The 56,629-nt window shown below is 60.8% G+C and carries 54 protein-coding genes (2 of these 54 only partly in view); 13 read left to right on the top strand and 41 right to left on the bottom strand.

Annotation, left to right across the window (positions count from 1 at the left end; genetic code table 11):
* From AC3WOY_RS18520 to rfbB, 9 genes are all read right to left on the bottom strand, one after another.
* A protein-coding gene (locus AC3WOY_RS18520; protein WP_492426378.1) for a glycosyltransferase crosses the window boundary here: on the bottom strand, positions 1–56 show its start. It extends 802 nt beyond the left edge of the window; only the first 56 of its 858 coding nucleotides appear in the window; the start codon lies at positions 54–56; the stop codon falls past the left edge of the window.
* Positions 46–1,206: a glycosyltransferase family 4 protein gene (locus AC3WOY_RS18515; protein WP_492426376.1), complete on the bottom strand. Its 1,161-nt coding sequence runs from the start codon at positions 1,204–1,206 to the stop codon at positions 46–48. The genes AC3WOY_RS18520 and AC3WOY_RS18515 overlap by 11 nt, the downstream gene beginning before the upstream one ends.
* A 52-nt stretch (positions 1,207–1,258) precedes the next feature.
* Positions 1,259–2,194 carry a GDP-mannose 4,6-dehydratase gene (locus AC3WOY_RS18510; RefSeq protein WP_492426374.1) on the bottom strand — a complete coding sequence of 312 codons (936 nt, stop codon included), beginning with the start codon at positions 2,192–2,194 and terminating at the stop codon, positions 1,259–1,261.
* Entirely contained in the window at positions 2,172–3,215 is a 1,044-nt protein-coding gene (gene gmd / locus AC3WOY_RS18505; RefSeq protein ID WP_492426372.1) for a GDP-mannose 4,6-dehydratase, read from the bottom strand. Before gmd ends, AC3WOY_RS18510 begins: the two co-directional genes overlap by 23 nt.
* A gap of 419 nt (positions 3,216–3,634) precedes the next feature.
* Positions 3,635–5,044, bottom strand: coding sequence for a mannose-1-phosphate guanylyltransferase/mannose-6-phosphate isomerase (locus AC3WOY_RS18500; RefSeq protein WP_492426370.1), 1,410 nt, complete (start codon positions 5,042–5,044; stop codon positions 3,635–3,637).
* An 80-nt stretch (positions 5,045–5,124) separates the two neighbouring features.
* Positions 5,125–6,006, bottom strand: coding sequence for a dTDP-4-dehydrorhamnose reductase (gene rfbD, locus AC3WOY_RS18495; RefSeq protein WP_492426368.1), 882 nt, complete (start codon positions 6,004–6,006; stop codon positions 5,125–5,127).
* Entirely contained in the window at positions 6,003–6,554 is a 552-nt protein-coding gene (gene rfbC, locus AC3WOY_RS18490; protein ID WP_492426366.1) for a dTDP-4-dehydrorhamnose 3,5-epimerase, read from the bottom strand. Before rfbC ends, rfbD begins: the two co-directional genes overlap by 4 nt.
* A 2-nt stretch (positions 6,555–6,556) precedes the next feature.
* Entirely contained in the window at positions 6,557–7,444 is an 888-nt protein-coding gene (gene rfbA / locus AC3WOY_RS18485; protein ID WP_492426364.1) for a glucose-1-phosphate thymidylyltransferase RfbA, read from the bottom strand.
* Positions 7,441–8,520 (bottom strand): dTDP-glucose 4,6-dehydratase, encoded by a 1,080-nt coding sequence (gene rfbB / locus AC3WOY_RS18480; protein WP_492426362.1) that lies wholly within the window; start codon positions 8,518–8,520, stop codon positions 7,441–7,443. The genes rfbA and rfbB overlap by 4 nt, the downstream gene beginning before the upstream one ends.
* A gap of 217 nt (positions 8,521–8,737) precedes the next feature.
* Here rfbB and AC3WOY_RS18475 point away from each other — a divergent pair, with 217 nt between their 5' ends.
* Positions 8,738–9,562, top strand: coding sequence for a symmetrical bis(5'-nucleosyl)-tetraphosphatase (locus AC3WOY_RS18475; RefSeq protein WP_492426360.1), 825 nt, complete (start codon positions 8,738–8,740; stop codon positions 9,560–9,562).
* On the opposite strand, the gene AC3WOY_RS18470 is transcribed toward AC3WOY_RS18475, so the two are convergent.
* Genes AC3WOY_RS18470 through AC3WOY_RS18445 form a run of 6 tightly spaced genes read right to left on the bottom strand, consistent with a single transcriptional unit; the run spans position 9,541 to position 14,098 of the window.
* Complete coding sequence (locus tag AC3WOY_RS18470; protein ID WP_492429357.1) at positions 9,541–10,305, bottom strand: lysophospholipid acyltransferase family protein; 765 nt, start codon at positions 10,303–10,305, stop codon at positions 9,541–9,543. The two genes, AC3WOY_RS18475 and AC3WOY_RS18470, sit on opposite strands and share 22 nt — an antisense overlap.
* Positions 10,306–10,310: 5 nt before the next feature.
* Positions 10,311–11,591: a dihydroorotase gene (locus AC3WOY_RS18465; protein ID WP_492426358.1), complete on the bottom strand. Its 1,281-nt coding sequence runs from the start codon at positions 11,589–11,591 to the stop codon at positions 10,311–10,313.
* Between the two features lie 3 nt (positions 11,592–11,594).
* Positions 11,595–12,554, bottom strand: coding sequence for an aspartate carbamoyltransferase catalytic subunit (locus AC3WOY_RS18460; protein WP_492426356.1), 960 nt, complete (start codon positions 12,552–12,554; stop codon positions 11,595–11,597).
* Positions 12,547–13,053, bottom strand: coding sequence for a bifunctional pyr operon transcriptional regulator/uracil phosphoribosyltransferase PyrR (pyrR, locus tag AC3WOY_RS18455; RefSeq protein ID WP_492426354.1), 507 nt, complete (start codon positions 13,051–13,053; stop codon positions 12,547–12,549). The genes AC3WOY_RS18460 and pyrR overlap by 8 nt, the downstream gene beginning before the upstream one ends.
* Entirely contained in the window at positions 13,040–13,429 is a 390-nt protein-coding gene (gene ruvX / locus AC3WOY_RS18450) for a Holliday junction resolvase RuvX (protein WP_492426352.1), read from the bottom strand. The genes pyrR and ruvX overlap by 14 nt, the downstream gene beginning before the upstream one ends.
* 3 nt (positions 13,430–13,432) lie before the next feature.
* Positions 13,433–14,098 (bottom strand): YqgE/AlgH family protein, encoded by a 666-nt coding sequence (locus AC3WOY_RS18445; protein WP_492426350.1) that lies wholly within the window; start codon positions 14,096–14,098, stop codon positions 13,433–13,435.
* An 86-nt stretch (positions 14,099–14,184) separates the two neighbouring features.
* Here AC3WOY_RS18445 and AC3WOY_RS18440 point away from each other — a divergent pair, with 86 nt between their 5' ends.
* Positions 14,185–15,654 (top strand): cryptochrome/photolyase family protein, encoded by a 1,470-nt coding sequence (locus AC3WOY_RS18440; RefSeq protein WP_492429356.1) that lies wholly within the window; start codon positions 14,185–14,187, stop codon positions 15,652–15,654.
* Positions 15,655–15,719: 65 nt separating this feature from the next.
* On the opposite strand, the gene AC3WOY_RS18435 is transcribed toward AC3WOY_RS18440, so the two are convergent.
* From AC3WOY_RS18435 to AC3WOY_RS18410, 6 genes are all read right to left on the bottom strand, one after another.
* Entirely contained in the window at positions 15,720–21,857 is a 6,138-nt protein-coding gene (locus AC3WOY_RS18435; RefSeq protein ID WP_492426348.1) for a hybrid sensor histidine kinase/response regulator, read from the bottom strand.
* A gap of 99 nt (positions 21,858–21,956) precedes the next feature.
* Positions 21,957–24,104: a methyl-accepting chemotaxis protein gene (locus AC3WOY_RS18430; protein ID WP_492429355.1), complete on the bottom strand. Its 2,148-nt coding sequence runs from the start codon at positions 24,102–24,104 to the stop codon at positions 21,957–21,959.
* A gap of 221 nt (positions 24,105–24,325) precedes the next feature.
* Positions 24,326–24,886: a chemotaxis protein CheW gene (locus AC3WOY_RS18425; RefSeq protein WP_492426346.1), complete on the bottom strand. Its 561-nt coding sequence runs from the start codon at positions 24,884–24,886 to the stop codon at positions 24,326–24,328.
* A 24-nt stretch (positions 24,887–24,910) separates the two neighbouring features.
* Complete coding sequence (locus AC3WOY_RS18420; protein ID WP_420476088.1) at positions 24,911–25,276, bottom strand: response regulator transcription factor; 366 nt, start codon at positions 25,274–25,276, stop codon at positions 24,911–24,913.
* Positions 25,277–25,300: 24 nt separating this feature from the next.
* Entirely contained in the window at positions 25,301–25,702 is a 402-nt protein-coding gene (locus tag AC3WOY_RS18415; RefSeq protein ID WP_492426343.1) for a response regulator, read from the bottom strand.
* Positions 25,703–25,881: 179 nt separating this feature from the next.
* The gene (locus tag AC3WOY_RS18410) at positions 25,882–26,034 is read right to left on the bottom strand and encodes a rubredoxin (RefSeq protein WP_040042419.1); all 153 of its coding nucleotides are present in this window, start codon (positions 26,032–26,034) and stop codon (positions 25,882–25,884) included.
* Positions 26,035–26,121: 87 nt separating this feature from the next.
* On the opposite strand from AC3WOY_RS18410, the gene thiD reads away from it, so the two are divergent.
* A complete protein-coding gene (thiD, locus tag AC3WOY_RS18405) occupies positions 26,122–26,952 on the top strand; it encodes a bifunctional hydroxymethylpyrimidine kinase/phosphomethylpyrimidine kinase (RefSeq protein WP_492426341.1) in 831 nt (276 codons plus the stop codon).
* A 19-nt stretch (positions 26,953–26,971) separates the two neighbouring features.
* Entirely contained in the window at positions 26,972–28,255 is a 1,284-nt protein-coding gene (hemL, locus tag AC3WOY_RS18400) for a glutamate-1-semialdehyde 2,1-aminomutase (protein WP_492426339.1), read from the top strand.
* A gap of 54 nt (positions 28,256–28,309) precedes the next feature.
* Here the strand turns inward: hemL and corA are convergent, their stop codons facing one another.
* From corA to mpl, 9 genes are all read right to left on the bottom strand, one after another.
* A complete protein-coding gene (gene corA / locus AC3WOY_RS18395) occupies positions 28,310–29,275 on the bottom strand; it encodes a magnesium/cobalt transporter CorA (protein WP_492426337.1) in 966 nt (321 codons plus the stop codon).
* Positions 29,276–29,569: 294 nt separating this feature from the next.
* Positions 29,570–29,974, bottom strand: coding sequence for a hypothetical protein (locus tag AC3WOY_RS18390; protein WP_492426335.1), 405 nt, complete (start codon positions 29,972–29,974; stop codon positions 29,570–29,572).
* A gap of 25 nt (positions 29,975–29,999) precedes the next feature.
* Positions 30,000–30,695: a monofunctional biosynthetic peptidoglycan transglycosylase gene (mtgA, locus tag AC3WOY_RS18385; RefSeq protein WP_492426333.1), complete on the bottom strand. Its 696-nt coding sequence runs from the start codon at positions 30,693–30,695 to the stop codon at positions 30,000–30,002.
* A complete protein-coding gene (aroE, locus tag AC3WOY_RS18380; protein WP_492426331.1) occupies positions 30,695–31,516 on the bottom strand; it encodes a shikimate dehydrogenase in 822 nt (273 codons plus the stop codon). The genes mtgA and aroE overlap by 1 nt, the downstream gene beginning before the upstream one ends.
* Positions 31,517–32,410, bottom strand: a complete 894-nt coding sequence (locus AC3WOY_RS18375) for a TonB C-terminal domain-containing protein (protein WP_492426329.1) — start codon at positions 32,408–32,410, stop codon at positions 31,517–31,519.
* A 73-nt stretch (positions 32,411–32,483) separates the two neighbouring features.
* The gene (locus AC3WOY_RS18370) at positions 32,484–34,469 is read right to left on the bottom strand and encodes a ribonuclease catalytic domain-containing protein (RefSeq protein ID WP_492426327.1); all 1,986 of its coding nucleotides are present in this window, start codon (positions 34,467–34,469) and stop codon (positions 32,484–32,486) included.
* The gene (locus AC3WOY_RS18365; RefSeq protein WP_492426325.1) at positions 34,466–35,068 is read right to left on the bottom strand and encodes a chorismate--pyruvate lyase family protein; all 603 of its coding nucleotides are present in this window, start codon (positions 35,066–35,068) and stop codon (positions 34,466–34,468) included. Before AC3WOY_RS18365 ends, AC3WOY_RS18370 begins: the two co-directional genes overlap by 4 nt.
* Complete coding sequence (locus AC3WOY_RS18360; protein WP_492426323.1) at positions 35,065–35,646, bottom strand: YqiA/YcfP family alpha/beta fold hydrolase; 582 nt, start codon at positions 35,644–35,646, stop codon at positions 35,065–35,067. The genes AC3WOY_RS18365 and AC3WOY_RS18360 overlap by 4 nt, the downstream gene beginning before the upstream one ends.
* The gene (gene mpl / locus AC3WOY_RS18355) at positions 35,643–37,019 is read right to left on the bottom strand and encodes a UDP-N-acetylmuramate:L-alanyl-gamma-D-glutamyl-meso-diaminopimelate ligase (RefSeq protein ID WP_492426321.1); all 1,377 of its coding nucleotides are present in this window, start codon (positions 37,017–37,019) and stop codon (positions 35,643–35,645) included. Before mpl ends, AC3WOY_RS18360 begins: the two co-directional genes overlap by 4 nt.
* 151 nt (positions 37,020–37,170) lie before the next feature.
* Between mpl and AC3WOY_RS18350 the strand changes: the two genes are divergently transcribed.
* From AC3WOY_RS18350 to AC3WOY_RS18310, 9 genes are all read left to right on the top strand, one after another.
* Positions 37,171–37,785 carry a hypothetical protein gene (locus AC3WOY_RS18350; protein ID WP_492429354.1) on the top strand — a complete coding sequence of 205 codons (615 nt, stop codon included), beginning with the start codon at positions 37,171–37,173 and terminating at the stop codon, positions 37,783–37,785.
* Positions 37,782–38,303 carry a TlpA disulfide reductase family protein gene (locus AC3WOY_RS18345; RefSeq protein WP_492426319.1) on the top strand — a complete coding sequence of 174 codons (522 nt, stop codon included), beginning with the start codon at positions 37,782–37,784 and terminating at the stop codon, positions 38,301–38,303. The genes AC3WOY_RS18350 and AC3WOY_RS18345 overlap by 4 nt, the downstream gene beginning before the upstream one ends.
* A gap of 83 nt (positions 38,304–38,386) precedes the next feature.
* On the top strand, positions 38,387–38,824 hold the full coding sequence (gene aroQ, locus AC3WOY_RS18340) for a type II 3-dehydroquinate dehydratase (RefSeq protein WP_492426317.1): 438 nt from the start codon (positions 38,387–38,389) through the stop codon (positions 38,822–38,824).
* Between the two features lie 90 nt (positions 38,825–38,914).
* The gene (gene accB / locus AC3WOY_RS18335; RefSeq protein WP_492426315.1) at positions 38,915–39,385 is read left to right on the top strand and encodes an acetyl-CoA carboxylase biotin carboxyl carrier protein; all 471 of its coding nucleotides are present in this window, start codon (positions 38,915–38,917) and stop codon (positions 39,383–39,385) included.
* Between the two features lie 86 nt (positions 39,386–39,471).
* Positions 39,472–40,851, top strand: a complete 1,380-nt coding sequence (accC, locus tag AC3WOY_RS18330) for an acetyl-CoA carboxylase biotin carboxylase subunit (protein ID WP_492426313.1) — start codon at positions 39,472–39,474, stop codon at positions 40,849–40,851.
* A 13-nt stretch (positions 40,852–40,864) separates the two neighbouring features.
* Entirely contained in the window at positions 40,865–41,776 is a 912-nt protein-coding gene (gene prmA, locus AC3WOY_RS18325; RefSeq protein WP_492426311.1) for a 50S ribosomal protein L11 methyltransferase, read from the top strand.
* A 6-nt stretch (positions 41,777–41,782) separates the two neighbouring features.
* Positions 41,783–42,934: a DUF3426 domain-containing protein gene (locus tag AC3WOY_RS18320; RefSeq protein WP_492426309.1), complete on the top strand. Its 1,152-nt coding sequence runs from the start codon at positions 41,783–41,785 to the stop codon at positions 42,932–42,934.
* 77 nt (positions 42,935–43,011) lie between these two features.
* Positions 43,012–43,944, top strand: coding sequence for a carbohydrate kinase family protein (locus AC3WOY_RS18315; RefSeq protein ID WP_492426307.1), 933 nt, complete (start codon positions 43,012–43,014; stop codon positions 43,942–43,944).
* Between the two features lie 35 nt (positions 43,945–43,979).
* A complete protein-coding gene (locus AC3WOY_RS18310) occupies positions 43,980–44,432 on the top strand; it encodes an outer membrane lipoprotein (RefSeq protein WP_492426305.1) in 453 nt (150 codons plus the stop codon).
* 51 nt (positions 44,433–44,483) lie between these two features.
* Here the strand turns inward: AC3WOY_RS18310 and AC3WOY_RS18305 are convergent, their stop codons facing one another.
* The 11 genes from AC3WOY_RS18305 to AC3WOY_RS18255 all read right to left on the bottom strand — a co-directional run.
* Positions 44,484–44,792, bottom strand: a complete 309-nt coding sequence (locus tag AC3WOY_RS18305; RefSeq protein ID WP_492426303.1) for a DUF167 domain-containing protein — start codon at positions 44,790–44,792, stop codon at positions 44,484–44,486.
* Positions 44,789–45,331, bottom strand: a complete 543-nt coding sequence (locus AC3WOY_RS18300; RefSeq protein ID WP_492426301.1) for a YggT family protein — start codon at positions 45,329–45,331, stop codon at positions 44,789–44,791. Before AC3WOY_RS18300 ends, AC3WOY_RS18305 begins: the two co-directional genes overlap by 4 nt.
* A 99-nt stretch (positions 45,332–45,430) precedes the next feature.
* Complete coding sequence (locus tag AC3WOY_RS18295; RefSeq protein WP_492426299.1) at positions 45,431–45,745, bottom strand: histone H1-like repetitive region-containing protein; 315 nt, start codon at positions 45,743–45,745, stop codon at positions 45,431–45,433.
* Positions 45,746–46,270: 525 nt separating this feature from the next.
* Positions 46,271–47,458, bottom strand: coding sequence for a ribonucleotide-diphosphate reductase subunit beta (locus tag AC3WOY_RS18290; protein ID WP_492426297.1), 1,188 nt, complete (start codon positions 47,456–47,458; stop codon positions 46,271–46,273).
* Positions 47,459–47,552: 94 nt separating this feature from the next.
* The gene (locus AC3WOY_RS18285; RefSeq protein WP_492426295.1) at positions 47,553–50,462 is read right to left on the bottom strand and encodes a ribonucleoside-diphosphate reductase subunit alpha; all 2,910 of its coding nucleotides are present in this window, start codon (positions 50,460–50,462) and stop codon (positions 47,553–47,555) included.
* A 347-nt stretch (positions 50,463–50,809) separates the two neighbouring features.
* On the bottom strand, positions 50,810–51,412 hold the full coding sequence (ampD, locus tag AC3WOY_RS18280; protein WP_492426293.1) for a 1,6-anhydro-N-acetylmuramyl-L-alanine amidase AmpD: 603 nt from the start codon (positions 51,410–51,412) through the stop codon (positions 50,810–50,812).
* On the bottom strand, positions 51,409–52,869 hold the full coding sequence (locus tag AC3WOY_RS18275) for a sigma-54-dependent transcriptional regulator (protein ID WP_492426291.1): 1,461 nt from the start codon (positions 52,867–52,869) through the stop codon (positions 51,409–51,411). The genes ampD and AC3WOY_RS18275 overlap by 4 nt, the downstream gene beginning before the upstream one ends.
* A gap of 34 nt (positions 52,870–52,903) precedes the next feature.
* A complete protein-coding gene (locus AC3WOY_RS18270) occupies positions 52,904–54,586 on the bottom strand; it encodes a sensor histidine kinase (RefSeq protein ID WP_492426289.1) in 1,683 nt (560 codons plus the stop codon).
* The gene (locus AC3WOY_RS18265; protein WP_492426287.1) at positions 54,583–54,831 is read right to left on the bottom strand and encodes a PP0621 family protein; all 249 of its coding nucleotides are present in this window, start codon (positions 54,829–54,831) and stop codon (positions 54,583–54,585) included. The genes AC3WOY_RS18270 and AC3WOY_RS18265 overlap by 4 nt, the downstream gene beginning before the upstream one ends.
* Positions 54,828–55,637, bottom strand: a complete 810-nt coding sequence (locus AC3WOY_RS18260; protein WP_492426285.1) for a cytochrome C assembly family protein — start codon at positions 55,635–55,637, stop codon at positions 54,828–54,830. The genes AC3WOY_RS18265 and AC3WOY_RS18260 overlap by 4 nt, the downstream gene beginning before the upstream one ends.
* Before the next feature lie 96 nt (positions 55,638–55,733).
* Positions 55,734–56,629, bottom strand: the 3' portion of a protein-coding gene (locus tag AC3WOY_RS18255) for a sigma-54-dependent transcriptional regulator (protein ID WP_492426283.1). Its footprint extends 427 nt past the window's final position; 896 of the gene's 1,323 nt are visible here — the last part of the coding sequence; its start codon lies beyond the right edge, outside the window; its stop codon occupies positions 55,734–55,736.

The raw sequence follows: 56,629 nt of genomic DNA, 5'->3' as shown, positions 1-56,629 counted from the left end.
TTTGCAATCTGTCCTGATGGATTGTGGTAACTCACCACTGAGCAGCTAATCGACATGGGCAATAATTTTCTTGTAAACGGCGATTGTCTCACGCGCAAACTTGCGCCAGGTGAATGCAGCGGCGCGTGCCTGCCCTGCCTGCCCCAGGCGTGCATGCAAGCCATCATCCTCTATCAGCGAACGCATGTGACCTGCAATCGCGGCATCGTCCATCGACTCGACTAGAATTCCCGCCTCGCCAACCACTTCGGGTAGCGAGGCACGGCATGATGCGATCACCGGTACGCCGCACGCCATGGCTTCCAGTGGGGGGAGTCCGAAGCCTTCATACAAGGAAGGATAGACAAACAGCCGTGCCCCGGAATACAAGGCCGGCAACTCGGCTTGGGCGACGTACCCCAGCAGCCGCACCTCCCCTTTGATCACCATGTGGCGCAGGCTATGTGAAAAACGCTCCATCCCCCAGCCGTTCATACCGACGATGACCAGTGGAAAACGCTGGCGGACACGGTCGGGCAGCTGTTCGAAGGCGGCGATGACAGTTGACAGGTTCTTGCGCGGCTCGAGCGTGCCGACGGCGAGCAGATAATGTCCGTATTCCAATCCGCACTGATCCAGCACCGGCTTGCAAAGCGCCGCACTTATGGGGCGGAATTCCGCTCCCACGCCGAGCAGAACGGTCGTCACGCGGTCGCCTGGCACGCCGTAGTGCGTCATGACTTCCCTGCGCACAAAATCGGAATCGACCACGATATGTGACGCATGCTCGACCACTTTCGGCATGAACCGATTCATCTCGCGCAAGCGCTCTGCCGGATGCGTCTCCGGATGCCGGATCCAGGACAGGTCATGTATAGTCACTACAGTCGGCCCCTTGAACCGATACGCCAGGAAGGCCGGTTCATGGTACAGGTTGACCTTGTGCCTGCGTGCCCCCGACGTGAACCTTGTCTGCTTGAGAAAGCGTGTGATCAGGTGGGGATGCGGCATGAACCGCTTGATAGCGTTATTCAATTCACGCGCACCCGGTGGCGGCGCCATACGGATATTGCGATCCCAAGAGGTACCGTAAAACAACCAAGGCTTATTCGGGAGAACCTGCTGCAACTCCGCAATCAACCGATAGGTATACTGCCCGACCCCGGTCAGGGGGGACAGGATCGGCACGGCATTGATGCCCACCCTTATACGGTTGAAAAGGTCCATTTATATCGTTCTTGTCGATGCTTGCCGCCAAGCACGGCGGGCGGCATAGTGTTCAGGTGGATGTTCCGGCCGAATACATCCAGCGCAGCGTCTCCTCCAGCGGGATGGCCTGCAGATTGGCGACCAGCGAGCGGAGCTTGTCCGGCGAACCAACCAGCGTCTTGACATCCGACTGCCGCACGAAGGCGGGATTGACTCGTACGTCAATATCGTAACCGGCGATCTCTTGCATCGCGTCGAGGATAGCACGCAGCGAATACGGCCGGCCGCTGCAGACGTTGACGGTCTGGCCGGCGCAGTTCTGCTCCAGCAAGCCGCGGTAGGCTTGCGCTACCATGCGCACATCAGAAAAATCCCGCTCCACATCGAGATTGCCGAGTTCGATGACCGGCGTGCGCTGCACAAAATGGGAAACAATCTTCGGCACCAGGAAATGCGGTTCCTGGCCCACCCCGGTGTAATTGAACGGACGGGTAATGACGATCGGCAGGCGATCGCTCCAGGTTTTCACCATGAACTCCATCGCCAGTTTGCTCACCGCATAGTGGTTGACCGGTTGTGGAGCCTGGGATTCGGCAATGACGCCCGCAGTGGCGTTACCGTAGACATTGGCACTGCTGGCAATGATGATACGCCGCGGCGATAGGCCGGCATCGGCCATCGCCTGCAGCAAGTTGATGGTGCCGATCACGTTGACGCGGTAGAAGGCGTCCGCGTCGGCGTGCTGCACAAAACTGATCGCGGCAAGGTGGATCAGGTAGTCGGGGCGTACCGTCTCCATCACCCGGCGACAGTTGTCGGGCGAGGTAATATCAAGCGTCACCTCGTGCGGGCCACGCGACGCACCAACAAGCGCACCAACCACGGAATACCCTGCCGCCTCCAGTTCGGCGCGCACATACTTGCCTGTAAAACCGTTGGCGCCCGTCAGCAGAACGCGGCCGCGCGACAACGTATTCGCTTGATCAGAAGGAGAAGCCACGCTCATTTCTCCGCAGGTCAGCTTGTACCATCATCTGGCACAACTGCTCCAGCGTCGTTTCAGGCTCCCATCCGAGCTTTTCCTTGGCCTTCGCCGGATTGCCGATCAGGAGATCGACTTCTGCCGGACGGTGGAATTTCGGATTTACGCGCACAAGAGTCTTGCCGGTAGAGGCGTCGAGCGCGACTTCATCCTCGCCGTGACCGCGCCATTCGAGACGGAAATCGGCCGCCTTGAACGCCATGGTGACGAAGTCGCGAACCGTTTCGGTACGGTTGGTCGCCAGCACAAAGGTGTCCGGCTCATCGGCCTGCAGCATGCGCCACATGCCTTCCACATATTCCTTCGCATAACCCCAGTCACGCTTCGCATCCAGGTTGCCCAACTCCAGGACGTCAAGCTTGCCAAGGCGGATCTTGGCAACGGAGTCGGTGATCTTGCGGGTGACGAACTCACGGCCGCGCAGCGGGGACTCGTGATTGAACAGGATGCCGCTGCAACCGAAGATGCCATAGGACTCGCGGTAGTTCACGGTAATCCAGTGCGCATACAGTTTGGCGACGCCATAGGGGCTGCGCGGATAAAACGGGGTCGACTCGATCTGCGGGATGGCCTGCACCTTGCCGAACATTTCGGAGGTCGATGCCTGGTAGAAGCGAATCTTCGGGTCGACGATACGGATCGCCTCAAGTAGGTTCAGCGGACCGATACCGGTAATCTCGGCGGTAGTGACCGGCTGATCAAAGGACACGCCGACGAAGCTTTGCGCCGCCAGGTTGTAGACCTCCGATGCGCCAGTGGTCTGCAGCAGGCGGATGCTTGCGCTCAAGTCGGTCAGGTCATATTCGACCAGGTGCAGGTTCGGATCCTTGGCAATGCCCAGCTCTTCAATGCGCCAGAAGTTGACTGAACTGGTGCGGCGATAGGTACCGTAGACCTTATAACCCTTCTTCAGCAGGAGCTCGGCGAGATACGCACCGTCCTGGCCTGTTATACCGGTGATGATCGCTGTTTTGGATGTAGTCATTTTTAGGAGTAATTAAAATTAACCTGGGAATGGGGAGGGATTCGTGCAAAGTCCTTTCCGGTAAGAAGTGCCATGGCATTCAGTCAACTTATCGGAAATAAGGCTCGCGGCCATAATTGAAATCAAATTTGTTCACGAAACTATGCCAGGAACAACATGGCGCTTGTTCAGCAGCTGTTTCTGCGCAGCGACTATCAAAACCGGCGAACGCCACCGGTTTGATAAAAATGTCATGCTTAGTCCATCCCCTCGTTCGGCACATATCGAAATTTTTTGACTAGCTCACTCGATACACCCGCGAGAAGATGACTGCACAGGCCACTACCCTCACCAGCGGCTTGAGGACGTTGATGGGACACGATGGCGAATTTCGGTAGTGCGACTGGAATCTCACATCGAGCGCAACATGCCTACTGCCATTATTTGACCCTGCCGTAGATATCTTCAAAACGGACGATGTCGTCCTCGCCCAGATAGGAGCCGCATTGTACCTCTATCAAGGCCAGCTCCGTTTCGCCCACATTCGTGAGACGGTGCTTGTTGCCGGCGGGGATATAGGTGGACTGGTTGGCTTCGAGCTGGATGGTCTGCTCGCCGTTGACGACCTCCGCCTTGCCGGACACCACAACCCAGTGCTCGCTGCGGTGGTGATGCATCTGCAGGGACAGCGAAGCGCCCGGCTTGACCGCGATGCGCTTGATCTTGAAGCCCGGCGCGTCCTGCAGCACGGTGTAGGTGCCCCAGGGACGCGCCACGGTGCGGTGCGTCTTGTGCGCTTCATGGCCGGATGCCTTCAGGCGTGCCACGACTTCGCGCACTTCCTGGCTCTTGGACTTGTCGGCCACCAGCAGCGCATCCGGGGTATCGACCACCAGGATGTTGTCCAGGCCGATCACCGCGACGAGGCGATCCTTCGTTTCGATGTGGGTATTACGACTGTCGATGACGATCGACTGGCAATTGTTGTTGGTGTTGCCGTGCTCGTCGGCAGGAATCGCTTCGGCGACCGCTTTCCAGGCGCCGATGTCGCTCCAGTCGAAATCGCCCGGAATGACGGCGATGTTCTGCGCCTTTTCCATCACGGCATAGTCGATGGAGATGTTTTCCAGCGCGGTGAACGAAGCCGGCAGCTCCATCTTGTCGCCATCGGGTTTCGTGCTGTTCCAGGTCTGGCGCGCAGCCTCCAGCAGCTTCGGGTTGTAGGCCTCGAAGGCAGCGAGGATCGCGCTTGCCTTGAAGCAGAACATGCCGCTGTTCCAGACGTAGTTGCCCTGTTCGAGGTATTTGCCAGCGGTTACCGCATCCGGCTTTTCCACGAAACGCTTCACGAACTGAGCCTCGGCGCTTACCTTGTCGCCCATTTCGATGTAACCGAAACCGGTTTCCGGACCGGTCGGCTTGATGCCGAAGAGGACCAGGAAGCCGTCGTTGGCAAGATTTTCCGCATGGCGCACAGAGGTATAGAACGAAGGCGTGTCCTTGATCAAGTGATCAGCCGGCAGCACCAGCATGCAGGCATCGTTTGCCTGCTCCAGGGCCCACATTGCAGCCAGCGCGATGGCAGGAGCCGTATTGCGGCCGCTCGGCTCAAGCAGATAGTTCGGCTTGACTTCCTGATCGGCCAGCTCATCGCGCGAGAGGAAGTAATAGTCCCGGTTGGTGACGATCAGCGGCGCCGTATTGCCCGCTACGGCAAGTGCACGCTCATGCGTCTGCGTCAGCAGGCTCTTGCCGTCGCCGATGCGCATGAACGGTTTCGGATACGCCTCGCGCGATACCGGCCAAAGACGTGTACCCGCACCGCCGGAAAGAATAATGGGGATCAACATGATGTTTTCTCGCTTTTCTGGATTTTTCGGATCTTCGGAATGCTTGTTTTCTGGTCTGGTCAGCCTTGACTTCTCATCCGTCACTCGAGACACAGGTTCAGGGCGCTGTCCCAGCGGGGAAGCTGGCAGAATGTTTCCATCAGCTTCTGGCAGGACAGGACCGAATTCGCAGGTCTTCGCGCGGGCGTCGGATAGTCCTTCGACGCAATCGGAATGACTGCCGGTTTCCGTTCGGCGGACCAGTGCGCGATGATGGTCTGGGCAAATCCGTGCCAGCTGGTCTGGCCCTGTGCCGTCAAGTGGTAGAGCCCGGATTTCGATTGCCACAGGTCATGGTCGATACCAGCCCCCTGCCGTCCCGCCCCGAGCATTGCGACGATATGGGCAGTCGTATCGGCAATGGTACGGCACCATGTAGGTGCTCCGTATTGATCATTGACAATACGAAGCTCATCGCGCTCCGCGGCGAGACGCCTGACGGTAAGCAGGAAATTGCGGCCGCGCGTGCCGTAGACCCAGCTCGTGCGCAAAATCAGGTGCGGTGCGCCGCTCGCCTGCACCGCCTGCTCACCGGCCAGTTTGGTCCTGCCGTAAACGTTGAGCGGCATGGCGACGTCGTCTTCACGGTAGGCACCGGTCTTGTTGCCGTCGAACACATAATCGGTTGAATAATGGATCACCGCGGCGCCCAGCTTCCGTGCCTCCTCGGCAATGATGCCGGGCGCTTCGCCGTTGATACGCATGGCAAGTTCCGGTTCGCTTTCTGCCATATCGACAGCCGTATAGGCAGCAGGATTCACGACCAGCGCGGGCTTCACATCGCGCATCACCGCGCGGATGGCGTCGAAATCGGCGAGATCCATGTCTTCCGAATCGACGGCAACGACCTCGCCCAGTCCTTGCAGGCTGCGTTCGAGCTCGTACCCGACCTGGCCGTTACGGCCTGTCACCAGGATTCTCATGCGTACATCTCCGCATCCGCCAAGGAGCATGCGTTGCTGTCTTTCGCTGAAAGAACAGGAGCGCCAGTCAACGGCCACTCTATCCCGATGGCGGGGTCATTCCAGGCAATGCTGCGCTCATGCTCCGGCGCGTAGTAATCCGTGGTCTTATACAGGAAGTCGGCGGAGTCGCTCGTGACGACGAAACCGTGTGCGAACCCTGCCGGCACCCACATCTGGCGCTTGTTCTCTGCCGACAGGTAGGCACCGAACCACTTCCCGAAGGTCGGCGAACTACGCCGCAGGTCCACCGCGACATCGTACACCTCGCCCGCGATGACGCGCACCAGTTTTCCCTGCGGTTGCCGGACCTGGTAATGCAGGCCGCGCAGCACATTCTTCGCCGAGCGGGAATGGTTGTCCTGGACGAAGCGAACGGGCTCCGCCGCACCGATCGCTTCCTGGAAGCGGCGCTCGTTGTAGCTCTCGAAAAAGAAACCGCGCTCGTCACCAAACACGCGCGGTTCGATAATGAGGAGATCGGCAATGGGCGTACGGACGATATTCATGGTCAGAACACGCTGTCGGTGAGGATGCGCAGCAGGTACTGGCCGTAGCCGCTCTTCCTGAGCGGCTGTGCGAGCCGCTCAAGTTGCTCGGTGGAAATATACTTTTTGCGGAAGGCGATCTCTTCCGGGCAGGCGACCTTCAGACCCTGCCGTTTTTCAATGGTGGCGATAAACTGGGACGCATCGACCAGGGATTCGTGCGTGCCGGTGTCGAGCCATGCCATGCCCCTGCCCATCACCTCGACATTCAGGCACCCGCGCTCCAGGTAGGCCTGGTTCACGTCGGTGATTTCCAGCTCCCCGCGAGCCGACGGCTTGATCGAAGCCGCAATGTCGCACACCTGACGGTCATAGAAGTACAAGCCCGTCACCGCGTAGCTCGATTTCGGGACGGCCGGCTTTTCGATGATACTCACCGCGCGTCCGCTCTGGTCGAACTCGACGACGCCGTATCGCTCGGGATCATTCACATGGTAGGCAAACACGGTTGCTCCGTCCTCGCGCGACTGTGCCTTGCGCAACTGCGTATCGAAATCGTGGCCGTAATAGATGTTGTCGCCGAGAATGAGTGCGGAAGGTCCGCCTGCGATGAATTCGCGCCCGATGATGAACGCCTGAGCGAGCCCGTCCGGGGACGGTTGCACCGCATAACGGATGCTGATGCCCCACTGGCTTCCGTCACCAAGAAGCTCGGCGAACCGGGGCGTGTCCTGCGGGGTAGAAATCAGCAGGATGTCGCGTATCCCGGCCAGCATCAGCGTCGTGAGCGGGTAGTAGATCATCGGCTTGTCGTACACCGGCAGCATTTGCTTGGAGACCGCCATGGTGACCGGGTACAGCCGCGTCCCGGATCCGCCTGCGAGAATGATGCCCTTGCGTTGCGGCGTCATGCTGTACCCTCCTGCGCCGCGCTGCGGGCACCGTAATTCTTCTCGACCCACTTGAGATATTCGCCGGACTGCACATCGGTTACCCAGTCCTGATGGTCGAGATACCACTGCACGGTCTTCCGGATGCCCGTCGCGAATGTCTCCGCCGGCTTCCAGCCAAGTTCGCGCTCGATCTTCCGCGCATCTATCGCGTAACGGCGATCATGGCCGGGACGATCCGTCACGAAGGTAATCTGGTCGCGATAGCTGCCGCGCTTCGGCACAAGCTCATCAAGGATGTCGCACAGCGTATGGACGACATCGAGGTTGGTCATTTCATTCCAGCCGCCGATGTTGTACGTTTCGCCCGGCCGGCCATCCTGCAGGATCCTTTGTACGGCACAGCAATGATCGCCGACATACAGCCAGTCGCGCACGTTCCGCCCGTCTCCATAGACAGGCAGCGGCTTGGCGGCAAGGGCATTGGCAATCATCAGTGGAATCAGCTTTTCGGGAAACTGGAACGGGCCATAATTGTTGGAGCAGTTCGTCGTCAGCGTTGGCAGTCCATAGGTGTGCCGGTACGCGCGCACCAGATGGTCCGAGGCCGCCTTGGATGCGGAGTACGGGCTGTTCGGGGCATAAGCGGTCGTTTCGGTAAATGGCGCATCGTCCGGCTCCAGCGAGCCGTACACTTCGTCCGTCGACACATGCAGGATGCGGAATGACTTTTTCTCTTCCTCCCGCAGGCCGGAATAATAGGCACGAGCAGCTTCGAGCAAGACGAACGTGCCGGTGACATTGGTGGTCACGAATTCGCCGGGACCATGGATCGATCGATCGACATGGCTCTCCGCAGCAAAATGAACAATGGCCCGAGGCCTGTGTCTTTCCAGCAGGCTGCCCACCAATGCCGCGTCGCAAATGTCGCCGCGCACAAATATGTGGCGTGCATCCTGCCGAACCGCGTCCAGGTTCTTCAGGTTGCCTGCATAGGTCAGCTTGTCCAGGTTGACGACGGGTTCGTCATTTCCTGCCAGCCAGCCGAGCACGAAGTTCGAACCGATAAATCCGGCTCCGCCCGTCACTAAAATCATTCAGGTACCCTGCACGACATCATGAATTTTGCTAAACCTATGATTTTACTTGAAAATGTTGATGAATTTGCACGCATCTTCAGCGGATTTGTATTTAATCAGGTCTCGCTGCGCACTGCCGTAAGGATTTGTTACCTACCACGGCCGCGTGCCGAACTTTCATATAATGCCGGGCTGGTATCAGCGTCTTGCCTCACAGAAAACTTAGCATTTCAATATGTCCACTTATGTCATCGGCGACTTGCAGGGTTGCCAGCCAAAGCTCTCGGAGCTGCTTGATCGCATCCGGGCGGTCTGTCCTGAACCCCGTTTCATTTTCCTGGGCGACCTGGTCAATCGCGGCCCGCGTTCGCTCGCCACTTTAAGGGAAGTACAGGCCCTCGGCGATACCGCAAATATGGTATTAGGCAATCACGACCTGCATTTGCTGGCCGTGGCGCATGGTATCCGCAAGCAGCACCCCTCGGATACCCTCGGCGACGTTCTCGAAGCGCCCGATCGCGATGACTTGCTGGACTGGTTGCGCCGCCAGCCCATGGCGCTGCTCGAAAACGGACATCTTCTCGTGCACGCGGGCGTGGTGCCACAATGGTCGGCGGAGCAGACGATGTCGCTCGCGCATGAAGTCGAGAGCGTCCTGCGCGGACCTGACTGGATCGGATTCCTGCGCCAGATGTACGGCAATGAACCGGCGCGCTGGGACGACAGGCTGGAAGGCGCAGACCGGCTGCGCTGCGTGGTGAATGCACTGACCCGTATCCGGTTCTGCACTCCTGATGGGACGATGGACCTGGCTGCTTCGAAAGGCGTCGAAACCGCCTTGCCCGGTTACATGCCCTGGTTCGACGTTCCCGGCCGGAAAACGGAAGATGTGACCGTCGTCTTCGGCCACTGGTCGACGCTGGGCCTGACCTTGCGCCCCAACCTGATCAGCCTCGACACCGGATGCTTGTGGGGCGGCAAACTGACAGCGGTCTGCCTGGAAGACCGCTCCGTCATCCAGGTGGATTGCCCGCAGTATCAGCGGCCCGGTTCGATCTGATCGTTGACCAGGGTATCGCCAAGGACCGCTGCGATCACTTCGCGCGCGGTATCCGCCAGTTCCCGGCGGTGGGAGGTCATGCCCGTGTCGATCACAGGTAGCACGGTCAATTCGGCCGTCATGCCGCCGGCCTTGAGGACGGCAATGAGGCTCTGCACGAACGTCATGTCGCCCACGAAGTCGGCCGCCGGATGCGGCCGGCCGTTACTGTCAAGGTAGCGCACTGCGTACGGCTGGACCGGGACGCCGGCCTCGATGGCAGCCTCGAAAAGATTGGCATGGAAAGGCAGCAGCGTACCCTGCGGCGCCGTCGTTCCCTCGGGAAAAAAGGCAACATGTTCACCGGCATGCAGGCTGGCCACGAGCCCCTGGTAGATCCGCCGCACATCGCGAAGCTTGCCGCGCGCGATGAAGATGGTTCCCGTCTTCTCGCAAAGCCACCCGATCAGCGGCCAGCTGCGGATATCCGACTTGGCCACGAAGCGGGTGGGGTACAGCGAATTGATGACGAAGATATCGAGCCAGGACACATGGTTGGACACCATCAGCGCACGCGGCGCCGACTGTGCTTCCCGGTGATGCTCGATCCGCACGCTGACACCGCACAGTGCAACCAGGCGGATGGACCATGTCTTGATGCGTGCCCGGCGCCCCGCATCGTCGATCAGCGGGAACACCAGCGCGCATGTCGCGAGCCCTTGGAAAAGATGGATCAGGACACGCAGCAGCCGGATCGCGATCACGGCGCTCAACGCTCGAAAGCGATATGTCCCGAGACGATCGTCATCCGGACCTGGCCTGTCACTTCATAACCGAGGAAAGGCGTATGCTTGCCCTGGCTGGCCAACGCCTTCGCATCCACCTTCCAGCGGGCCGCCGGGTCGAAGATGCAGACGTCGGCCACGCTGCCGGGAGACAGTCTTCCGGTCACCAGTCCTGCGACGCGCGCCGCCTCCGACGTCATCTTCGCAATCGCCTTGCCGAGCAGTTGCTTGTCTTTCGCATCTTCCACCCAGCGCAACACCAGCGGCAGGAGCAATTCCAGGCCGGTTGCACCCGGCGAAGCTTCGCCGAAAGGCAACAGCTTCTCGTCATCGTCGACCGGTGTGTGATCGGAGCAGATGACATCGACGGTGCCATCCACCAATCCCTGGCGAATGGCGTCGCGGTCGCGCTGTGCGCGCAATGGCGGCGTCATGCGCGCATTGGGATCGAAGAAGCCGATATCGACATCGGTCAGGTGCACATGGTGCGCACCAACGTCGCAGGTGACGGGCAGACCCTCCTTCTTCGCAGCGCGTACCAGCTCGATGCCAGCCGCCGAAGAAATACGGCACAGGTGGACACGCGCGCCTGTGTTGCGCATGAGCTCGAAGATCGTGTGCAAGGCGATGGTCTCGGCAGCGACCGGCACGCCGGACAGGCCCAAGCGCGACGCGACCGGACCACTGTGCGCGATCCCGCCCCGGCCGAGGTGCGGATCCTGCGGACGCAGCCAGACGGTGTAGCCGAAGGTGTTCGCATACTGCATCGCGCGCATCAGCACGGTGGTATCGACGATTGCCTCTTCCGCCTGCGAAAAGCCGATGCATCCTGCCTCGGTCAATTCCGCCATCTCGGTCAGCGCCTCGCCCTTGAGTCCCATGGTCAATGCACCCAGCGGGTAAACGTGGGCCTGGTTGAGTCCCTTCGCACGATGCTTGAGCATCTCGACCAGACCCGGTTCATCCAGAACCGGATCGGTGTCCGGCGGACAGACCAGGCTGGTGACGCCGCCCTGCATCGCGGCCTGCATTTCCGATTCCAACGTCGCCTTGTATTCGTAACCCGGCTCGCGCAGGCGTGCACTCAGGTCGACCAGTCCGGGGATCACCACCATGCCGGTTGCATCGATGGTCTTGCTGGCGTGAAAGCCATCGGGTGCATTACCTACTGCAACGACCTTCCCTGCCGCGATGAACAAATCCTGTTGCGCATCGATACCGCTGGCCGGATCGATGAGGCGGCCATTCTTGATATGGAGTTTCATTGATTAATTTCCCGCCAAAATGCTCATCACCGCCATGCGTACCGCAATACCGAAGGTCACCTGCGGCAGGATCACCGCCTGCGCGCCGTCCGCGACCGCCGAGTCGATTTCCACGCCGCGGTTCATGGGACCGGGGTGCATCACGATGGCGTCGGGTTTGGCCAGTGCCAGGCGCTCCGGCGTCAGGCCGTAGCTCTTGAAGAATTCCTGCGCGGAGGGCAGCAGCGCGCCGGACATGCGCTCGTTCTGCAGACGCAGCATGATGATCACGTCGACGCCCTTGAGGCCTTCATTCATGTCGTGGAAGACGCGCACACCCATCTGCTCCAGCCCGCCCGGCAGCAGGGTGCGCGGGCCGATGGCGCGCACTTCCGGCACGCCAAGCGTGGTCATCGCATGGATGTCGGAACGTGCCACGCGGCTGTGCAGGATGTCGCCGACAATTGCCACCGTCAGGTTGGTGAAATCCTTCTTGTAGTGGCGGATGGTGTACATGTCCAGCAAGCCCTGCGTCGGATGCGCGTGGCGTCCGTCGCCGGCATTGACCACATGGACGTGCGGCTGGTTGGTGTCGATCAGGTGCTTGGCGATCAGGTAGGGCGCGCCCGACTGTGCATGGCGCACGACGAACATGTCGGCATGCATGGCCGCCAGGTTGTCGATGGTGTCGAGCAGCGATTCGCCCTTCGCCGTGCTCGACGCCGAAATGTTCAGGTTGATCACGTCCGCCGACAGCCGCTTGGAAGCGATCTCGAAGGTCGTGCGAGTGCGCGTGGAATTCTCGAAGAACAGGTTGAACACACTCTTGCCGCGCATGAGCGGAACCTTCTTCACTTCGCGGTCGCTCACGCTGACGAAGGAGGAGGCGGTATCGAGGATATGGTTGATGACCGCTTTCGGCAGGCCTTCGATGGTGAGCAGGTGCTGCAGCTCGCCGTTCTTGTTCAGTTGCGGGTTATGCATGGTCCACCGTGAGGGAGAGTCGGCCGTCGTCGGCGCGTTGCAGCACGAGCTGCTGGTCATCGGACAGGGTTGCTGTATCGGCGACGAAATCGGCAGCGATCGGCAGCTCGCGTCCACCGCGGTCGACCAGGGCCGCCAGCATGATCTTGGCCGGACGGCCGTAATCGAACAGCTCGTTGATCGCAGCGCGGGTGGTACGCCCGGTATAGAGCACGTCATCCACTAGCAGGATGGTCGCGCCTTCGACTTCGAACGGGATCTGCGTCGGCTTGACCTCGGCATGCAAGCCGCGCTCCGCGTAATCGTCACGATAGAAGGACACGTCGATAAAGCCCAGGCGGTCGGTGAGCTGCATCTCGGCGGCAAGACGCTCGGCAAGCCAGGCACCGCCGGAGTAGATGCCGACGATGGCGACCTGTTCGGCATTCGCGAGCCCGCCCTTGACGCGGTCCGCGAGCGCGCGATACAGCGCCTCGGCGTCGAAATTAGGATTCGGCATAGTCATTGAAGTATTGTTGCAAAATTATTGCTGCGGATTGCGCATCGACCGCTTCGCCGCGCTTCTGTGCAATCACCGCAGAAGAATAACGCTCATCCACCAGCGCGGTCGCCACGCCGAACCTTCCGTTCAGCTGGTTGGCGAACCGGCGGCAGCGCACGGTCATCTCGTGCTCCGCGCCGTCGGGATGCAGCGGCAGTCCCACCACGCACAGCTTGGGCTGCCACTCCTGGATCAAGGCGCCGATCCCGGCGAATTTCGCGTCGTTCGTCGCCGCCGCAATGACGGAGAGCGGTTGCGCCTGCCGGATCAGGGTATTGCCGACAGCCACGCCGATGCGTTTCAGACCGAAGTCGAAACAGAGGACCGTTTCCACGTCTTACGCATGCCCCGCTTCACCTGCCAGCATCATCGGATCGATGCCGAGCAGTTTCATGGCGGCCGCAAAACGTTCCTCGATGGGCATGTCGAAGATGATCGCCGGGTCGGCGCGCACCGTCAGCCAGCCATTGCGGGAGATTTCATCTTCCAGCTGCCCGGCACTCCAGCCCGAGCAGCCGAGGCTGACGAGAAGGCGCTGCGGCCCACTGCCGACCGCCACTGCCTCGAGCACATCCTTGGAGGTGGTCAGCGCAATGTCGTCGGTGACTTTCATCATGGAAGAGTACACACCATGCGGCGCGTGGAGCACGAATCCCCTCTCCACCTGCACGGGACCTCCGAACATCACCGGACTCTTGTCGCCCGGAATGCGGCCGGCTTCGATCTCCAGCGACAAGTCGATGCGCTCGAACAGCACATCCATCGTCATGTCGGTCGCCTTGTTGATGATCACACCGAGGGCACCCTCGTCATTGTGCTCGCACATGTACACGACCGTGCCGCCGAACACCGGATCGAGCATGGACGGCATGGCAATCAGGAAGTGATCGACGAGATTCAACTGGGGCAAAGACGACTTGGCGGGAGATTCGGAAAAATCGGGATTATCCTGGGTCGAGCCAGGTTTAGCAGAAAACGTGCGGGACTTGCTGGGTTTCACCATAATGAGCATTTTAGCAGTTTTGACCGGATTCCCACCCCGGAAAGCGCATCAAACAGGGAATTCCCTTCATGGATCAAAGGTCCCGCATGCATCGATTCGACAAGTCCCTCGTCTGGTTTCGCCGCGATTTGCGCGATTTCGACCATGCCGCGCTGCACGCCGCGCTTGCCGAAAGCCGTACGGTTTACTGTGCTTTCGTTTTTGACAAGGAAATCCTCGATCCCCTGTCCCGCCGGGATCGGCGCGTGGCTTTCATCCACGCCACTGTTGCCAATCTGGATGCTGCGCTGCGTGCCACAGGCGGCGGCCTCATCGTCCGCCATGCCCATGCGGTTGATGACATTCCGCGGCTGGCCGCAGAACTCGGCGTTGACGCGGTATTCGCCAACCATGACTACGAACCTGCTGCGGTCGCCAGGGACGCCGCTGTTGCAAGGCAACTGAACGCGGACGGACGTACATGGCTGAGTTTCAAGGATCAGGTGATTTTCGAACGGGAAGACGTGCTGTCCCAATCCGGAAAACCGTTTTCCGTCTTCACGCCCTACAAGAATGCCTGGCTGAAAACGCTGCATGCCACGGAAGAGTCAAGCCTGGCGCCGCATACCGTCATCCCTGCGCCAAATCAGCTTGCCCTGCCGGAGGATACCGGTCCCGTGCCGGCACTCGCCGACCTCGGCTTTGAAGATGTCCCTTTGCCGGTGCCGCCCGGCATGTCCGGTGGGCAGGCGCTATTCGACGAATTTACTTCCCGGCTGGCGCAGTACGACCGCACGCGGGATTTCCCCGCGGTCAAGGGGCCTTCCTATCTCTCGGCGCATCTGCGATTCGGCACCGTTTCGATACGCGGGCTGGCGCGGCATGCTGTCGCGGCGATGCGCACCGGAGAAAGCGGGGCCGCTACCTGGCTCAGCGAACTCATCTGGCGCGACTTCTATTTCATGATCCTGCATCACCATCCGCATGTCGTCGGCCATGCATTCAAACCGGAATACGATGCTATCGAATGGGAAGCCGGCCCCCATGCAGAATCCATGTTCCACGACTGGTGCGAGGGCCGGACCGGCTATCCGCTGGTTGATGCGGCGATGCTGCAACTCAACCAGACGGGTTACATGCATAACCGCCTGCGCATGGTCACGGCAAGCTTTCTGGTCAAGGACCTGGGTATCGACTGGCGGCGCGGCGAACGCTATTTCGCCGAGAAGCTCACGGACTACGACCTGGCGGCAAACAATGGCGGCTGGCAATGGGCTGCATCTACCGGGTGCGATGCACAGCCCTATTTCAGGATATTCAATCCGGTCACGCAGTCGGAGAAGTTCGACCCGGAAGGCAAGTTCATCAAACGTTATCTGCCAACACTTGCAGGCCTGTCTGCGAAGACAGTACATGCGCCGTGGCTATCCTCGCCGGAAGAACTGCGTCTTGCGGGAATCGCACTTGGGAAGGACTATCCGCCGCCTATCGTCCAGCATGACGAGGCACGGAAGCGCACTCTGGAACGCTTTGCGGTGGTAAAGAAATCGAAGGCGGTTGCACCGGACCAAGACTGACGCGCGGGCGACAAACAAAAAAGGCCTGCGCATTGCGCAGGCCTTGAATGTCACCGGAACCTGAATCAGTTCGCGCGCACTTCCCTCCCGACAAATCCAGCAATCAGCTTCAGCAGAAGATCTTCCTGATACGGTTTGCCGAGATACTCGTTGACCCCGATTTCCATCGCATAGTTGCGGTGCTTCGCCGCGGTACGCGATGTGATCATGATGATCGGGATCTGGCGCGTCCGCTCGTCGTCACGCACGTTGCGCGTAAGGTCGAAGCCATCCATGCGCGGCATTTCGATGTCCACGAGCATTACCGACGGAGTAACCGACTGCAGCTGCTCGAGCGCATCCACGCCATCCTTCGCCAGCACCACCTGGTAACCCTCGCGTGCGAGGAGGCGTTGCGTGACGCGTCGCACGGTCAACGAATCATCGATCACCATCACGATATCCTGCGTGCGTAATCCCTGGACAGGCGGCGATGCCGGCGCTTCGGGATCGCGAGACGCCATCTCTGCCACCGCCCCCATCGAAGCCGGCGCATCGGACGGCATGATGCGCGGCGCGCGGATGTTTTCCTGTGCGGCACGTTGCGCCAGCGGAACAGGATTCAGGATCAGGACGATATCGCCGGAACCGAGCACCGTCGCACCGGCGACGCCGATGAGGCGTGCCAGTTGCGGACCGATGTTCTTGACCACCACCTCGCGGTTGCCGATCACCTCATCCACGTGCACCGCCACGCGCTCGTTGCCGCTCTTGAGGATAAGCAGCGGGGAATACTGCTGCGACACCGGCGATGCGGATGTGTCGCCGAGCAGCGACGACAGGTAATGCATGGGAACGCGCTGCCCCTGCCAGACCACCGCGCCATCGTTGTACGCCGACGCAAGCGCATTCGTTTTGAGTTGCTGCACCTGCTCGACAAGCACCGAGGGAACGGCATACGTCCTGCCCCCGGTCGACAGCAGCACAACCTGCGTGACGGCGAGCGTCAATGGCAGGTGGATGGTGAAATGCGTTCCTTTGCCAGCCTCGCTCCACGTGGACACCCGGCCGCCGAGGGCTGCAGCTTCCGAACGGACAACGTCCATACCGACGCCCCGTCCGGCGAGTTCCGTGATCTCATCCGCGGTAGAAAAGCCAGGATGGAAGATCATGTCAGTCACTTCCTCGTCCGACATCTCGCTGTCGTTCGTCAACAGGCCGATGTGCTTTGCCTTGTCGCGAATGCGGCTGATGTTCAGGCCCTGGCCGTCATCCGAAAACTGGATCACGACCTCATTGCCTTCCTGGCGGATCTCGACCAGGAGTTCGCCGATGTCGCTCTTGCCAACAGCACGCCTTGCCTCGCGAGCTTCAATGCCATGCACAATCGCGTTGCGCAGCAAGTGTTCGAACGGCCCGGTCATGCGTTCCAGCACGCCACGGTCGATTTCCACGGCGCTACCGCGAATGTCGAGATTCACACGCTTGTCGACTTCCTTCGCGGCTTGGCGGGTCACGCGGAACAGGCGTTCAGAAATGCTGGCAAACTGCACCATGCGAACGCGCATCAGGTCTTGCTGCAAATCGCGCGTCAGCCGCGCCTGCTGCGTGAGGTCGGTAACGGCGCTTTCCAGAGTCCGGCTCAGGTTCTGGTGCACGGAACCGACGTCATTGACGCTCTCGGCCATCATGCGGGTGAGTTCCTGCAACCGGGTAAAACGGTCGAATTCCAGCGGATCGAATTCTCTGTCTCCTGCATGCCCCATGCGCGATGCGATCTGCGTTTCCGCCTGCATTTCGATTTCACGCAACTGGTCGCGCAGGCGCGTGACATTTTCGGTCAGCTCGGTCAGCGATTGCTTGAGCGTGCCGACCTCCGTTTCGAGCTTGGAGCGCGAGATGGACACCTCGCCGGCCTGGTTGACAAGGCGGTCGAGGATGTCAGCGCGTACCCGGACCAGCGGCACCGGTCCGGCCGGTGTCGTGAGGCTGCGCGCCTGGGCCGGCATCGGCGCCATTGCTTTCTTTTCAGGCAGCGGGACCAGGGGCGAGAGTACGACTGGCTGCGCCTGCTGCACGGATGTTTCGCCGCCGGGGGCTGGCACAGGTTCGGATTGCGCTGGCTGTCCCGCCTGGGGATTCTGCAGATGCTCGAACATCTGCAGCGCCTGGTCATAGCGGACCAGGAGGTCTTCGATTGCCAGCGGCGAAGGAGAGCCGAGATGCATGATGTTCTCAACCCGCGTTTCCATGTCGTGCAGATGCTGTCCGAGGCTCATCGCGCCGGCCATGCGTGCACTGCCCTTGAGCGTATGCAGCGAGCGCAGCAGGGATTGCGGCGCGGATGCGTCAGTGGGCGCTTCGTGCCACCCCCGCAGTACGCCGGACATCTGCGGCAGGATGTCCCGTCCTTCCTCGAGGAAGACCGGCATCAGGTCGGCATCGAGTTCGTCCTTCAGTACCAGCGCCGGGTCAATTGCCGCTTCGGCATTACCATCGAGCGCCAGCTCTGGATAAGAAACGGCCTTGGGGCTTTCAATCGCAGTGAAATCCTGCGCGGACTCCGCATCCGCCACAGTGCTTTCGTCCGTCCCGGCCTCCGTGTGTTCATCCGGAATTTCATCTGCAAGCGCCTCAGGCATATCGAGGGACGCAGCTTCTGCAGTCACCGGTGCAAACTCCGGTTCGAGCGTCAGTTCAAAATGCGGTTCATCCGAAGTTGCCGCCAACGATACCGGTTCGACGAGTTCGGCCGCAATGGTCGAATCGAGTTCGTTCGCCACAGGCATTTCCACGTGCGGATGTGCCAGTTCCTGTGCCCGCATCTCGACGTCCTGCCGCAATGCGGCGAGGATGCGTACGAACTCAGGCTGGAAGACCGGCATTTCGCCGAGAGCAAATTTTTGCAGCATCAGCTTGATGCGCTCGATGCTTTGCTCCAGAGTATCGAATTCATGCACTTCCAGGCGCACGGGCCGCCTGCTCAACGACTGCAGGAACAACTCGAGTGCATGCGCAACTTCCTGCAACGCCTTGAAGCCGACCGTCGCAGAGCTTCCGGCAAGCGAGTGCGCAGCGTGGACAGCGTGGATGTCAACCTCACGTTCCGGCTCGTGGCGCCACTCCGAAAAATCTTGCGCGAGCAAGCGTACGAGCTCGTCGGTCTCCGCCAGATAAATGTTGTGAAGAGGAACACTGATTTCGATGTCGCCGATGCGCTTCACATTATCGTCACGACGCGGCTCCGCCGGCTGCATGGTGGGGAACTCGATGACTTCCGCGATTTTGATGACCGGCTCCGTGAGCGGTTCCAGTTGCGGAACGGAGGTCGCTTCCCCTGTTGTATCCAGAGGGGCAGGCTGGGTCGTCTGCATGCCAGCCTTCGGTTCGAACATCGCGAAACCGTCGTCGCCCGGGCGTAATTCTTCCGCTTGAGGCAATGTTGCGATGACTTCGTCCAAGCCATCTTCGCCATCGCCTGCAACCAGAGGAACGTCCTCTGCGTCGGTCAAGTTTGCGTCCGGACCACCCAGTTCTTCGGCCTGGTCCATGGGCAATGCCGCGGAATCGCCTCCATCACCAGGCAGTTGGCCGGATTGCATCTGCATATCCGGCAATGAGGACGGCGCAATTTCATCCTGGTCGTGCATGACCGCATCAATAGCTGGCGTGACGGCATCTTCGTAAGAAAACTGTCCGCCTGCCTTGACGCGCTCGGCAGCACAAACGAGGGCATCGGCTGTGCGGGAGGATGTTCCGGTGCTCTTGAGAGTCTGCACCCAGTCGCCCAGTACGTCGGCAGCCTTTTCGAGAAGCGCATAGAGCTCCGCATCGCCGCTTCGCGATTCGGACAGGCGCAGATTGAGCACCTGCTCGATGCCCCACGCCGCTTCACCGAATGCGACAAGGCCGACCATCCTGCTGCTGCCCTTCAAGGTGTGGAAGCAGCGGCGCAAAGTGGTGAGATGCTCCTGGTTATGCGGTTGCATGCGCGATTCGGGGAGCGTCTGCCTTACTGCATCGAGCACCTCTTCGGCTTCCGATAGAAAAATCTCGAGAAGTTCCGCATCGATAGCCTCGTCGGTTTCGGGTGCAACGATGGGCGGCAAGGATTCGGCGACCTGGACTGCGGGGACGGTTGCCGTAATGATTTGTGCGAGCGCCTCGCTCGACCCGGAGAAATCGGGCCGTTCCAGGATATCGATACTCGCGCGTGCGCGGTCATTGAGCTCCGGATTGTCGATCAAGGTCGCATCCAGGCGGATTTTTTCGAGCGATTCCTTCAGCTGCTCCTGGAGAGCCTGATTGTCGGGTTCTGCGCTGAGCGACATCGCCAACTCGGCCGACTGCTGCTGGTGGAACGCCAGTTCATCCTCGACTGTCGGCACCGAAGGCGAGGGTGTTTCCGGTTCCACCGGGCTGTTTTCTACCGGGTCGCCTGCATCATCGACCGGGATGTCGAGCACGGCATCGCCCGGCATGCCCTTTTCGATCAGATGAGCGTGAAAGGTGCCCGTATCGTCGTCGAACGTGAAGCGCTTGGTCGCGGCACCGGTCGGCAGTTGCAGGGATTCGATGAAGAAGCTGAGGGCCCCGACATTCTGCGCAACTTTCTGGAATTCGCTGTGCTCCGGCGTTTCTTCATCTTCCGCAAGGATGAACCGCTTGACCGCGGTGCGCGTGTGCTGAATGGTCCGCATCGCGTCGTCCTGATCGAGGACCGCCATCGCGCCCTCAATCTGGTGCAGGATGCCATCGAGCTGGCCAAGCGCGGCGCGCTGCGAAGGATCGCGGAAATATTCGTCGAGCATCTTCTCGACCTGACGCAGGCTGGACTGCATCTCGCCCGCAAGCGCCGTCATGGTCTGGCGCTGCTGCGCTTCGCGAGACATGCTGTCCAGCCACGGCGCGGTATGCTCCGGCGTCTCGCCGGAAACCACTGCCAGAAGGCGCGCAGTCATCGCGTCGGCGCGTTCTGCAAAGTTTTCCGGCAAACGCGCAATGCTGGCCAACGCGTTCTCGACAAACAGCAGACTGGTAGCCACCTCAAGGCCGAGCGTGTCGCCGGTTTTTGCATGAGCTGCGTGCCGCGCGATTCCCTTCAGTTCGCGCAGCAGTTTCGACAAGGGCGTCGAATTGAGTTTGGAGCCCGCATCGGCAAGCATGTGCATCTCGTGTTCAAACGAATCCGCGAAGCTTGCGTCTCCCCCGGCAATACGATTCCAGATGTTTTTTGCCTGGGACAAACGTTCCTTTGCCACTGCAAGCGCGTCGACGTCGATCTGGCCGTAGCGCCTCGTGTCGTAGTCGCTCGGAACAAGGCCATCGAGCTGATATACCTGCCTGATCTGCTTGGCACGCGGCGATGGATCGGCAGCCCGGGCAATGAAGAACAGCGCGTCGCGCAACAGGCGTTCGGCAATGCTCGGCGAGCCCTGCGATAGCCGGCGGATCTGGAGGTTGATGCGCGCGAAAAGCTGCTTGACGTAGATTTCGTTCGGGATATGTCCGGCAGCAACTTCATCCGCGAGGCCATGCAACACCCACCAGAATGCCCTTGCCTGCTGGCTGCCCTGGACGCGCTCGATCTCGCCAATGATGTCGCGCATTGCGGCCGCATTAGCGAGTTCCGCGCTGCGGTCGGAGCTTCGCAAGAACGGCAGCAGGGCCTTCTCGAAATGCTGCCGCATGACCATGAACTTTGACGCCCTCGCCGCCCTCCCCTGTTCTATCGGAGGCAATTGGGGGCGGATTGCGAGATTCGGGAAAAACAGATCGGCAGGATGAACCCGTTCGGCGCCACGAGCTTCCAGCAAGGATCGATAGTAAGGGAACAACCGGACAGGCTGATGCGGCACACCCGACAGCAGCTCATCGAGGTATTCGACTAGCGCCTGATAACTGCCGTCGATAGCGGCAGCCAGCTCCCTGGTCATTGCGACTTGCCCGGCATCGACGCGCTCAAGCAAGTCTTCAACGGTCTCGGTAATGATCGCGATGCCGTCGACATCGACAATTTGCAGCGCGCCGTGGGCTTGGTGCAGATAGGTTTTCGCCAGCCGCAGCGACGTGAGCTGTGCATCGGCATCTTGTAAAACAGCGTCGTGGAGTGCGGACTTGGAGCGGTTGAGCGCTTCGCGAATTTCGCCGATCACCCAGGACAGCGGCCCGGTATCGAATCGATCCTGCGCTGCCGAGGGCTGGGCGGGAGAGGAGGTGGTCATGACTGCCTCGCGGTCAAATGGCGGTACGCCGTCAAGACGGCGCCCCGCCGGGCATTACTACTGGTAGGCCTTCGGGTTGAACGTCGGCAATGAGCTCTCTCAGGCAGTGACGCGGAAACGGGACACTGAATTCTTGAGTTCCTCCGCCAGCTTGGACAGTTCGCGAATCGAATTTGCGGTCTGCTGCGTACCGATCTGCGTCTGTTCTGTCACCGTCAAGATATTCTGGATGCTCTGCGCGACGCCGTTCGCCGACGTTGCCTGTTGCTCTGTCGATGCAGAAATACTCTGAATCAGTTCTGCAAGGCGGTTCGAAACGCTGCGGATTTCTGCCAGCGCGGCACCTGCCGCGTCGGACAGCTTTGCACCTTCAACCACACCCTGTGTCGATTTTTCCATAGCGGCGACCGCATCATGGGTGTCGGTCTGAATGGTGCGCACCAGTGCGCCGATCTGCTTGGTCGCCTCACCGGAACGTTCTGCCAGCCGCTGCACTTCTTCGGCAACCACCGAGAAGCCCCGGCCTGCCTCGCCCGCGGAGGCCGCCTGGATTGCCGCGTTCAGCGCCAGCACGTTGGTCTGTTCGGTAATGTCGGAAATCAGTTCAGTGATTTCACCGATTTCCTGCGAGGATTCACCGAGGCGCTTGATTCGCTTCGAGGTTTCCTGGATCTGCTCGCGGATTTCATTCATGCCCTTGATCGCATCTTCCACCGCCCTGGCGCCTTGCTCCGCTGCAGCCACCGATTGGCGCGCCACTTCGGCGGATTCGTTCGCGGACTTCGACACGTCGGTAATCTGTGCCGCCATGTCGAGAACGGCCTGGCCGGTTTCCTGAATTTCGCGGGACTGCTTCTGCGATGCTTCGAGCAGTTCGTTGGAAATATCCTGCGCCTGGTTGGATGCCGCAGTCACCTGCTCGGCGGTAAGCGTCACGCGGCTCACCAGCCCGCGAAGTTCTTCCACCGTATAGTTCACCGAGTCGGCGATCGCGCCGGTAATGTCTTCCGACACCGTTGCCTGCACGGTCAAGTCGCCGTCCGCGACCTCCTGCAATTCGTTCATCAGGCGCAGAATCGCGGCCTGGTTCTGGTCGTTCGCGCGCTTCGCTTCTTCTTCCTTCTGCAATGCGAGCAGGCGCTGCTCATCCGCCTCCTGGCGACGCTGGTCCGCTTCCTTGGTCCTGTTGCGGCTGTCCTGCAACAGGACGAGGGCAATGCCGACCGCCGCGACCAGGGCGGCCACGGCGCTCAGCAGCATCAGCCAGAAGGTCCAGTGCAACGAATCTTCGTCGGCGCGGTAGGACTTTTGCAGGGCCGTGATGCGCTGCTTCAGCGTTTCGTTCTCGGCAAAGATAAGTTGCTCGGACTGCTTTGCCGCAATGAAGTTCTGGAGGTTGCCGAGAATCGTCGCCACGGATTGCTGGTACTCGGCGAACACGCTCTGCAGCTCGGTCAGTTTTTCCCGGGTGTCCGCGTCCTTGGTTGCCGACAGTCGCAGCACGTCGCTGCCGTTCAGGAAGCCTTCGGTAATGTCACGGAAGGTGTTGGTGTCCTTGCCGAGCAAGAATGCGGTTTCGGGGTTGACGCCCTCGGATGTCAGGAATTCGTTCGCGCTTCGGCCGAGGCGCTGCGTCAGCATGACCAGCTGGCCGGCTGCGGAAATCTCGCGCGGCGATGCGCCGCCCTGCGCCTTCAGCGTGGCGATCTGCTCGGTCAGTTCGAGGAGTACCGGGGATAGCGTGTTCAGTTTCTGCAGGGTCGTCCCGAAGCCGGTCAGTTCCTTCTTCAGCTTGAGGATGGTGTCTGCGGCCTTGTCCGAATTTGCCCAGACCTTTTGCGTGTCGGTCAGCATCGCGGACATTTGGTCCGAAGGCGGGGAAATTTCACGGCCCTGGTAGTCACCGCCCTTGGAAAGCACGGTCAGGTCGCGGTTGAATTCCTTGCGGCTTTCCTCGAGCTGCTTGAACGCTTCGAGGTTGCCTTGAATCGCGTTTGGCGCCGCTTTACCGATACGCTGCGAGTGCATCAGCGCGTCACCGGCAATTTGCGTCTGCGTGGAAGCGAGCGTCGAGTGGCTGGTGTTGAGCGTCACGCCGATCACGCCGAAACCGATGGCGCCAAGGAGCGTGAACAGAAGGATGCGGACCTGTTGCTGGAGCGGCAGGTGTCCGATGAGCGGGAGCTTGATGTCGCCTGTCTTCTCGAGCGCATCGCCGATGAAGGTTGCGTTCAGGGTGGAGTTCATCGACGATGCCGGCGCGCTTTCTCTTGCAAGGGCCGGATGTTCGGCGATGACTGCGGTGGCCTGATGCATATCGGCGGAAACAGCAACATCTACAACGGCCGGTCCGGCGCCGTCAGCCAGTCCGTCGTTTTTTTCCTTGGACAAAAAGGGTAATTTGAACGCCATTACTGACTCTCCTCGTTATTCTGTTTGTGTTGCGGGCATGATTTTTTCACTGTGCGTTATATGCCCACGTGCAGGAATTGCGGATCCTGCACGATTAAAGATAGGTCGATCTCTGTCCAGACCTGGGAATCACGGTCGAGATATCGCTTGGCAGCCCAAGGCGCGGCACCGCCGTCATCGTCCTGCTGCAGTTCCATTTCCGCGACATTGCGCAGGCCCATGACTCGCGAAACAAGCAGACCGCTGTTGAATGACAGCGACGGAGCGAAGGCAACGATGCGGCTTTCCTTGTCGACGGGTGTCTGCGCCATGCCGCGAAAGTGTGCGAGGTCGATCACGCTGACCAGGTTGCCCCGGATGTTAGTCAAGCCGAGAAACCAGTCCTGGGTGAGCGGAACCTTTGTAATCTGGCCGACCGAGACGATTTCCCCGGCTTCCTGAAGACTCAACAGCCACCGCGTCTGCCCGATCATGACGCCAAGCTTGCTGGCCTGGGTCGCGACACCGCTTGTCGCCGCCTGCATGCGTTCGACCAGTTTGGTCTGGAATTCGCGCAGGCGCGTCCGGCGGCCGACATTGTCGGATTCAGAAAAGGCGGTGCCGGGTGGGAGGTCCATGGGTTGCCGGGTCATGAGGGGCGTTTAGCCAAGTGCCGCGATCTTGGAGAGCAATTCCTGGGGATCGACCGGTTTGACGATGTAGTCGCGGGCGCCTTGGCGCAAACCCCAGATGCGGTCGGTTTCCTGCCCCTTGCTGGTGCAGATGATGATGGGAACATCCTGCGTGTCGGGATCGCGTGCAATGGCACGGGTAATCTGAAAGCCGTTCTGGCCCGGCATGACTACGTCCATGAGGATGAGCTGGGGCTTGTCGGCCTTGACTTTCAGGAGGGCTTCCTCGCCGCTCTCGGCAGTGGATACGGAGAAACCGTTCTTGACCAAAATATCCGTGAGGAAATATCGCTCGGTGGGTGAATCGTCCACCACAAGAACTTTTTGTATGGGCATCTTGGACTTTCCAGTTCAGAAAAATTACTTGGTAAGCAGGGGGGCAGTGTATTCGCGAACGGTCTTCAGAAGACTGTCCTTGGTGAATGGCTTGGTGAGGTAGGCATCGGAACCCACCATCGCGCCCCTTGCCCGGTCGAACAGGCCGTCCTTGGATGACAGCATGATGACGGGAGTGGAATGAAACTTCGCGCTTTTCTTGATCAGCGCACAGGTCTGGTAGCCATCAAGCCGGGGCATCAGGATGTCGCAAAAGATCAGTGCAGGCTTGTGGTCGTTCATCTTCGCGAGGGCGTCGAAACCATCATCGGCAAGTACGACCTGGTAGCCTGCCTGCCCCAGGAAAATCTCGGCAGATCGACGAATCGTGCTGCTGTCGTCGATCACCATGATCTTGAGGCTGGCGTTATCCGGGGATGTTGTCATAAAGCTAATCTCAGTAACCTTCCGCCCAATATACGGCCCTACTCTAACAAAAAGCAAGATGCTTTATAACAAGCTTGTGCCTTAAAGAAACTAGCCGTGGTTTTTCTGCGAAACTTACAAAAACTATAACATTGACGCGCGGAATTTCGCCAGCCGATTTTAGATATTTCTTACTAGAATCAAATAGCTACCATCTCAAAGTCTTCTTTTCGCGCGCCGCATTCCGGGCATGTCCAGTTCATCGGTACATCCTCCCAGCGCGTCCCCGGTGCAATGCCTTCTTCCGGCAAACCCGCTGCCTCGTCGTAGACCCAGCCGCAAATCAGGCACATCCAAGTCTTGAATTCCTCGTTATTACTCACGTTTCCCTGCCCTTCAATCAAGTAAAATGCAAAGTCGACTATCTTAATCTACCCGCCGTGCAAAACCAAAATTCCCCCCTGATCCTGACTTTCGGGGCGGCAGATCCCATTGGCGCCGTCGGCATCCAGGCCGACCTTGCTTCGTTTGCCGCCATGGGATGCCACGGGCTGTCCGTCGTCACATCGATCCTGATCGCCGATACGGCGCGCGTGGAAGACATGCAGGTGATCGATGCGGATTGGGTTGCCGACCAGGCCCGCGTGGTGCTGGAAGACATGCCGGTCGCGGCGCTCAAGGTGGGCGCCGCCGGCAGCATCGAAAACATCTCCGCCATTGCGGAGATCGTTTCGGACTATGCCGATATCCCGCTGATCCTCGATCCCTTCCTGTCCGCCCTGCCGGACCAGGGGCCGGACAGCGAGGACATGCTGCTCGCCATACGGGAACTGCTCATTCCGCAGACCACGCTGCTGCTGGTGTCGGCCGTTGAACTGGCCAGGCTGGCGGAAACCTGGCGCGAACCGTCCACCGATGACACCCTGCCGATGGATGCGATGCGCCTGATCGACATGGGTTGCGAATACGTATTCGTGACCGGAACGCCCGGCGACGTGCATGGCGTCACCAACGCGCTGTTCGATGAATCCGGCATGGTCCGCAAGGACAGCTGGCAGCGGCTGCCGGGCTCGTTCAGCGGTGCCGGCACCACCTTGTCCGCGACCATCGCGGCGATGCTGGCCAACGGCATGGACGTGCCCGAGGCCGTCTTCGAGGCGCAGGAATTCACGCACGCGGCACTGACCAACGCTCACCGACTCGGGATGGGGAAACTGACCCCGGACCGTTATTTCTGGGCCAGGGAACCTGACCCAGCCTCCGATCAATAACCGCTTTTTCTTTTCTGGTATGACATCCAAGAACGACACTCTGTTTGCCCGTGCACAGGTCAGCACGCCGGGCGGCGTCAACTCGCCGGTCCGCGCCTTCCGTTCCGTCGGCGGCACACCCCGTTTCATCACCCGTGCCGAGGGCGCCTATTTCTGGGACGCGGACGACAAGCGCTATATCGATTACATCGGCTCCTGGGGCCCGGCGATCGTCGGCCATGCGCATCCGGCAGTCGTGAAGGCGGTGCAGGATGCCGCCGTGCGCGGCTTGAGCTTCGGCGCGCCGACCGAGGGTGAAATCGAGATGGCGGAAGAAATCTGCCGCATCCTTCCCTCCGTCGAACAGGTTCGCCTGGTGTCAAGCGGCACCGAAGCCGCGATGAGCGCCCTGCGCCTGGCACGCGGCGCGACCGGCCGCGACAAGATCATCAAGTTCGAAGGCTGCTATCACGGCCATGCGGATTCGATGCTGGTGAAGGCAGGCAGCGGCCTGCTGACCTTCGGCAATCCGACATCGGCCGGCGTGCCGGAAGACTTCGCCAAGCACACCCTGGTCCTCGACTACAACAATCCGCAGCAGCTGGAAGATACCTTTGCGAAGCTGGGCAACGAGATCTCCTGCGTAATCGTCGAACCGGTTGCCGGCAACATGAACCTCGTGCGCGCCACGCCCGAATTCCTGCAGACCATGCGCCGCCTCTGCACCCAGCATGGCGCAGTGCTGATTTTTGACGAAGTGATGTGCGGCTTCCGCGTCGGCCTTGGCGGTGCCCAGAAGCTGTACGGAATCACGCCCGACCTGACGGTGATGGGCAAGGTGATCGGCGGCGGCATGCCGGTCGCCGCATTCGGGGGCCGCAAGGACTTGATGAAGTTCCTGGCACCGCTCGGTCCGGTCTACCAGGCCGGCACGCTGTCGGGCAATCCAGTGGCTGTTGCGGCGGGCATGAGCACGCTCAAGCTGATCCAGCAGCCCGGCTTCTACGAGACGCTGACCGCGCAGACCAGCAAGCTCGCACAAGGCCTGACGGCAGCGGCAAAGGATGCCGGCGTCACCTTCTGCGCGGATTCGGTCGGCGGCATGTTCGGCCTGTATTTCGCCGAGCGCGTGCCGGGCAGCTACGCGGAAATCATGACCGGGAACAAGGAGAAGTTCAATGTCTTCTTCCATGCGATGCTGGACCTCGGCGTGTATCTTGCGCCTTCCGCTTTCGAGGCCGGCTTCGTGTCGGCGGCGCACGACGACAGCGTGATCAGCGCGACGGTCGACGCAGCGCGCAAGGCGTTTGCATCGGTACGCTGAAAAGAGATCAAGCAGGAAATGCGAAAAGGCCGGGTACCTTACCCGGCCTTTTCGTTATTTAAGCCAGCCGCGCTTGCGGAAATACAGGAACGGCGCGACCGCGCTTACCAGCATCAGTCCCAGCGAGAACGGATAGCCAAGGGTCCATTTCAGCTCCGGCAGGAGATCAAAGTTCATGCCGTAGATACTGGCGATCAAGGTCGGCGGCAGGAAGGCAACCGACGCCACCGAGAAGATCTTGATGATCTTGTTCTGGTTGATGTTGATGAAGCCGACGGTGGCGTCCATCAGGAAGTTGATCTTGTCGAACAGGAAGGCAGTGTGGCCGTCGAGCGATTCGATGTCGCGCAGGATCTGCCGCGCTTCCTCGAACTGCTCGGCATTGAGCAGGCGGCCGCGCATCAGGAAGCTCACCGCGCGGCGCGTATCCATCATGTTGCGGCGGATCCGGCCGTTCAAGTCTTCTTCGTGCGCGATGGCATTCAGCGCATCGGCGGCGTCCTGGTCGGTGAGTTCTTTTTGCAGCACGCGGCGGCTGACGTCTTCCAGGCTTTGATAAATGCCTTCAAGCGCATCCGCCGAATACTCCGCATCGGTCGCGTACAGGTCCAGCAGCACGTCCTTGTAATCGGCAATCGAACCCGGCCGTGAGCGCGCACGCATGCGCACCAGTCGGAATACCGGCAGATCGTCGTTATGAACGGAAAACAGCATGTTTTTCGCCAGGATGAACGCGACCGTGATGACGCGCGACGGACCATCATCCTCTTCCAGCAGGAAGTCGGTACGCAGGTGCAGGTCGCCGTTTTCGGCTTCGTAGTAACGCGCGGATGCCTCGATGTCCTTGACCTCATCCTCACCGGGCAGCGTGACGCCATAGATGCTCTTGACCCAGGCGCGCTCGTCGTCGTTCGGATCGGTCAGGTCGACCCAGACCGGAGCAACATTTTCCAGGTCGTTCCTGGTTTCGATGTTGACCTGGTTCAGGCGGCCATTCTGCAAGACGAAAACATTAATCATGAGCTCTCCCGGCTGCACTCATGTTGTGAATGCAGCCACCCCGTTGCAGGGTGCAACAGGTTGATTCAATTCAGGGAACGCGGCCATGGATTCGGCCTGGTCGCGCCCGCCCACCAATGCATGTGGCGAGGGGCGCAGGAGGTTGGTTGCCGCCGCAGCGCTATCTCGCCGATCGACCGTTCGATGACGGTTGACTGTGTGTACTAGGACTACCCAAGACGGGTCTCCGATAACGAAAACAGCGCAAGTGTACTGATATCGATGGCCGCAGGCAAGCACGGGGACTGCCTGAAATCAACGGTTCACGGCCTTGTCGATCAGCTTGTCACGCATGCTGGGCGCCCCCTCCGCCTCGGGCGCAGATGCCACCGGCACTTTCGGCGCTTCAAAGCCTTTTGTATCATGGATCTGCACCTTCTGGCTGGTCGGGTTGGCCTTGTCGCACTCGACGTTGGAATAGACGGTCTTGCCGTCGATGACGCACTTCTTGATCTGGGCCGGCTCGGTCCTGGCAACATTCTGCTGCGTCTGCTGCACGGCATGGCCAATGTCGGTTTTCGTCAGTTTTTTCCACGCTTCGGCAAAATAGTTGCGTTCGTAGCGGGCCGACATCAGTGCGGTCATCCCTGCCAGCGCGACGATTCCCACGACAACAGCGGTCCACAACAGGCTCAGTCCCTTCTGGTATTTCAATTGCATGACATCTCCCTCTTGTTATTGATGTTTACGGCAAATCGGCCGCCCCCATGCGGCGAAGGATCAGGTCGGTGCGTCGCGCCAGATACGCGGAGCCCCGGTTCTTGTCGTAGAAACGCGGCCGGGGCAGCATGACAGCCAGCCTCGCTGCCTGCGCCGGCCCGAGCTGGGCCGCGGAAATGCCGTAATAGTGCTGTGCCGCGGCTTCGGCCCCGAACACGCCGACACCCCATTCGACGACGTTCAGGTAGATCTCGAAAATGCGCTCCTTGTCCAGCATGGTTTCGAGCATGTAGGTGATCACGACTTCCTGCGCCTTGCGCAGGTAGCTGCGTTCACCGGACAGGAAGAGATTCTTTGCGAGTTGCTGCGTGATGGTGGAGCCGCCGGCGACGACCTTGCCCTTCTTCAGGTTCTTCTCGTAGGCCTTCTGCATTGCCTCCCAGTCCACGCCTTCGTGTTCCGAGAAGTTGGAGTCTTCGGCGGCGATGATGGCGCGCTTGAGGTGGTTCGATATGCGGTTGTACGGCACCCATTTGTGCTTGAGCTGCGCCTTGGGATCTTTTTCCCGCAGGATCGACAGCTGCCGGTCCATGAAACTGGTCGAGCCGGGATTATGGTCTTTCCACCACCAGATCTGCACGACGAAATACAGCTGCATCGCCAGGACGATGGCGATGGGAACGAGCACAAGCCACAGTACTAACTTGCGCAGGAACTTCATCAGAGCTTGGCGCGCAATTCCGCGTAAACGGGGGCCGTGTCGGGACGCACGCCGCGCCACACGAAGAATGCCTCGGCGGCCTGTTCGACCAGCATGCCGAGCCCGTCGCGCACCGCCGCGCCATGCGTGGCGGCAAAGCGCATGAACACTGTCGGCTCCTTCCCGTACATCATGTCGTAGGCGAAGCCGGCACCACCGAAAACCGCCGGCGGCACAGGCGGCAGATCGGCCGACAGGCTGGCCGATGTCGCGTTGATGATGATGTCGAAGCGGCCATGGAGGGCGTCGAAACTACTGGCGAAAATGCGGCCATGCCGCGAGAACTGCGCCACCAGTTCCGCCGCTTTCGACTCGGTGCGATTGGCAATGACCAGCTCGGCCGGCTGCTCGTCGAGGACGGGCAGGATCACGCCGCGTGCGGCTCCGCCAGCGCCCAGGAGCAAGACCTTCTTGCCGCTTATGGGAACACCCGCGTTGCGGACGATATCGGTCACCATGCCGATGCCGTCAGTGTTGTCGCCCAGGATTGCGCCGACCTCGAACTTCAGTGTGTTGACCGCGCCTGCCGCCTGCGCTCGCGCCGTCAGTTCGGTGGCAAGCGCATGGGCTTCGAGCTTGAACGGCACGGTAACATTGGCCCCTTTTCCTCCCTCGCGAATGAATTCGCGCACTGCCTGTTCGAAACCATCGAGCGGCGCCAGCATGCGCTCGTACACGAGGTGTTGCCCGGTCTGAGCAGCAAAGCGCGCATGGATGTCAGGAGATTTGCTGTGCGCAATCGGGTTGCCGATGACAACGTAACGATCCGGTGCTGTGCCCACTCAGCCTCCTCCCTGCAGAACGGCTTCCACGCCCTCGTCGCGCGTGAACTTGAAGCGTGTCGTCATCACCCAGACATCATCGCGGTCGGAGGAACGCATTTTTTTGTCGAATGCGCCAAAGGGCGCGGCCCGGCGCACAATGCGGCGCGCGGCCTCGTCGAGCGCGGAATTACCGGAGCTCCGTTCAATCACGATGCCTTCGTCGCGGTCCCGTGCATAAATCTTCCCGTCCTGGAAAATCGAGATCGACATGGTCAGCTCTCCGTAGAGCTTCCTGCCATCCTTCTGCGGGAAGTTGAGCGTGCCGACGTCCTCGATCTTCTTGCGCACGCTGTCGAAATACATCGCATAACCCACCTCGCGCGTGCTCGGCGATATGAAGGTTTTCTTCGGGCGCTTGTTTTCGTCTTCGATGCGCTTGGAGATCTCGGCTTCGCGGCGGAGGATTTCGCGCGCGTTTTCAAGCGCATCGCCCATGTCGGCCTGCGTCGGGGTTTCCTTCGGCTTGACCTGGTCCTTGACGGGAGGCACGGCCTGGGCAGATTTCTTGTTCAGCTGTGCCAGCGTGCGCTGCTGGCGCTCAAGTTCCTCGATCCGGCGCTGGATGGCTTTCATGCCTTCACCATCCTCGGTGCGCCGCATGTCGGGCAGCGGGGACTTGGAGCGGCCTGATTCGGCATTGCCGCCGCCGTCGAGGTTGGCCTGCGCCAGCGCCTCGGCCTTCATCGGCTTGCGGTCATGCTTGGCGTTGACGAGGATGACTTCAAGCCCGGGATCCATGGGCTTGAACTTGAAGGTGTCAGGGGGAGCGAACCGCACTGCCAGCATCGCGCCATGCAACAGGACCGACGCCGCGATAGCGATGGACAACGTGCGGTTTTCGAGAATGAGCATGACGCGGGGCCGGACTAGCGATTGCAGAAGCCTTGAATTTTACGATAAAGCCCGCCGCAAATCGGCTTAGTTTTCATTCTTGTACCGATTCCGCATTGGACTCTGTTTCGGCGATGGCAATTTCGTCATCTTCGATCACGGCTGCGTCCGCTTCGGCGGTCCCCGTTGTCACTTCGATCAGGCGGGCTTCGACCGTCAGTTCCACCTCATCCCAGCGGATCAAGTCGAGCTTGACCTGGGTGCCGCGCGGGACTTGCTGCATCCCCGGCAGGCGAATGATGAGGGGAATGTCGACGAGACGCAGCACTTCGTCCTTGAGCACGACGGCATTGACGTGCTTGGCGCTTTCCTGCGCCAGCCAACGCAGGCACCAGTAGCGCTCCATGTTGGACTGGAAGTCCGCATAGGCCGCGTACGCAGCGTCGAATGCCGAGACGATGGCGAACAGGTCGGCATCCTTCGGCTTGAACGGCGCGACCAGCGGTGCGGTGACGCCGTGCTCGGCGCAAGCGAGGATCTGCCACTGGTTGACGAGGTCGGTGTAGCGGCGCAGCGGCGAGGTGCTCCATGCATACTGGTCGACGCCAAGCCCCTGGTGGGGAGCAGCGTGCGTCACCATCCGCACCTGCATCTTGGCCGCCCAGCCGCCTCCGCCGCCGCCCTGGCTGCGGTAAATACCGGGAACGCCGTGGTCGTGCATCAGCTTGCCCCAGGTGCTGTTGGCAAAGATCATCAGTTCGGCCACGATCTTGTCCAGCGGCGCGCCGCGCTTGCGGCGCACGATGCTCACGACATCGTCCTCGACATAGAAATTGAAATCGACGCGATTGGTCTGTTCCGGCTTCAGGCCGAAACTCTCGCGCTTGGCCATGCGTCCCTTTTCGAGCACCTGCGCCCATTGCCAGAGCAGTTCGATGTCGGCCTTGTGCGCATAATCGCCGGCGCCGGCCGCGAGGTTTTCTTCGGTCACGACGGCATCGAGGTCGTTGTGGCGCAGGTTGGCGGCGATGGGCACGGCCTCGGCGCGCGTCTCGGTCGATATCACCGTCCAGGTCGCCGGATCCAGGGTCGCGTAAAGCGACAGGGCCGGGCAGGTGCGCCCCTCGGCCAGCGTGAAGGCCTCCACCAGTTCGTCGGGCAGCATGGTGATCTTGTCGCCCGGCATATAGACCGTCGACAACCGCTGGCGGGCGATGGCATCCAGGGCATCGTTGCGCTTGATACCAAGACCGGGTGCTGCAATGTGGATGCCGACGCGTACCTTGCCGTCGGCCTGGTGCACGACGGAGAGTGCGTCGTCGATTTCCGTCGTCGTCACGTCATCAATGGAAAACGCCTTGACGTCGGCGACGGGAAGCGACGGCACTTCCGGAATCGAAATCGCCGGGAAGCGCGTTCCCTTCGGGAAGGATTCAAACAGGAACTTCGAGAGGTGCAATTGCTTGGCCGAAGTGATGCCGCCGACGCCGAGCATCAACCGTTGCGGCGTCGTCTGCATCGCACCGCACGCCTCGTCCAGCGCCTTGTACTCAATGCTGTTCTTGTCCGGCTTGAACAGCAGTTGCATCACGATCGGCTTGAGCGCATCGGGAAGCTGGTTTGCCTTGAGCTGTTCGACGTACTGCGCCTGCACGAGCGCCTGCTGTTTCTTCTTTTCGATGCCGGCAAGGGCCGCCTTCAGAGATGCCTCGGGCGCGGCCTTGTAGCGGCCCTTGCCCTTCTTGTAGAAGTAAATGGGGGAATTGTGCAGCTTCAGCAGCAAGCCGGCCGCCTCGTGCGGCTTCGGTTCATGGCCGAAGTATTCGCTGCCCAGTTCGGCATAGCCGAACTCTTCCTCGCCAGCGACTTCCCACAGGAAATCGAGGTCGACTTCTTCCGCGACCGACTTCGCCTCATTCAGCAACTGGGCCGGGTCGGGCGACGCGAACTGGAACAGGATGTCGCGCGACTTCACCTTGGTGCGCTTGCCGGTCTGCAGTTCGACCTGGTAAGCCTCGCCCTGCTGCGAGAGTACGGTGCCGGCCTTGAAGTCGCCGGATTCCTCAAAAAATAAATTCATCGATTGCCAAGCCTGTCAGCTAAAGTAAGTTGCGTGTGCGGGGCCTTGAGCTCCGCGATCGCAGGCAGGAAGAGTTCCGTCACGAGCAGCACGCCATTCCTGCGGCGGTACAAGCAGCGCCGCGCAAAAAGCGGCGCCTTGAATCCTTCATGTCCCAGTGCGGCACGCGCGCGCTCCACCAGCGGATGCTGCGCACTCAGGCGCGCATACTGCAGATTGCCGCGTATCACGCGCGGGTCGCCGAACAGCGTAGTGCCGAGCGAGCGCTCTCCCAGGGTGCCGAAGAACGGCCAGTCGGACGTCGTCGCGCTCAAGGGCACGATGGTGTGCGCGAACACCACCGGGCGGCCATCGCATTGCAGCAGCACTTCGCGCTCCTGCACATGGCTGCGGCGCGGCAGCTCCACCAATTCCGCTTCGTCGGTCAGGCACATGCCGCGCTCCTGCCGCAGGCGGCGCACGCGGAAATGCTCACTGCGCGCCATGAGTTTCTTCGTCAACGACATCGTGTCCGTCAGCCAGCCGCGCATTTCCCGCGTCGGGTTCACCCCATTCACATGCCACACCCAGCGCGCATGCCCCACTGCATGCCCCCTCACGCGCGTGCTCCCGCCGGGATTCCGCAGAAGGAAAGCACTTCATCCAGGTATTGCGCAAACTCCGAAATACCGTGGTCGCTGCCGTCTATGATGTGATGGCGGGCGCCGGGGTAATGCCCTGCCATCTCACGCCAGTCGAGCACTTCGTCGCCCTTCGCCGCCATGAGGAAATAACGTTCCGGGCGCGTGATCCGGTCGACCGCCAGTGCCTTCAGTTCCTCGATGTACTCGCGCTTGAATTCGAAGGGCGCGTCGCTGTGGTACGCGGTCGTCACACCGACATATTTTTCCAGGTCGCGCGGCGGCTTCACGGCCGGGTTCAGCAGGACAGCACGGCAGCCGAATTTTTCGGCCAGCCAGGTCGCGTAGTAACCGCCCAGCGAGGAACCCACAAGCGTGACATCTTCCGGATTCGCCGCGATCAACTCCTCGGCAAGCGCCACCGCCTGGCGCGGCGATGCCGGCAACTGCGGACACTGGTATTCCTTTTCCCTGTCGAGCGCAACCATGCGCTCACCGATCAGGCGCGCCTTGAACGACAGCGGCGACGAACGAAATCCGTGCAGGTAGAGAATCATTGCGACAGCGCGTCCAGGATCTTTTGATGGACGCCGCCGAATCCGCCGTTGCTCATCACCAGTACATGGTCGCCCGGCTGGGCCGCTTTCACGATCGCCTGAACGAGCACGTCCAGGTCATCGTAGGTGCCCGCCTTCGACCCCAGCGGAGCGAGGGCTTCGCCCAGATTCCATCCGAGTGCGTCCTTGCCCGCCTTCGCGCCATAACCGAATACCAGGTCGGCATCGGACAGGCTGCCCGGCAGTGCACCCTTCATGGTGCCGAGCTTCATCGTATTGGAGCGGGGTTCGAGCACCGCCAGGATGCGCTGGCCGCCGATCTTCTTGCGCAAGCCGCCGACCGTCGTCGCAATCGCCGTCGGGTGATGGGCGAAGTCGTCGTACACCGTAATACTGTTGACGACGCCGCGCACTTCCATGCGGCGCTTCACGTTCTCGAAGCGGGACAGCGCTTCGATCGCCAGTGCGGGCGGCACGCCGACATGGCGCGCGGCAGCGATGGATGCCAGCGCATTGAGCCGATTGTGCTCGCCTGTCAGCGACCACTCGACCGTACCCTGCACTTCGCCGTTGAAACGCACGTCGAAGCTGCCGTCTTCGTGTTCCTTCAGCGACCAGCCTTCGTCGCCATTGCCGCCGAACCACTCCTTCTCGCTCCAGCACCCGCGCGCGACCACGCGCTGCAGGGATTCTTCGCGCCCATTGACGACCAGCCGGCCGACCTTGGGCACGGTGCGGACGAGATGATGGAACTGGGTTTCGATCGCGCCCAGGTCCGGGAAGATGTCGGCGTGGTCGTATTCCAGGTTGTTCAGGATTGCGGTCTTCGGCCGGTAATGGACGAATTTGCTGCGCTTGTCGAAGAAGGCCGTGTCGTATTCGTCGGCCTCGATCACGAAGAAATTGGAGTCATCGCCCTTGCCCGCCAGGCGGGCGGAGATACCGAAATTCATCGGCACGCCGCCGATCAGGAAACCGGGATCGTAACCGGCATCTTCCAGAACCCAGGCGAGCATCGACGACGTCGTGGTCTTGCCGTGCGTGCCGGCCACCGCCAGCACCCATTTGTTGCGCAGGATGTGCTCGCCGATCCACTGCGGGCCGGAGGTATAGGGCAGGCCGCGGTTCAGGATTTCCTCCATCAGCGGATTGCCGCGGGAGACAACGTTGCCGATGACAAAGAGGTCCGGGCTCAGGTCGATCTGCTCCGGTCCGAAGCCTTCAGTCAGTTCGATGCCCTGTGCCTGCAGCTGCGTGCTCATCGGCGGGTAGACATTGGCATCGCAGCCGGTGACTTTATGCCCGGCTTCCTTGGCCAGCACTGCGAGTCCGCCCATGAAGGTGCCGCAGATGCCGAGAATGTGGATATGCATTGTGAAGTTTCAGAATGAATAAAAAACTCTGACTGAAATCGGCCGCAAAAGGTCAAATACCATGCAGGCCGCCAAATTCCGCAGAACCCGCAATTTTACCCGACCCGAGGTCCAGCGCCTCAGAACCCGTTCTCACGTATCATCGAGCCCCATGAGCAATTTCACCACCAATACAGAGATGCTGCGCGCGGAGATCGCCGCCGCTGCGGCCCGCCTGATCGCAGAGGACGGCTCGGATTACGCCACCGCCAAGAAAAAAGCGGCGAAGCAGGTGCTCGGCAACGCCAAGGTGCGCGGCGAGATCATGCCGGATAACGCGCAGATCGAAGACGAAGTGCGTGTATACAACGAACTCTTCTTCGCCGACACCCAGCCCGCGCGCCTGCTGCACCTGCGCAAGCTGGCCGTGCGCCTGATGGATGACCTCGCCCGGTTTTCCCCCTACCTGACCGGCGCCGTCCTGAATGGGACAGCAGGAGAGCACTCGGATATCCATCTTCAGCTTTTTCCGGAAAGCGCAAAAGATGTCGAAATTTTCCTTCTTAACAAGAATGTTGACTTCGAAGTCTCGGAATCCAGTCATTTCAGTGGCCGGGCCGATCCGGTTGAAACCGTCAGCTTCATGTGGCATGACGAGGGCGTTCACCTGGCCCTGCATGAAGCTGACGATGTGCGTGGCGCGGTAAAACCCGGGCCGGACGGCCGGCCAGGGCGTGCCAATGTGGACGCCGTGCGTGCCTTGATTGCGGAATCAGAGAAAAAATGAAGAAAAATGCTATCCTTTTCAGCGGGGTTGCCATCCTCTTCGCTGTTTTCGGGATTTTTTTCGCCAATCAGCGACTTTCCCCGGTTCCGGCGCAATCTTCTGCTGTCGGCACATTTCTGTCGCAAACGATGAAGGATGCCGACGGCCAGGAGCAACACCTCGACCAGTGGAAGGATCGCACGCTCATCGTCAACTTCTGGGCGACGTGGTGCGCCCCGTGTGTCGATGAAATGCCGGAATTGTCTGCATTGCAACAGGAGATTGCGGCGCAAAACATCCAGATTCTCGGCATTGGCATTGATTCTGCTTCCAATATCGCCGATTTCGCCAGAAAGTACCGCATCAGCTATCCACTTTATGTAGGCGGAATTAATGGCAGCGAATTGTCGCGCGCGTTGGGCAACCAGGGAGGCGGCCTGCCTTTTACGGTCATTATCGGACGCGACGGACAGGTAAAGAAGACCTACCTGGGCCGCCTGAAAATGGAGGAACTGCGGAAATCCCTTAGCGGGCTCTAGTCGCCAAGGCATCTTTTTTCCTTGCCAGCGCGCATCATTTGGCGGCAAAATGCGGCATCCTCGTCAAACGGAGTCGTAACTCCATGGCAAAAAAACTTCTTCTGGTCAATGGCCCGAACCTGAACCTGCTGGGCACACGTGAACCGGAGGTGTACGGCTCGACGACGCTGGTCGATGTCGAACAGGCTGCGAGCGCGCAAGCGACCGCAGCCGGCGCGACCATCGCCTGCTTCCAGAGCAACCATGAAGGCGCACTGATCGACCGCATCCAAGCCGCGAAGGCTGAGGGCGTGGATGCGATCGTCATCAATCCGGGCGGGTTGACCCATACCAGCGTCGCCCTGCGCGATGCCCTGTCGGGCGTCGCCATCCCGTTTGTCGAAGTACATATCTCCAATATCCACAAACGCGAGAGCTTCCGGCATCACTCCTACCTGTCCGAAATCGCCGTTGGCGTGATCTGCGGACTGGGCACCGACGGATACCGTGCCGCGATCGAGTTCGCACTCAAAAAGCTGTAAATTTCAGTAATTTTCAATATCTCGCCGCCAATCAACTTATAATTGTGGCGATTCCAATTGTAATAAGTACACAAAACTGAGGGATTTCATATGGATCTACGAAAACTCAAGACGCTGATCGACCTCGTCGCCGAATCAGACATCGCCGAGCTGGAAGTCACCGAAGGCGAAAGCAAAGTCCGTATCGTCAAATCCTCGGGCGCACCGCAGAATCAAGTGGTGATGATGCAGCCGCAGTCCATGCCGCACACCGTTGCTGCCCATGCCGCTGCTCCTGTCGCCGTTCCGGCCGCCGCCCCTGTCGCAGCAGCCCCGGCCGAACCGGAAGGCCACATTGTGAAGTCGCCGATGGTTGGCACTTTCTACCGCTCTTCCGCCCCTGGCAATCCCCCGTTCGTCGAAATCGGCGCGACGGTCAAGGAAGGCGACACCCTGTGCATCATCGAAGCGATGAAGCTTCTCAATGAAATCGACGCCGACGCAACCGGCGTAATCAAGCAAATCCTGGTGGAGAACGGCCAGCCCGTCGAGTTCGGCCAGCCGCTGTTTGTGATCGGTTAAGAGGTGCGCAAGCGGTATCTATATATATAGATGCCGCGCACTTCCCCTCCTCCCAAAAACGACACAAGCAAGACACCCCATCCGCCATGTTCGAAAAAATTCTAATTGCCAACCGCGGGGAGATCGCGCTGCGTATCCAGCGCGCCTGCCGTGAAATGGGCATCAAAACCGTGGTCGTCCACTCCGAGGCCGACCGCGAAGCCAAGTATGTGAAGCTCGCCGACGAATCCGTCTGCATCGGCCCTGCGCCGTCGTCGATGAGCTACCTGAATATGCCGGCGATCATCAGCGCGGCAGAAGTCACTGACGCCGAAGCGATCCACCCCGGCTACGGCTTCCTCTCCGAGAACGCCGACTTTGCCGAGCGCGTCGAAAAATCCGGCTTCGTCTTCATCGGCCCGCGTCCCGAATCAATCCGCATGATGGGCGACAAGGTGTCGGCCAAGCACGCGATGATCAAGGCTGGCGTGCCCTGCGTGCCCGGATCGGAAGGCGCGCTCCCGGAAGATCCGAAGGAAATCATCCGCATCGCCCGCAAGATCGGCTACCCGGTCATCATCAAGGCGGCAGGCGGGGGCGGCGGACGCGGCATGCGCGTGGTGCATACCGAAGCCGCGCTGCTCAACGCCGTCACCATGACCAAGTCGGAAGCCGGCGCCGCATTCGGCAATCCGGAAGTCTATATGGAGAAGTACCTGGAGAATCCGCGCCACGTGGAAATCCAGATTCTCGCCGATGAATTCAAGAACGCCGTCTGGCTGGGCGAGCGCGACTGCTCGATGCAGCGCCGCCACCAGAAAGTGATCGAGGAAGCGCCGGCACCCGGCATTCCGCGCAAACTGATCGAACGCATCGGCGACCGCTGTGCCGAAGCCTGCCGCAAGATCGGTTACCGCGGCGCGGGCACCTTCGAATTCCTGTACGAGAACGGCGAGTTCTATTTCATCGAGATGAACACCCGTATCCAGGTGGAACATCCGGTGACGGAAATGATTACCGGCGTCGACCTGGTGCAGGAGCAGATCCGCATCGCAGCGGGCGAGAAGCTGCGCTTCCGCCAGCGCGACATCGAACTCTCCGGCCATGCGATCGAGTGCCGCATCAATGCCGAAGACCCGTTCAAGTTCACCCCGTCTCCGGGCAGGATCGTTGCATGGCACGCGCCGGGCGGCCCTGGCATCCGCGTCGATTCGCATGCCTATGCCGGCTACTTCGTGCCGCCGACCTACGACTCCATGGTCGGCAAGGTGATTTCCTACGGCGCTACCCGCGAGCAGGCGATCCGCCGCATGCAGATCGCGCTGTCCGAAATGGTGGTCGAAGGCATCCAGACCAACATCCCCCTGCATCGCGAACTGATGGTGGACGCCCGCTTCATCGAAGGCGGCACCAACATCCATTACCTCGAGCAGAAACTGGCAGACAAGCCCGACCTCCCCAAGGGCAACGGCAAGTCGGCCAAGTAAACAAGGCATCACTATGAGCTGGACCGAAATCGTCATTGAAGTTGCACGCGACCACGCAGAGGCCTTGTCCGATGCATTGATGGAGGTTGGCGCATTGTCGGTTTCGGTCGAAGATGCCGACGAAGGCACCGAGGCGGAAAAGCCCCTGTTCGGCGAACCTGGCATGGAACCCTCGGAAACGGCATGGGACCACAGCCGCGTGGTTGCGCTGGCCGACGAACACGCGGATTTCGCTGCGATCGTCGCGGCGGCTGCCACCGAATGCGGCATCGCCGTCCCGCCGTACAGCCTGCGTGCCGTAGCCGAACAGGATTGGGTGCGCCTGACGCAATCCCAGTTCGAACCGATCCATATCGGCAAGAACATCTGGGTCGTGCCCAGTTGGCACGATGCCCCGGACCCGGACGCATTGGTCCTCGAACTCGACCCGGGCCTGGCGTTCGGCACCGGCAGCCATCCGACCACCCGCCTGTGCATGGAGTGGCTCGAGGCGCATGCCCCGCAAGGCCTGTCCGTGCTCGACTACGGCTGCGGCTCCGGCATCCTCGCAATGGTCGCCAAGAAGCTGGGCGGCGCCCTCGTGTGCGGTGTCGACATCGACCCGCAAGCGATCGAATCGGCACGCTACAACAGCGAACGCAATCGCTGCGAAATCGACTATTATCTTCCGGAAGAATTCTCCGCTGCGGCCCAGCAGAAAACCTACGATATCGTGGTTGCCAACATCCTCTCCAGTCCGCTGAAACTGATGGCGCCGATGTTGTCGTCCCGCGTCGCGCCTGGCGGACGGCTGGTCCTGTCGGGCGTCCTCGAACGCCAGGCCGATGAGGTCGCGGCAGCCTATGCCCCATTCATCAAGCTGTCCGTATGGGCCGAGCGCGAAGGCTGGGTCGCCCTCTCCGGCCAGTCCTCCGCCACTGACTAAACAGCGATGGCGCTCGCTACCCAGTGCCCGCATTGCCAAACGACATTCAGGGTCGCGCATGACCAGTTGAAACTGCGCGCCGGCCTCGTCCGCTGCGGCGCGTGCAAGCAGATCTTCAACGGTATCGAAAACCTGCTTCGCCCGGAAGAGCTGGAGCAGGCTGTCAGCCACCCAGCGCACGATATCTCGCGCCCCCCTGCCCCGGAACCGAAACCCGAACCGACGCCTCCCGTTCAGGAAAAATCCGCGCCGAGCGTGGATTTCGACCTGGGAGACCTGAGCGGCACGGAGAAGGAACCCGAGAAGGAAACGCCCGTCCCGCCGAAAGTATTTCCTGACTCATCCGACACCACCCTGGCCGAAGCAGAAAAGGAAGAATTCGAAACCTCGCCTCCGGCAGATGAGCCCCCGAAGGACGATCCGCTCCTGCGCATGACGCTGATGGACTTCGCTCACGAGCGCCGCGAGCCGGTCGTGGCGGCGTCACCGGAAGAGCACGTCACGGTCGAAGAAGAAGATCCGATCGAACAGGCAATCGACGACCTCGAAGCCAAACCCTGGCGCCGGGAGCAGGATGCATCCGCCCCGGCAGAGGGCGATGCGCTCGACCAGGCGGAAGCCGCGGAATACGAGGAACCGAGCTTCGTGAAGCAAGGCCGGCGCAAGGAGCGCATCGGCCACGCGCTGCAGATGTTCATGGCAATCGGATCCCTTTTCCTGTTCATCGGATTGATTGCGCAGGGCGGATATGTCTTCCGCGACCAGATTGCCGCATGGTTCCCGTCAACCAAGCAGGCACTATTGAACGCCTGTTTCAAGCTCGGCTGCCAGGTAGGCCTGCCCGCGCAAATCGAGTCCGTGTCCATCGAGTCCAGCGAACTGCAAACGCTGGCCGCCGGCGCCAATACCTTCGCACTGACCGTCCTGCTGCGCAATCATGGGGCGACCGCGCAAGCCTGGCCGAACATCGAGCTGACGCTCAACGACAATAACGAAAAACCGATTGCCCGCCGCGTGTTCGTTCCTCGCGAATATTTGTCGGAGCTGGCAGATGCGAAAAAGGGATTCGCTCCGCGCTCCGAACAGCCGGTCAAGGTGCATTTTGAATTGGCACAACTCAAGGCCTCGGGTTACAGGGTGTACCTGTTTTACCCGTAACAAACTTTGAGGAAATCCCTTATCGGGATCGCGGCGAGTTCCGGCTACAATCACCCATCTTTCTTTGGCAGGCAACCATGACATCCTTAATCTGCGGCTCGCTCGCTTTCGACTCCATCATGATGTTCGGCGGACGCTTTTCCGAAGCGCTGCTGGCAGACCAGCTGCACAAGATCAACGTCGCCTTCCTGGTACCGGAACTGCGCCGCGAATTCGGCGGCTGCGCGGGCAATATCGCGTACAACCTGAAACTGCTCGATGGCGACCCGCTGATCATGGCAACCATCGGCCAGGACGGTGCCCCCTATCTGGAGCGCCTTGACCGCCTGCAGATCTCGCGCCGTTGCGTGCGTACCATTGACAGCAGCTATACCGCCCAGGCATTCATCACCACCGATGCCAACGGCAACCAGATCACTGCATTCCACCCTGGCGCAATGACGATGTCGCACCAGAACAAGGTGGCGGACGCCGGCCCGGTGAAACTCGCCATCGTCGCCCCCGACGGACGCGACGGGATGCTGCAGCACGCGGTCGATTGCGTGGACCTCAGCATTCCCTTCATCTTCGATCCGGGCCAGGGCTTGCCGATGTTCAACGGTGCCGAACTGGAACACTTCATTGAACTGGCCACCTACGTTGCGGTCAATGATTATGAAGCGGAACTCTTGACCGAACGCACCAGCCTGACACTCGACCAGATCGCCAAACGTGTCTCCGCACTCATCGTCACGCGCGGCGAACAAGGCGCCGAGATTTTCACTGACGGCCAGCGTATCGACATTCCGTGCGTACAGGCCGACCAGGTGGTCGATCCGACGGGGTGCGGCGACGCTTTCCGCGCCGGCCTGCTGTATGGGATCACCAATGGCATGGACTGGGCGACCACCGGCCGGCTTGCCAGCCTGATGGGCTCGATCAAGATCGCGTCTCAGGGCGGCCAGAATCACAAGCAGAGCCGGCAGGAGATCGAAGACCGCTTCCAGAAGGCATTCGGATACCGCTTCTGATATCTGCCAGGCCGGGGTGTTCGACGGGAGGCTTCATGCGTGTTCGTGTATCGATACCAGCTCTTGCGATGACCATGGTCTTGCTTGCCGGATGTGCATCCAATCCACCTTCCCCAGTCATGTCCACACAGGGAAGCACGATCATCGAGACCGGACGTGTGACGGATATACGCGACGTCACCGTCCGCGGCGGCCGTCCTTCCGGCGTGGGCTCGTTCATCGGGACCATCCTTGGCGGTGTCGCGGGCAGCAAGATCGGAAGCGGAACGGGCAGCACCGTCGCGGGCATCGGTGGTGCTGTGGCCGGCGGAATGGCGGGCCAGCGCGTGGAAGAAGCAGGCAAGAGCAACGCATCGACCGAACTCACCGTGCAGCTCGATGGCGGCGAGCGCCGCACCTACAGAGTCAATCCAGGCGAACCTTATCGCATCGGCGACATGGTCAGGATCACGACCGTCAATGGCGTGTCCACTGTCGCCCGCTATTAATTAGTTAGTTAGTGACGGCGCTTCCGTTACCGATCGGACACCTGATCCGATTCAGCCGGCCTCACCCAGCAAGGACTTCCTGACGCCCTCCACGGTCAGGGCTGAAGCGTTCACTTCGATCACTTTCCGTTTATTGGTATGTCCGTGGGTGATCGCAACGGCACTCTTCGGCACGGAAAGCATGTCGGCGAGGAAGCGGACCAGCGCTTCATTGGCCTTGCCTTCGATCGGCTGCGCCTGCAGCCGGATCTTCAGCACATTGTCCAGTACGCCGATGACTTCGCTCTTCTTGGCATTAGGCGTGATCTGGACGGATATCCTGATACTGCCCGGGGTGCCTGAACACCAGTCGCGCGTCATGCGAGCGACATGACCAGCTGGGTCACGAGCATCAGGCCGATGCGCAGGAGAATGAACAGGACGAGGGGAGACAGATCGATGTTGCCGATCAGCGGAACGACGCGACGCAGCGGACGGAGCAGCGGGTCATTCAGCGCACGGATGAAGGGGGCAAGCGGCGCATGCGGGTTGACCCAGCTGAAGATGACTTCAATGAGAAGCAGGCCCATGAATCCATAAAACACCCACTCGAAGAAGCGCAGCAGCGACAGCAGCACCAGGACCTGCGGATGGAAACGCGACATGACTGCGAGGTCGATCGCAACGGCGATCACGATCACTACCAAGGCAGCGATCAGGCTGGCCCAGTCGTACCCACCGACGCCTGGAAGCACGCGGCGCATCGGCCGTACCAGCCAGTCGGTCAGCTGGAACGTGAATTGTCCGAGCGCAGCCGGCGGCCGGACCCGTACCACCTGCATCCAGAAACGCAGGAGCAGCACGCCGCCAAGGACGGCCGCGACGGTATCGACAATCAACGTGAGGATGCTGTTCAGCACTATCTGATCTCCAAAAATAAAAAGCCCGTCGTGCGGCAAGAGCCACACCACGGGCATTTTGCCTGAACTTAATCAGGCATCCAAGCAAGCTCGAAGCTATTACGGACGGGTGCCGGTCGGGAACGGCCAGGCCGCTGCCGGGTTCAGCACAGTCTTCACAGCAGGAGCAGCTGCTGCAGCGGCAGGCTTGGCTGCCGGCTTCTTGGCAGCGGCCTTCTTCGGTGCTGCTGCCTTCTTAGCTACCGGCTTCTTGGCTGCTGCTGCCTTCTTAGCTACCGGCTTCTTGGCTGCTGCTGCCTTCTTGGCTACCGGCTTCTTAGCTGCTGCTGCCTTCTTCGGAGCTGCTGCCTTCTTGGCGGCCGGCTTCTTCGCCGCGGCTGCTTTCTTAGCAGCGGGTTTCTTTGCTGTTGCCATTTGTTTCTCCTTCACGTGATGAGAAAGTTCAAACTACGAGGTTGGAAACCCGCATCGACCATCGCGATGATCCACGCGGATTATTCATCGGCACAAGCAAACTTCTGTTTGCGCTAATGAATTCGGCACCAGCTGAACTGCTGCATCACCTCAGACATGCAGCACTTCAGCCTCAATTGACTACGCCTCTCTTCTTGAAGTCACTGCCGCGCGTCGGCGGTGACGGAGGTCCTGGTCGCGCGCTCAGAGGGCGCTGCGATCCTCGCAGCCAAAAAAAACGCCGGCAGCAAAGCCGGCGTGGGAATACAGTTTCTGAAAACCCAACAGGTTTTTCAAAGAAAAAGCCGCCTTGCCCGACGGAGTCGAGCACAGCGGCTGAATCACAGAAGATCGAATCGTTCGTCTACTGTCCATTAAGTTCGGTTGTAGCCTCTCGGTTTTGCAGTCTCTTTCCGCTTTACCGATGGCGAGTCGACTGCTGTCTCTCCATCCGCTTGAAGCTATCTACTCGCGATCGGTTCTTCTTCATTCCCAGCTCAGTGCACCACCGGTCTGGTATTCGATCACTCGAGTCTCGAAGAAGTTGCGCTCCTTCTTCAGATCGATCATCTCGCTCATCCACGGGAAGGGATTCTCTTCCTGCGGGAACAGCGGATCGAGTCCGATCTGCTGTGCGCGACGATTCGCGATGAATCGCAAGTACCCTTTGAACATCGGTGCATTCAATCCGAGTACTCCACGCGGCATTGTATCCTCTGCGTAGCGATATTCCAACTCTACTGCACGTAAAAACAACGCTTTGATCTCTTCGCGGAACTCTGCAGTCCACAAGTGCGGGTTCTCGAGCTTGATCGTGTTGATGAGATCGATCCCGAAATTGCAGTGCATCGACTCGTCACGCAGGATGTATTGATACTGCTCTGCCGCTCCCATCATCTTGTTCTGACGACCGAGCGCGAGGATCTGCGTGAAGCCGACATAGAAGAACAAACCTTCCATCAGGCATGCAAACACGATGAGCGAACGCAGCAGTGTCTGGTCCGCTTCGACGGTGCCGGTCTTGAATTCGGGATTGGTCAGCACGTCGATGAACGGGATCAGGAATTCGTCCTTGTCGCGGATTGAATCGACCTCGTGGTACGCGTTGAAGATCTCGCCTTCATCCAGGCCGAGCGACTCGACGATGTACTGGTAGGCGTGGGTGTGAATTGCCTCCTCGAATGCCTGGCGCAGCAGGTACTGGCGGCACTCCGGCGCGGTGATGTGGCGATAGGTGCCGAGTACGATGTTGTTGGCGGCAAGCGAGTCGGCGGTGACGAAGAAGCCGAGGTTGCGCTTGATGACGCGGCGCTCGTCTTCAGTCAGGCCGTTCGGGTTCTTCCACAGCTCGATGTCGCGCTGCATGTTGATTTCCTGCGGCATCCAGTGGTTCGCGCAGCCGGCCAGGTACTTGTCCCAGGCCCACTTATACTTGAACGGGACGAGTTGGTTGACGTCGGTCTGGCCGTTGATGATGCGCTTGTCGGCGGCATTCACGCGGCGGGTTGCGTCGCCGGCGGCGGCTTGCGGCTTGGTGACCAGTGCCGGGTTCAGTGCGATGTCGGATGGGCTGGAGCGCAGGACCGAGGGCGTCACGGCGGCGAGCGCCGGCTGCGGTTGCGGAGCTTGAGCGGGTTTTGCGACAGGAGTTGCTTCGTCATCCCAACTTAGCATGGCTGTTCTTCCTTACAGAGGTATTGTAGTTGTCGTTGCGTGATGTTCAAGGAAACGGCGCGGCGGGTGTGCCGCGCCGTTCACATGCGGCGTGTTACTGGCAGGCTTCGCACTCTTCGAAGCCGGCGTCGCCCGGACGCAGCGTGCACACCGGACCGGCGACTTCGGTCGGGATAGCCATGCCGGTAGCGAAGGCATCCGCCGCTGTGCCGCCCATGTTGGCCGACACCGCGTTGAGCGCGCCGGCCTTGGAGGTCGACTTCTCGGCGTGGGTCGCGCCGATGGTGCGCAGGTAGTAGGTGGTCTTCAGGCCGCGCAACCAGGCGAGCTTGTAGGTCTCGTCGAGCTTCTTGCCGGAGGCGCCCGCCATATAAATATTGAGCGATTGCGCCTGGTCAATCCACTTCTGGCGGCGCGAGGCAGCTTCGACCAGCCACTTCGGATCGACTTCAAACGCGGTGGCGTAGATGTCGCGCAGGTCTTGCGGAATGCGATCGATCTTGGCCAGGCTGCCGTCGAAGTACTTCAGATCGGCAACCATCACCTCGTCCCACAGGCCGCGTGCCTTGAGGTCGCGCACCAGGTTCTCGTTGATCTCGGTAAATTCGCCGGAGAGGTTCGACTTCACATACAGATTCTGATAGGTCGGCTCAATGCAGGCGGACACGTCGATGATGTTGGAGATCGTCGCGGTCGGCGCGATCGCCACACAGTTCGAGTTGCGCATGCCGTGGGTCTTGATGCGGTCGCGCAGGGATGCCCAGTCCATCGATTCCGAGGTATCGACTTCCAGGTAGCCGCCGCGCTCTTCGGCCAGCAGCTTCAGGGAATCCTGCGGGAGGATGCCGCGATCCCACAGCGAACCGCGGTAGGAGCTGTAACGGCCGCGCTCTTCCGCCAGTTCGGTCGATGCCCAGTAGGCGTAGTAGCAGACGGCTTCCATCGAGCGGTCGGCGAACTCCACCGCATCCATCGAGGCGTACGGCACGCGCATCATGTGCAGGCAGTCCTGGAAGCCCATGATGCCCATGCCGACCGGACGGTGGCGCAGGTTGGAGTCGCGCGCTTTCTTGACGGCGTAATAGTTAATATCAATCACGTTGTCCAGCATGCGCATCGCGGTGCGGATGGTCTTCTGCAGCTTGGCGTGGTCGAGCTTGCCATCCTTCATGTGTGCCGGCAGGTTGACGGAGCCGAGGTTGCAGACCGCGATTTCGGAATCGTTGGTGTTCAGCGTGATCTCGGTGCACAGGTTGGAACTGTGGACGACGCCGACATGCTGCTGCGGGGAACGGATGTTGCACGGATCCTTGAAGGTGATCCACGGATGGCCGGTCTCGAACAGCATGGACAGCATCTTGCGCCACAGGTCCATGGCCAGGATCTTCTTGAACAGCTTCAGCTCGCCGCGGGCCGCCTTGGCTTCGTAGCCGAGGTAGGCTTCCTCGAAGGCGCGGCCGAACTTGTCGTGCAGGTCGGGAACGTCGGACGGCGAGAACAGGGTCCACTCGCCCTTTTCCATCACGCGCTTCATGAACAGGTCGGGAATCCAGTTCGCGGTGTTCATGTCGTGGGTGCGGCGGCGGTCGTCGCCGGTGTTCTTGCGCAGGTCGAGGAATTCCTCGATGTCCATGTGCCAGGTTTCCAGGTAGGCACAAACCGCGCCCTTGCGCTTGCCGCCCTGGTTGACCGCGACGGCGGTGTCGTTAACCACTTTCAGGAACGGGACCACGCCCTGGGACTTGCCGTTGGTGCCTTTAATATGAGCACCGAGCGCGCGCACCGGGGTCCAGTCGTTGCCCAGGCCGCCGGCGAACTTTGCCAGCAATGCGTTCTCTTTGATCGCTTCGTAAATGCCGTCCAGGTCGTCCGACACGGTGGTCAGGTAGCAGGAGGACAGCTGCGAACGCTGGGTGCCGGAGTTGAACAGCGTCGGCGTCGAGCTCATGAAGTCGAAGGACGACAGCAGGTTGTAGAACTCGATGGCGCGGGCTTCGCGGTCGATTTCGTTGAGGGCGAGCCCCATGGCGACGCGCATGTAGAAGGCCTGCGGCATCTCGATGCGGGTGCCCTGGATATGCAGGAAGTAGCGGTCGTACAGGGTCTGCAGGCCGAGGTAGCCGAACTGCAGGTCGCGTTCCGGCTTGATGGCGTCGGCCAGTTTCTTCAGGTCGAACTGCGACAGCTTGTCGTCCAGCAGGTCTGCGGCGATGCCCTTCTTGATGAATTTCGGGAAGTAATCAATATAGTGCTGCTGCGCGTCGGCCTGTGCGACTTCCTGGCCGAAGACTTCCTTGCGGATGGTGTGCATCAGGAGGCGTGCGGTGACCTTGCTATAGGCCGGGTCCTTTTCCATCAGCGCGCGGGCAGCCAGGATGGCGGACTTGTGCAGCTCTTCGACGGGCACGCCGTCGTACAAATTCTTGACGGTCTCGGCCAGGATGGCTTCGGCGTCGACATGCTTTTCGAGGCCGACGCAAGCGGACGTGATCAGGCTGCGGACCTGGTTGAGGTCAAGCGGACGACTCTGGCCGTTTTCGGTGACGTGCAACTGCGGTGCATCGACAGCCTTCGCGGATTGCTGCTGTGCACGCTCTTCCATGCGCTTGGCGCGATAGAGCACGTAGGCACGGGCGACATCGTGTTCGCCGGAACGCATCAGGGCCAGTTCGACCTGGTCCTGGACGTCTTCAATGTGGAAGGTGCCGCCGGCAGGCTGGCGGCGTACCAGCGCCGAAACCACGCCGGAGGTGAGCTGCTCGACCAGCTCGCGCACGCGTGCCGAGGCTGCGCCCTGGCCGCCGTTCACGGCGAGGAAGGCCTTGGTCATGGCGATCGAGATCTTCGACGGCTCGAAGCCGACGACCGCGCCGTTGCGGCGGATGATCTTGTAGTCGCCAAGGCTGACCGACAGCGTCGCGTGAGGTTCGGCTGACGGCGCTTGCGGCGTGACGAGACCGAATTCGGTGGTGGACTTCATGGAAATTTCTGGGGACGTATGCATCTAGCCTCCTTCGACTATAGGTGCCCGCAGCCATGCAGCTGCTTATTTATGGTTATTAATTAGAACGCCGGGTCATACCCGGGTTCACGTACTGCAGATGGCGCTTGCGGCATGTCGAAGACATGCATCGCTTTGCGCATCTGGGGGCGGAGCTGTTCAGGACTCGCCCGCCAACACACTTTGCACTGAGGTACAAGCTGAACAGCCCATAAATGGGAAATCGCAACACCACTATATCTAGTGGTATATGTTGCGACTGAGACTAATTCTAGTGTCAGCTCTGGGAGAGCGCAATATTTTTTTACTTGATCTGCAATAATTTTGACGCCGACAACCCGTTGACTTTTTCAGTCGACCATGAGCGGGAAGCGCGGAAGGAGTGCGATCTGCGCACCCTGCCCTTTGTGAATCAAGGACTTGCGGAAATACGGCCAGTCGAAGAAGGGACCGGGATCGGTCTTGCGGCCGGGGGCGATGTGTTCGTGTCCTGCAACATCGGCCAGGGGGTAGCGCGCGCACAGCGCGAGGGTCAGCGAGGCCAGCGATTCGTACTGGCGCGGGTCGAAGTCCTCGAAGTCGGTGCCCTCGAGTTCGATCCCGATGGAGAAATCATTGCAGCGTTCGCGGCCGCAAAAAGTGGACATGCCGGCATGCCAGGCGCGGTCGTTTGCCGACACGAACTGCAGCACCGTGCCGTCGCGCCGGATGAGAAAGTGCGCCGACACGCGCAGCGCACGCAACTGGTCGAAGTACGGGTGGGCGTCGCAATCGAGGCGATTGAGGAACAGGTCCTCTATATAAGGACCGCCGAACTCGCCAGGAGGCAGGCTGATGTTGTGGATCACCAGCAGGCTGACCGCCGTGCCCTCGGCACGCACATCGAAATTCGGCGACGGCGAGCGCGTCACGCCGGCGGCCCAGCCATCTTCGCCCAGTTGGAATCGTGTCATGTGTCCGGCTCGTGGATGTCCAGCCGCTGCATCCGGTAGCGCAGCTGGCGGAAGCTGATGCCCAGCAGCTCGGCGGCCTGCGTGCGGTTGAAGTGGGTCTTTGCGAGCGCGCGGCGGATAATCTCGCGTTCGACTTCGTCGAGATAGTCCGGCAGCGAATGCGGCAGCTCGCCCTCGGGAACGACCGGCGTCGGAGCGGGAGGGCGTTGAGGCGCGGCTGCGACCGGTTCCGGGGGCTGCACCAGGATGCTTTCTTCCGGTGCGGGTTGCGGCAGTGGCGCAGCTTCCGCCGGTACCGGACAGGACTTCAGCGCCAGGTCCCCAACCTCGATCACGCCATCGTTGGCGAAGGCCAGCGCGCGCTCAAGGATGTTTTCCAGCTCCCGCACGTTTCCGGGGAATGCGTAGGACTTCAGTGCATCGAGCGCCTCGGGCGACAGGACCGCCTTTCCTCCGGCCGGTGCGAGACGTTCGAGAAGCACGTCGGCCAGCAGTCCGATATCGTCGAGCCGTTCGCGCAGCGGCGGCAGGCGCAGTTCGATCACGTTCAGCCGGTAATACAGGTCCTGGCGGAAACGTCCCTTCTCGACACACTCCGCCAGGTTCTGATGGGTGGCGCTGATGATGCGCACATCGACCGGTTCCTCGACCGTCGCGCCGACCTTGCGCACGCGCCGCTCCTGGATGGCGCGCAGCAGCTTGACCTGCATCTGCAGAGGCAGGTCCGCGACCTCGTCGAGCATCAGCGTGCCGCCATTGGCCGCCTGGAAAAAACCGTCGCGATCCTCGCTGGCGCCGGTGAAGGCGCCCTTGCGATAGCCGAAGAACTCGGCTTCCATCAATGCCTCGGGGATGGCGCCGCAGTTGACCGCGATGAAGGATTTGTCCGCACGCGCGCTGTGGGCATGGATATCGCGCGCGGCCAGTTCCTTGCCGCTGCCCGACTCGCCGGTGATCGACACCGGCGCCATGCTGCGCGCCAGGCGCGCTATCTGCGAGCGCAGATCCTGCATGACCGGTGACTGGCCGGTCAGCCTGGAATGGATTTCGGTCGACGGACTGCTGGACGGGCCTGCACCGCTCTCTGCCTTGTGCATGCGCAGCGCCGATTGCACGAGCAGGCGGAGCTGGTCCAGCCCGACCGGCTTGGACAGGTAATCGAAGGCCCCGGCCTTGAGCGCGGCAACCGCATTGTCGGCGCTGCCGAAAGCGGTAATGACCGCGATCGGCGTGTTGCGGCAGGTACTGGCGACTTCGCGCACCAGATCAATGCCGACACCGTCCGGCAAGCGCATATCGGTCAGCACGAGTGCATATTCAGCCTGCGCAAGGCATGCCCGCGCGGCGGCCATGGACTCGGCACAGTCGACGTCCAGGCCCATCTTCACGAGCGTGATTTCGAGCAATTCACGCAGGTCGGCCTCATCGTCGATGACCAGGATACGGGGTGCAGTCATGGCAGCGGTTCAGTTCCTTCAGCTCAAGGCGAGGTCAGTTACGAACGGCAAAGCTGATGACGAATCGGCCGCTCGGCTCGTCGGCGCCATCGCTCGACATCCCCATGCGGTATTCATAGTCCAGCATCGCACCGTTATTCAAACACAATTCACGCGCCACGTAGAGTCCCAGCCCGGTGCCCTTGCTGGACGTCGTATAGAAAGGCTCGAACAGGTGCGCCCTTACTTCCGGCGTGATGGCGGGGCCGTCATCCTGTACATGCAGCTCCAGGCGGTTGGCCTGCGGTGAAATCACTTCCATGCGGATGCTGCCATCCTGCCCGCTGGCATAGCGAAGCGCATTGGACAGCAGGTTCACCACCACTTCGCGCAGGTGCAGGGGGTCGAACCGGACGCGATTGCCTGCCATGTTTCCCAACCTGATCATGCCCGGCGGCACGCGATGGCTTTCGAGGAACTCGTCCAGCAGCTCGCCCAGGAAGGGCTCCAGCTCCAGCGGATCGCTGTTCGCATGTGCCTTGCGGGAGAGCTTGAGGATGTCTTCGATCATCTGGTTCAGGCGAACCACGTTGTCGCCGACGATATTGAGCAGGCGCACTTGCGTCGGCTCGGCCACATCCTCCTTCAGCAGGGAGGCGGCATGCGCGATGGCCGATAGCGGGTTGCGCACTTCGTGGGCAATGCTGGCCGTCAGCCGCCCCATGGAGGCAAGCTTGAGCTGCTGCGCCTGGTTCTCGATCTCGGTGACGTCCTGCACGAAAATGACGGAGCGGTCCTCGGCCAGGCCGGCGCTCTCGACCTTCCCGAAGCGCAGCTTCAGGTGTGTGACGAGCTCGCGCCGCAGGTCGCGCGGCACGTTGCTGGTCGTATCGCCGGGTTTGATCATGACGAACGTGGACGCATCGTCATCCGCCTCCTGGCGGTTCCGCCATGCAAAGAAGGCATCGGCGATCGGTATCAGCGGCGGAAAGTCGGCGATCTTCCAGCGCGCCTTGCCCTTCGGCATGGCAAACCCGAGCATGCGCTCGGCGGCCGGATTGCCGGCGAATACTTCGGTATCGGCGCCGACCACCAGGATGCCGTCGCCCATGTCGGCAATCACCAGCCGGTTGATGGCTTCCTGGACCTGCAGTTCATGCCCGCGCTGGGCCGCCAGGCTCTCCTGCTTGATGAGCTTGGCTGCGAGGCGGTTGATCACATAGATCGCGGCAAAGAACGCTGCGCCGTACAGGCCGGCACGCGACGGAGAGACGTCGGACATGGAATGCAGCAACTGGTAGCCGCTTTCCGACAGCATGATCAGCGTGACGACGGAAACGAAGAACAGCGCGAGGATCAGCGGCGCCAGCACCGCCGCGCCGGCCAGCGGGAACAGGTACAGGATCGCCAGCCCGCTGCGCGCGCCGCCGGCCGACACGTACAGCAGCGAAATCGCGGCGATATCGACCATGAGCTGGATCAGCAGTTGGGTGATGAAATGCCGCTGCCAGTACACCGACGACAGCGCGAAGAGCACGGCCACCAACCCGTAGGCGACGAACATGTCCCAGCTGTCCGTGACCTCGACCGCTTCCACACCGCGAACGGCATTGAAGCCGAAATAGACCAGCAGGACGACCGCGATCACGATCCGCGTCACGCAGAATGTTTGCAGCGTACGCCAGAATGTTTCGCGGGTTGCCTTGAGCCGGGGGATGTGCATCCTGACGCGCGTCATGCGGAGGTGTCTGATGCGGAATGCTGCAAGCGATGCTCTTCGCAGCAGAACTTCATGCCGGATGGCACGGTGACGGCTTCCGAAGCCGGGAAGTAGGTGCCGCAGTGTGCGCAGCACACCATCGCTTCGGGCGTACCGGGCGGCGGCGGCGGATTGTCGCGCGCAGCCTTCACGCGCTGTTTCTTGCTGTGAGTCAGCCACATCGCGACAGCGAACGCGAGCAGCACCCACAACAGGATCTTCATGCAAGGCCCCGGTGCAGCACCACTTCCATGACGAAGCGGCTGCCGACATAGGCGAGCAGCAGGGTTGCAAAACCGGTCAGGGTGAAGCGCAGTGCGGTCTTTCCGCGCCAGCCGCGCCAGAAGCGGCCCGCGAGCAAGGCGCCGAACAATACCCAGGACAGCATCGTGAAGATCGTCTTGTGATCCCACTTGAAGGCGATGCCAAACAATTGTTCGGAGAACACGATCCCGGACAATACAGTCAGGGTCAGCAGCACGAAACCGAATCCGATCAGGCGGAAAAGCAGCTTTTCCATGGTCAGCAGCGCCGGAAGGCGGTCGATTGCAAGTCCGAGCCATCCGTGCTGCACGGCCCCCGGATGCGCATGGAGGCGCGACTCCTGCAACGCCATCAGGACGGCGTGGAAGGCGGCGATGGTCAGGCTGCTGTAGGCCAGGATGGCAATCGCCACATGCCAGGGGAACAACACGGACTTGCCCTCGAGCGGAACAACGCTGCCGGGGAAAAGAACCGGGAGAATCACGGCGAGCGCGGCAGTGGGCAATACCAGCACGCGCAGGCCGTCCAGCGTCAGGTTGCGGTTTTCAAGCCAGTACGCACCGACGGAAATCCACAGGGTCGCCGACAGCATGATGGCGAAACCGATGCGCAGCGAACCGGGACCGACCATGTCGACCCAGAGCGCGCCGCCGTGGAGCAGCCAGGCGACGGCCGTACCGGCGGAAATCACGCCGCGCTGCCTGGCCGGCAAGAATGCGCAGGTCGCATACAGCAGTGCCGCCAGGACGAAGAAATAGGTATGCATTGACGAAAAGGGAGGTAAACAGACCCTGAGTTTACACCATGTCTGACCGCAGCCGGACCGGAAGGAAACGAACAAGCATGGGACGGTGCCGGTTCGTCAATCCTGCGTCCTGCCGGCGGTCAGCTGATACTTTTTCAACTTGTCGTACAGGGTTTTTTTCGGGATGCCGAGACGGTCCGCGGCCGCAGCGACATTGCCTTCCTGCGAGGAAAGCGCTTCCGCAATGAGTGCGCGCTCATAGGCATCCACCCGTTGCGGCAGCGTGTCGCCGGCCTGTGCGTCCGGTGCTGTTGGCATTTCGGCCACACCGAGCACGAGGCGGTCGGCAAAGTTGCGCAACTCGCGGACATTGCCCGGCCAATCGCGCACTTGCCATTCCGCCATCTGCGCCATGCCCCATTGCGGCACCGGCCGCTGGTAGCGCAGCGCCGCTCCCTGCACGAAATGGGCAAGCAGCAAGGGAATGTCTTCGCGCCTGTCGGCCAGCCGCGGGAGCTCCATTCCCACCACGCTGATGCGGTAATACAGGTCCTCGCGGAACCCGCCCTGCGCGCTCAGCCGCAGCAGGTCGGCCTTGCTGGCGGCAATAATCCTGCAGTCGACATGGATCGGATCGTTGCCGCCCAGCCTTTCCAGGCGGCGCTCCTGCAGCACCCGCAATAGCTTCACCTGCAAGGCGAGCGGCATGCTTTCGATTTCATCGAGGAAAACCGTGCCACCGTTTGCATACTCCAGCTTGCCGATGCGGCGCTTCATCGCACTGGTAAAAGCCCCGGCCTCATGCCCGAAGATTTCGCTTTCGAATACGCTTTCCGGCAAAGCGGCGCAGTTGATGGCGACGAAGGGGCCCTTGCGGCCGCTCGCGCCATGCAGATGGCGCGCCACGACCTCCTTGCCGGTGCCGGTCTGGCCATTGATCAGCACGTCCGCCGGCGTCGGCCCGACCGAGCGGATCAGGGTGCGGATGCGTTCGATCGCGAGAGACTGGCCGA

The sequence above is a fragment of the Noviherbaspirillum sp. FW303-A3 genome (assembly GCF_058788695.1).
This window is presented reverse-complemented; position numbering and strand designations above follow the sequence as displayed.

What these genes read in the sequence shown, in the direction of transcription:
- AC3WOY_RS18515 (WP_492426376.1), bottom strand. Translation starts at nt 1,206, where the DNA reads ATGGACCTTTTCAACCGTATAAGGGTGGGCATCAATGCCGTGCCGATC.
- AC3WOY_RS18510 (WP_492426374.1), bottom strand. Translation starts at nt 2,194, where the DNA reads ATGAGCGTGGCTTCTCCTTCTGATCAAGCGAATACGTTGTCGCGCGGC.
- gmd (WP_492426372.1), bottom strand. Translation starts at nt 3,215, where the DNA reads ATGACTACATCCAAAACAGCGATCATCACCGGTATAACAGGCCAGGAC.
- AC3WOY_RS18500 (WP_492426370.1), bottom strand. Translation starts at nt 5,044, where the DNA reads ATGTTGATCCCCATTATTCTTTCCGGCGGTGCGGGTACACGTCTTTGG.
- rfbD (WP_492426368.1), bottom strand. Translation starts at nt 6,006, where the DNA reads ATGAGAATCCTGGTGACAGGCCGTAACGGCCAGGTCGGGTACGAGCTC.
- rfbC (WP_492426366.1), bottom strand. Translation starts at nt 6,554, where the DNA reads ATGAATATCGTCCGTACGCCCATTGCCGATCTCCTCATTATCGAACCG.
- rfbA (WP_492426364.1), bottom strand. Translation starts at nt 7,444, where the DNA reads ATGACGCCGCAACGCAAGGGCATCATTCTCGCAGGCGGATCCGGGACG.
- rfbB (WP_492426362.1), bottom strand. Translation starts at nt 8,520, where the DNA reads ATGATTTTAGTGACGGGCGGAGCCGGATTTATCGGTTCGAACTTCGTG.
- AC3WOY_RS18475 (WP_492426360.1), top strand. Translation starts at nt 8,738, where the DNA reads ATGTCCACTTATGTCATCGGCGACTTGCAGGGTTGCCAGCCAAAGCTC.
- AC3WOY_RS18465 (WP_492426358.1), bottom strand. Translation starts at nt 11,591, where the DNA reads ATGAAACTCCATATCAAGAATGGCCGCCTCATCGATCCGGCCAGCGGT.
- AC3WOY_RS18460 (WP_492426356.1), bottom strand. Translation starts at nt 12,554, where the DNA reads ATGCATAACCCGCAACTGAACAAGAACGGCGAGCTGCAGCACCTGCTC.
- pyrR (WP_492426354.1), bottom strand. Translation starts at nt 13,053, where the DNA reads ATGCCGAATCCTAATTTCGACGCCGAGGCGCTGTATCGCGCGCTCGCG.
- AC3WOY_RS18445 (WP_492426350.1), bottom strand. Translation starts at nt 14,098, where the DNA reads ATGGTGAAACCCAGCAAGTCCCGCACGTTTTCTGCTAAACCTGGCTCG.
- AC3WOY_RS18440 (WP_492429356.1), top strand. Translation starts at nt 14,185, where the DNA reads ATGCATCGATTCGACAAGTCCCTCGTCTGGTTTCGCCGCGATTTGCGC.
- AC3WOY_RS18435 (WP_492426348.1), bottom strand. Translation starts at nt 21,857, where the DNA reads ATGACCACCTCCTCTCCCGCCCAGCCCTCGGCAGCGCAGGATCGATTC.
- AC3WOY_RS18430 (WP_492429355.1), bottom strand. Translation starts at nt 24,104, where the DNA reads ATGAACTCCACCCTGAACGCAACCTTCATCGGCGATGCGCTCGAGAAG.
- AC3WOY_RS18425 (WP_492426346.1), bottom strand. Translation starts at nt 24,886, where the DNA reads ATGGACCTCCCACCCGGCACCGCCTTTTCTGAATCCGACAATGTCGGC.
- AC3WOY_RS18420 (WP_420476088.1), bottom strand. Translation starts at nt 25,276, where the DNA reads ATGCCCATACAAAAAGTTCTTGTGGTGGACGATTCACCCACCGAGCGA.
- AC3WOY_RS18415 (WP_492426343.1), bottom strand. Translation starts at nt 25,702, where the DNA reads ATGACAACATCCCCGGATAACGCCAGCCTCAAGATCATGGTGATCGAC.
- AC3WOY_RS18410 (WP_040042419.1), bottom strand. Translation starts at nt 26,034, where the DNA reads ATGTGCCTGATTTGCGGCTGGGTCTACGACGAGGCAGCGGGTTTGCCG.
- hemL (WP_492426339.1), top strand. Translation starts at nt 26,972, where the DNA reads ATGACATCCAAGAACGACACTCTGTTTGCCCGTGCACAGGTCAGCACG.
- corA (WP_492426337.1), bottom strand. Translation starts at nt 29,275, where the DNA reads ATGATTAATGTTTTCGTCTTGCAGAATGGCCGCCTGAACCAGGTCAAC.
- AC3WOY_RS18390 (WP_492426335.1), bottom strand. Translation starts at nt 29,974, where the DNA reads ATGCAATTGAAATACCAGAAGGGACTGAGCCTGTTGTGGACCGCTGTT.
- mtgA (WP_492426333.1), bottom strand. Translation starts at nt 30,695, where the DNA reads ATGAAGTTCCTGCGCAAGTTAGTACTGTGGCTTGTGCTCGTTCCCATC.
- AC3WOY_RS18375 (WP_492426329.1), bottom strand. Translation starts at nt 32,410, where the DNA reads ATGCTCATTCTCGAAAACCGCACGTTGTCCATCGCTATCGCGGCGTCG.
- AC3WOY_RS18370 (WP_492426327.1), bottom strand. Translation starts at nt 34,469, where the DNA reads ATGAATTTATTTTTTGAGGAATCCGGCGACTTCAAGGCCGGCACCGTA.
- AC3WOY_RS18360 (WP_492426323.1), bottom strand. Translation starts at nt 35,646, where the DNA reads ATGATTCTCTACCTGCACGGATTTCGTTCGTCGCCGCTGTCGTTCAAG.
- mpl (WP_492426321.1), bottom strand. Translation starts at nt 37,019, where the DNA reads ATGCATATCCACATTCTCGGCATCTGCGGCACCTTCATGGGCGGACTC.
- AC3WOY_RS18350 (WP_492429354.1), top strand. Translation starts at nt 37,171, where the DNA reads ATGAGCAATTTCACCACCAATACAGAGATGCTGCGCGCGGAGATCGCC.
- AC3WOY_RS18345 (WP_492426319.1), top strand. Translation starts at nt 37,782, where the DNA reads ATGAAGAAAAATGCTATCCTTTTCAGCGGGGTTGCCATCCTCTTCGCT.
- aroQ (WP_492426317.1), top strand. Translation starts at nt 38,387, where the DNA reads ATGGCAAAAAAACTTCTTCTGGTCAATGGCCCGAACCTGAACCTGCTG.
- accB (WP_492426315.1), top strand. Translation starts at nt 38,915, where the DNA reads ATGGATCTACGAAAACTCAAGACGCTGATCGACCTCGTCGCCGAATCA.
- accC (WP_492426313.1), top strand. Translation starts at nt 39,472, where the DNA reads ATGTTCGAAAAAATTCTAATTGCCAACCGCGGGGAGATCGCGCTGCGT.
- prmA (WP_492426311.1), top strand. Translation starts at nt 40,865, where the DNA reads ATGAGCTGGACCGAAATCGTCATTGAAGTTGCACGCGACCACGCAGAG.
- AC3WOY_RS18320 (WP_492426309.1), top strand. Translation starts at nt 41,783, where the DNA reads ATGGCGCTCGCTACCCAGTGCCCGCATTGCCAAACGACATTCAGGGTC.
- AC3WOY_RS18315 (WP_492426307.1), top strand. Translation starts at nt 43,012, where the DNA reads ATGACATCCTTAATCTGCGGCTCGCTCGCTTTCGACTCCATCATGATG.
- AC3WOY_RS18310 (WP_492426305.1), top strand. Translation starts at nt 43,980, where the DNA reads ATGCGTGTTCGTGTATCGATACCAGCTCTTGCGATGACCATGGTCTTG.
- AC3WOY_RS18305 (WP_492426303.1), bottom strand. Translation starts at nt 44,792, where the DNA reads ATGACGCGCGACTGGTGTTCAGGCACCCCGGGCAGTATCAGGATATCC.
- AC3WOY_RS18295 (WP_492426299.1), bottom strand. Translation starts at nt 45,745, where the DNA reads ATGGCAACAGCAAAGAAACCCGCTGCTAAGAAAGCAGCCGCGGCGAAG.
- AC3WOY_RS18290 (WP_492426297.1), bottom strand. Translation starts at nt 47,458, where the DNA reads ATGCTAAGTTGGGATGACGAAGCAACTCCTGTCGCAAAACCCGCTCAA.
- AC3WOY_RS18285 (WP_492426295.1), bottom strand. Translation starts at nt 50,462, where the DNA reads ATGCATACGTCCCCAGAAATTTCCATGAAGTCCACCACCGAATTCGGT.
- ampD (WP_492426293.1), bottom strand. Translation starts at nt 51,412, where the DNA reads ATGACACGATTCCAACTGGGCGAAGATGGCTGGGCCGCCGGCGTGACG.
- AC3WOY_RS18275 (WP_492426291.1), bottom strand. Translation starts at nt 52,869, where the DNA reads ATGACTGCACCCCGTATCCTGGTCATCGACGATGAGGCCGACCTGCGT.
- AC3WOY_RS18270 (WP_492426289.1), bottom strand. Translation starts at nt 54,586, where the DNA reads ATGACGCGCGTCAGGATGCACATCCCCCGGCTCAAGGCAACCCGCGAA.
- AC3WOY_RS18265 (WP_492426287.1), bottom strand. Translation starts at nt 54,831, where the DNA reads ATGAAGATCCTGTTGTGGGTGCTGCTCGCGTTCGCTGTCGCGATGTGG.
- AC3WOY_RS18260 (WP_492426285.1), bottom strand. Translation starts at nt 55,637, where the DNA reads ATGCATACCTATTTCTTCGTCCTGGCGGCACTGCTGTATGCGACCTGC.